General features: G+C 30.2%; 58 protein-coding genes and 1 tRNA gene (2 of these 59 cut by a window edge). 34 read left to right on the top strand and 25 right to left on the bottom strand.

The genetic code is table 11. The annotated features are described in order from the left end of the window. Positions 1–617 carry the 5' portion of an LTA synthase family protein gene (locus tag G4L40_RS01890; RefSeq protein ID WP_317163918.1) on the bottom strand. It extends 1195 nt beyond the left edge of the window, so 617 of the gene's 1812 nt are visible here — the first part of the coding sequence; the start codon lies at positions 615–617; its stop codon lies off the left edge, out of view. Positions 618–848: 231 nt separating this feature from the next. On the opposite strand from G4L40_RS01890, the gene G4L40_RS01885 reads away from it, so the two are divergent. After that, a tRNA-Cys gene (locus tag G4L40_RS01885) sits at positions 849–919 on the top strand. Between the two features lie 31 nt (positions 920–950). Here the strand turns inward: G4L40_RS01885 and G4L40_RS01880 are convergent. The 5 genes from G4L40_RS01880 to G4L40_RS01860 form a co-directional block, all read right to left on the bottom strand. Then, positions 951–1592: a GldM family protein gene (locus G4L40_RS01880; RefSeq protein WP_166235449.1), complete on the bottom strand. Its 642-nt coding sequence runs from the start codon at positions 1590–1592 to the stop codon at positions 951–953. Then, positions 1593–2270 carry a LysE family translocator gene (locus G4L40_RS01875; RefSeq protein ID WP_207785303.1) on the bottom strand — a complete coding sequence of 226 codons (678 nt, stop codon included), beginning with the start codon at positions 2268–2270 and terminating at the stop codon, positions 1593–1595. A 94-nt stretch (positions 2271–2364) separates the two neighbouring features. Then, positions 2365–3033 (bottom strand): head GIN domain-containing protein, encoded by a 669-nt coding sequence (locus G4L40_RS01870; protein ID WP_166235447.1) that lies wholly within the window; start codon positions 3031–3033, stop codon positions 2365–2367. A 32-nt stretch (positions 3034–3065) separates the two neighbouring features. Continuing rightward, the gene (rnr, locus tag G4L40_RS01865; protein ID WP_166235445.1) at positions 3066–5243 is read right to left on the bottom strand and encodes a ribonuclease R; all 2178 of its coding nucleotides are present in this window, start codon (positions 5241–5243) and stop codon (positions 3066–3068) included. Positions 5244–5867: 624 nt separating this feature from the next. Next, positions 5868–6392: a DUF1905 domain-containing protein gene (locus G4L40_RS01860; RefSeq protein ID WP_166235443.1), complete on the bottom strand. Its 525-nt coding sequence runs from the start codon at positions 6390–6392 to the stop codon at positions 5868–5870. 88 nt (positions 6393–6480) lie between these two features. Here G4L40_RS01860 and rpiB point away from each other — a divergent pair, with 88 nt between their 5' ends. Together rpiB and G4L40_RS01850 are read left to right on the top strand one after the other, a co-directional pair. Beyond that, positions 6481–6912 (top strand): ribose 5-phosphate isomerase B, encoded by a 432-nt coding sequence (gene rpiB, locus G4L40_RS01855; RefSeq protein ID WP_166235441.1) that lies wholly within the window; start codon positions 6481–6483, stop codon positions 6910–6912. Between the two features lie 6 nt (positions 6913–6918). Next, a complete protein-coding gene (locus G4L40_RS01850; RefSeq protein WP_166235439.1) occupies positions 6919–7827 on the top strand; it encodes a cation diffusion facilitator family transporter in 909 nt (302 codons plus the stop codon). Between the two features lie 9 nt (positions 7828–7836). Here the strand turns inward: G4L40_RS01850 and G4L40_RS01845 are convergent, their stop codons facing one another. After that, entirely contained in the window at positions 7837–8109 is a 273-nt protein-coding gene (locus tag G4L40_RS01845) for a DUF1294 domain-containing protein (RefSeq protein WP_166235437.1), read from the bottom strand. A 54-nt stretch (positions 8110–8163) separates the two neighbouring features. Between G4L40_RS01845 and G4L40_RS01840 the strand changes: the two genes are divergently transcribed. After that, the gene (locus tag G4L40_RS01840) at positions 8164–10290 is read left to right on the top strand and encodes a Tex family protein (RefSeq protein ID WP_166235435.1); all 2127 of its coding nucleotides are present in this window, start codon (positions 8164–8166) and stop codon (positions 10288–10290) included. A 54-nt stretch (positions 10291–10344) separates the two neighbouring features. Here the strand turns inward: G4L40_RS01840 and tatA are convergent, their stop codons facing one another. After that, a complete protein-coding gene (gene tatA / locus G4L40_RS01835) occupies positions 10345–10521 on the bottom strand; it encodes a twin-arginine translocase TatA/TatE family subunit (protein WP_166235433.1) in 177 nt (58 codons plus the stop codon). 150 nt (positions 10522–10671) lie between these two features. Here tatA and G4L40_RS01830 point away from each other — a divergent pair, with 150 nt between their 5' ends. From G4L40_RS01830 to G4L40_RS01760, 15 genes are read left to right on the top strand one after another with little or no spacing between them, the layout of a single operon-like run. Further along, positions 10672–11541 carry a murein hydrolase activator EnvC family protein gene (locus tag G4L40_RS01830; protein WP_166235431.1) on the top strand — a complete coding sequence of 290 codons (870 nt, stop codon included), beginning with the start codon at positions 10672–10674 and terminating at the stop codon, positions 11539–11541. Between the two features lies 1 nt (position 11542). Beyond that, positions 11543–13033, top strand: coding sequence for a GH3 family domain-containing protein (locus G4L40_RS01825; protein ID WP_166235429.1), 1491 nt, complete (start codon positions 11543–11545; stop codon positions 13031–13033). Between the two features lie 2 nt (positions 13034–13035). Then, positions 13036–13908 (top strand): carboxypeptidase-like regulatory domain-containing protein, encoded by an 873-nt coding sequence (locus tag G4L40_RS01820; RefSeq protein WP_166235427.1) that lies wholly within the window; start codon positions 13036–13038, stop codon positions 13906–13908. After that, a complete protein-coding gene (locus tag G4L40_RS01815; RefSeq protein WP_166235425.1) occupies positions 13908–14723 on the top strand; it encodes a carboxypeptidase-like regulatory domain-containing protein in 816 nt (271 codons plus the stop codon). Before G4L40_RS01820 ends, G4L40_RS01815 begins: the two co-directional genes overlap by 1 nt. Positions 14724–14765: 42 nt before the next feature. After that, the gene (locus G4L40_RS01810; RefSeq protein WP_166235423.1) at positions 14766–16457 is read left to right on the top strand and encodes a DUF6909 family protein; all 1692 of its coding nucleotides are present in this window, start codon (positions 14766–14768) and stop codon (positions 16455–16457) included. Between the two features lie 3 nt (positions 16458–16460). Beyond that, positions 16461–17417, top strand: coding sequence for a hypothetical protein (locus G4L40_RS01805; protein ID WP_166235421.1), 957 nt, complete (start codon positions 16461–16463; stop codon positions 17415–17417). Beyond that, positions 17417–18430, top strand: a complete 1014-nt coding sequence (gene rfbB / locus G4L40_RS01800; protein ID WP_166235419.1) for a dTDP-glucose 4,6-dehydratase — start codon at positions 17417–17419, stop codon at positions 18428–18430. Before G4L40_RS01805 ends, rfbB begins: the two co-directional genes overlap by 1 nt. A gap of 57 nt (positions 18431–18487) precedes the next feature. After that, positions 18488–19348, top strand: coding sequence for a glucose-1-phosphate thymidylyltransferase RfbA (gene rfbA, locus G4L40_RS01795; protein WP_166235417.1), 861 nt, complete (start codon positions 18488–18490; stop codon positions 19346–19348). Between the two features lies 1 nt (position 19349). Next, on the top strand, positions 19350–19901 hold the full coding sequence (gene rfbC, locus G4L40_RS01790) for a dTDP-4-dehydrorhamnose 3,5-epimerase (protein WP_166235415.1): 552 nt from the start codon (positions 19350–19352) through the stop codon (positions 19899–19901). Beyond that, positions 19895–20806, top strand: coding sequence for a dTDP-4-dehydrorhamnose reductase (rfbD, locus tag G4L40_RS01785; RefSeq protein ID WP_166235413.1), 912 nt, complete (start codon positions 19895–19897; stop codon positions 20804–20806). The genes rfbC and rfbD overlap by 7 nt, the downstream gene beginning before the upstream one ends. Before the next feature lie 4 nt (positions 20807–20810). Beyond that, positions 20811–21908 carry an acyloxyacyl hydrolase gene (locus G4L40_RS01780; protein WP_166235411.1) on the top strand — a complete coding sequence of 366 codons (1098 nt, stop codon included), beginning with the start codon at positions 20811–20813 and terminating at the stop codon, positions 21906–21908. Position 21909: 1 nt separating this feature from the next. Beyond that, positions 21910–22677: a GIN domain-containing protein gene (locus tag G4L40_RS01775; protein ID WP_166235409.1), complete on the top strand. Its 768-nt coding sequence runs from the start codon at positions 21910–21912 to the stop codon at positions 22675–22677. A gap of 3 nt (positions 22678–22680) precedes the next feature. Beyond that, positions 22681–23640 (top strand): glycosyltransferase, encoded by a 960-nt coding sequence (locus tag G4L40_RS01770; RefSeq protein ID WP_166235407.1) that lies wholly within the window; start codon positions 22681–22683, stop codon positions 23638–23640. Positions 23641–23644: 4 nt separating this feature from the next. Beyond that, entirely contained in the window at positions 23645–25489 is a 1845-nt protein-coding gene (locus G4L40_RS01765) for a glycosyltransferase family 39 protein (protein ID WP_166235405.1), read from the top strand. A 49-nt stretch (positions 25490–25538) separates the two neighbouring features. Then, positions 25539–26078 (top strand): hypothetical protein, encoded by a 540-nt coding sequence (locus G4L40_RS01760; protein ID WP_166235403.1) that lies wholly within the window; start codon positions 25539–25541, stop codon positions 26076–26078. 22 nt (positions 26079–26100) lie between these two features. On the opposite strand, the gene G4L40_RS01755 is transcribed toward G4L40_RS01760, so the two are convergent. The 5 genes from G4L40_RS01755 to gmd are packed head-to-tail and all read right to left on the bottom strand — an operon-like array spanning position 26101 to position 31361. Next, entirely contained in the window at positions 26101–26868 is a 768-nt protein-coding gene (locus G4L40_RS01755) for a glycosyltransferase family 2 protein (RefSeq protein WP_166235401.1), read from the bottom strand. Further along, positions 26861–28189, bottom strand: a complete 1329-nt coding sequence (locus tag G4L40_RS01750) for an MATE family efflux transporter (protein WP_166235399.1) — start codon at positions 28187–28189, stop codon at positions 26861–26863. The genes G4L40_RS01755 and G4L40_RS01750 overlap by 8 nt, the downstream gene beginning before the upstream one ends. Further along, the gene (locus G4L40_RS01745) at positions 28189–29349 is read right to left on the bottom strand and encodes a DegT/DnrJ/EryC1/StrS family aminotransferase (protein WP_166235397.1); all 1161 of its coding nucleotides are present in this window, start codon (positions 29347–29349) and stop codon (positions 28189–28191) included. The genes G4L40_RS01750 and G4L40_RS01745 overlap by 1 nt, the downstream gene beginning before the upstream one ends. Further along, entirely contained in the window at positions 29342–30268 is a 927-nt protein-coding gene (locus G4L40_RS01740) for a GDP-L-fucose synthase family protein (protein ID WP_166235396.1), read from the bottom strand. Before G4L40_RS01740 ends, G4L40_RS01745 begins: the two co-directional genes overlap by 8 nt. Before the next feature lie 7 nt (positions 30269–30275). After that, complete coding sequence (gene gmd, locus G4L40_RS01735) at positions 30276–31361, bottom strand: GDP-mannose 4,6-dehydratase (RefSeq protein ID WP_166235394.1); 1086 nt, start codon at positions 31359–31361, stop codon at positions 30276–30278. Between the two features lie 394 nt (positions 31362–31755). Between gmd and G4L40_RS01730 the strand changes: the two genes are divergently transcribed. Genes G4L40_RS01730 through G4L40_RS01700 form a run of 7 tightly spaced genes read left to right on the top strand, consistent with a single transcriptional unit; the run spans position 31756 to position 39421 of the window. Beyond that, positions 31756–32739, top strand: coding sequence for an O-antigen ligase family protein (locus tag G4L40_RS01730; protein ID WP_166235392.1), 984 nt, complete (start codon positions 31756–31758; stop codon positions 32737–32739). After that, positions 32739–33890: a glycosyltransferase family 4 protein gene (locus G4L40_RS01725; protein ID WP_166235390.1), complete on the top strand. Its 1152-nt coding sequence runs from the start codon at positions 32739–32741 to the stop codon at positions 33888–33890. The genes G4L40_RS01730 and G4L40_RS01725 overlap by 1 nt, the downstream gene beginning before the upstream one ends. A 58-nt stretch (positions 33891–33948) precedes the next feature. Further along, positions 33949–35055 carry a DUF1972 domain-containing protein gene (locus G4L40_RS01720; protein WP_166235388.1) on the top strand — a complete coding sequence of 369 codons (1107 nt, stop codon included), beginning with the start codon at positions 33949–33951 and terminating at the stop codon, positions 35053–35055. Further along, a complete protein-coding gene (locus tag G4L40_RS01715; RefSeq protein WP_166235386.1) occupies positions 34997–36331 on the top strand; it encodes an O-antigen ligase family protein in 1335 nt (444 codons plus the stop codon). The genes G4L40_RS01720 and G4L40_RS01715 overlap by 59 nt, the downstream gene beginning before the upstream one ends. 1 nt (position 36332) lies before the next feature. Beyond that, positions 36333–37316, top strand: a complete 984-nt coding sequence (locus G4L40_RS01710) for a UDP-glucuronic acid decarboxylase family protein (protein WP_166235384.1) — start codon at positions 36333–36335, stop codon at positions 37314–37316. Continuing rightward, a complete protein-coding gene (locus tag G4L40_RS01705) occupies positions 37317–38669 on the top strand; it encodes an undecaprenyl-phosphate glucose phosphotransferase (protein WP_166235382.1) in 1353 nt (450 codons plus the stop codon). Next, entirely contained in the window at positions 38669–39421 is a 753-nt protein-coding gene (locus tag G4L40_RS01700; protein ID WP_166235380.1) for a glycosyltransferase family 2 protein, read from the top strand. The genes G4L40_RS01705 and G4L40_RS01700 overlap by 1 nt, the downstream gene beginning before the upstream one ends. 111 nt (positions 39422–39532) lie before the next feature. Here G4L40_RS01700 and G4L40_RS01695 read toward each other — a convergent pair whose 3' ends face one another. After that, positions 39533–40843 carry a phenylacetate--CoA ligase family protein gene (locus G4L40_RS01695; RefSeq protein WP_166235613.1) on the bottom strand — a complete coding sequence of 437 codons (1311 nt, stop codon included), beginning with the start codon at positions 40841–40843 and terminating at the stop codon, positions 39533–39535. A gap of 112 nt (positions 40844–40955) precedes the next feature. On the opposite strand from G4L40_RS01695, the gene purD reads away from it, so the two are divergent. Continuing rightward, complete coding sequence (purD, locus tag G4L40_RS01690; protein WP_166235378.1) at positions 40956–42227, top strand: phosphoribosylamine--glycine ligase; 1272 nt, start codon at positions 40956–40958, stop codon at positions 42225–42227. A 22-nt stretch (positions 42228–42249) separates the two neighbouring features. Here the strand turns inward: purD and G4L40_RS01685 are convergent, their stop codons facing one another. After that, the gene (locus G4L40_RS01685; RefSeq protein WP_166235376.1) at positions 42250–42480 is read right to left on the bottom strand and encodes a DUF6341 family protein; all 231 of its coding nucleotides are present in this window, start codon (positions 42478–42480) and stop codon (positions 42250–42252) included. A gap of 46 nt (positions 42481–42526) precedes the next feature. Between G4L40_RS01685 and G4L40_RS01680 the strand changes: the two genes are divergently transcribed. Continuing rightward, entirely contained in the window at positions 42527–43456 is a 930-nt protein-coding gene (locus G4L40_RS01680) for a DUF6427 family protein (RefSeq protein ID WP_166235374.1), read from the top strand. Here the strand turns inward: G4L40_RS01680 and upp are convergent. Beyond that, positions 43451–44104: a uracil phosphoribosyltransferase gene (gene upp, locus G4L40_RS01675; protein ID WP_166235372.1), complete on the bottom strand. Its 654-nt coding sequence runs from the start codon at positions 44102–44104 to the stop codon at positions 43451–43453. The two genes, G4L40_RS01680 and upp, sit on opposite strands and share 6 nt — an antisense overlap. Before the next feature lie 73 nt (positions 44105–44177). Here upp and G4L40_RS01670 point away from each other — a divergent pair, with 73 nt between their 5' ends. After that, a complete protein-coding gene (locus tag G4L40_RS01670) occupies positions 44178–44783 on the top strand; it encodes a DUF4254 domain-containing protein (protein ID WP_166235370.1) in 606 nt (201 codons plus the stop codon). A 10-nt stretch (positions 44784–44793) separates the two neighbouring features. Then, positions 44794–45831, top strand: a complete 1038-nt coding sequence (locus G4L40_RS01665; RefSeq protein WP_166235368.1) for a glycosyltransferase family 9 protein — start codon at positions 44794–44796, stop codon at positions 45829–45831. Positions 45832–45842: 11 nt separating this feature from the next. On the opposite strand, the gene G4L40_RS01660 is transcribed toward G4L40_RS01665, so the two are convergent. The 4 genes from G4L40_RS01660 to G4L40_RS01645 all read right to left on the bottom strand — a co-directional run bounded on the left by G4L40_RS01660 (position 45843) and on the right by G4L40_RS01645 (position 48900). Further along, entirely contained in the window at positions 45843–46265 is a 423-nt protein-coding gene (locus tag G4L40_RS01660) for a hypothetical protein (RefSeq protein WP_166235366.1), read from the bottom strand. Next, positions 46255–47307 carry a ferredoxin--NADP reductase gene (locus tag G4L40_RS01655; protein WP_166235364.1) on the bottom strand — a complete coding sequence of 351 codons (1053 nt, stop codon included), beginning with the start codon at positions 47305–47307 and terminating at the stop codon, positions 46255–46257. Before G4L40_RS01655 ends, G4L40_RS01660 begins: the two co-directional genes overlap by 11 nt. Positions 47308–47356: 49 nt before the next feature. Then, positions 47357–47869, bottom strand: coding sequence for an acyl-CoA thioesterase (locus tag G4L40_RS01650; protein WP_111566472.1), 513 nt, complete (start codon positions 47867–47869; stop codon positions 47357–47359). A gap of 98 nt (positions 47870–47967) precedes the next feature. Beyond that, positions 47968–48900 carry an HU domain-containing protein gene (locus tag G4L40_RS01645; protein ID WP_166235362.1) on the bottom strand — a complete coding sequence of 311 codons (933 nt, stop codon included), beginning with the start codon at positions 48898–48900 and terminating at the stop codon, positions 47968–47970. A gap of 201 nt (positions 48901–49101) precedes the next feature. Between G4L40_RS01645 and dprA the strand changes: the two genes are divergently transcribed. Next, positions 49102–50205 (top strand): DNA-processing protein DprA, encoded by a 1104-nt coding sequence (gene dprA, locus G4L40_RS01640; RefSeq protein WP_166235361.1) that lies wholly within the window; start codon positions 49102–49104, stop codon positions 50203–50205. Between the two features lie 66 nt (positions 50206–50271). On the opposite strand, the gene trpS is transcribed toward dprA, so the two are convergent. Next, positions 50272–51240, bottom strand: a complete 969-nt coding sequence (gene trpS, locus G4L40_RS01635; protein ID WP_166235359.1) for a tryptophan--tRNA ligase — start codon at positions 51238–51240, stop codon at positions 50272–50274. A gap of 159 nt (positions 51241–51399) precedes the next feature. Here trpS and G4L40_RS01630 point away from each other — a divergent pair, with 159 nt between their 5' ends. Next, positions 51400–52140, top strand: coding sequence for a lysophospholipid acyltransferase family protein (locus tag G4L40_RS01630; protein WP_166235357.1), 741 nt, complete (start codon positions 51400–51402; stop codon positions 52138–52140). 89 nt (positions 52141–52229) lie between these two features. On the opposite strand, the gene G4L40_RS01625 is transcribed toward G4L40_RS01630, so the two are convergent. The 4 genes from G4L40_RS01625 to recA form a co-directional block, all read right to left on the bottom strand. Continuing rightward, entirely contained in the window at positions 52230–53837 is a 1608-nt protein-coding gene (locus G4L40_RS01625) for a porin family protein (RefSeq protein ID WP_166235355.1), read from the bottom strand. Beyond that, a complete protein-coding gene (locus tag G4L40_RS01620; RefSeq protein ID WP_166235354.1) occupies positions 53834–54376 on the bottom strand; it encodes an RNA polymerase sigma factor in 543 nt (180 codons plus the stop codon). Before G4L40_RS01620 ends, G4L40_RS01625 begins: the two co-directional genes overlap by 4 nt. A gap of 12 nt (positions 54377–54388) precedes the next feature. Continuing rightward, on the bottom strand, positions 54389–54793 hold the full coding sequence (locus G4L40_RS01615) for a hypothetical protein (protein ID WP_166235352.1): 405 nt from the start codon (positions 54791–54793) through the stop codon (positions 54389–54391). Positions 54794–54887: 94 nt separating this feature from the next. Then, positions 54888–55892 (bottom strand): recombinase RecA, encoded by a 1005-nt coding sequence (gene recA, locus G4L40_RS01610; protein WP_166235350.1) that lies wholly within the window; start codon positions 55890–55892, stop codon positions 54888–54890. A gap of 189 nt (positions 55893–56081) precedes the next feature. Here recA and trhO point away from each other — a divergent pair, with 189 nt between their 5' ends. Both trhO and G4L40_RS01600 read left to right on the top strand, forming a co-directional pair. Further along, positions 56082–57440: an oxygen-dependent tRNA uridine(34) hydroxylase TrhO gene (trhO, locus tag G4L40_RS01605; RefSeq protein WP_166235348.1), complete on the top strand. Its 1359-nt coding sequence runs from the start codon at positions 56082–56084 to the stop codon at positions 57438–57440. Beyond that, on the top strand, positions 57440–57671 hold the 5' portion of the coding sequence (locus G4L40_RS01600; protein WP_166235346.1) for a peptidase U32 family protein. The gene runs 1010 nt beyond the window's last position; the window shows 232 of its 1242 coding nt (coding positions 1–232); the start codon lies at positions 57440–57442; its stop codon lies beyond the right edge, outside the window. Before trhO ends, G4L40_RS01600 begins: the two co-directional genes overlap by 1 nt.

Here is a 57671-nt window from a genome sequence, read left to right as displayed (position 1 = left end):
TCTAATTCATCCATTTTACCATATTTTTTAACATCACCTTCATTCTTAATTGAATATGCAGCAAATGCAACTGTATAAAGCGAATTTAATCCTAATGAGTTCGTCATTTGATCTGAACAAAATATGGCATTACTAGCGTTTATTGGACGTTTAGAGGTTAAACTTCCTCTAGCCCCAAAAAATAAAAAGAAAGCAACTACAGGAAATAAAAGTAACCTTGTTTTATATACACTATCAAGCGGATAAAATATTTTTTTACCATGTTTAAAAGCAAAAAATAAAGCAACACAAAGTAAAATAGTAGTGATAATTAAAGAAGGTAAATAACTTTTAAATAATGTTCCAACAACTTCTTTAGGATAAATTAAATAATCTAAAAACAAGCGATTTGGACGTGTGTCGTATTGATTAATAAAATCTAATGTTGATAATTCCATCAAGAGAAATAAAAACAAGAAGAAAATAAAGTAAAAATTAAAAAACTTTTTAATGTACTTTAAAACCGAATCTGGAAGTAATGATAATAAAACAGTGGGTAAAAATGCGATGTAACTCATAAGAATTAAATCGAAACGAAGACCAATTAGAAACAATTGTCCATAGTTTGGATTCTCCACGACGCGTTCTTTAAAGACAAAAAACAAAAGAATTCTGCTAATAGTGGTTATACATAAACCGATTAAGAAAAAACTAAATATAGGTTTTAAGTAACGTAAATTCTTCATAATTAATCAACTATTTGTTTTGCACAAAATTAAACTTTAAAACTAAATATTTGTACTTAATAAATGCTTAATATTTTTGGAAAAGAGGAAATAAAATGTAAATTTGCAGTCCGTTCAAACAATGGCGTCGTGGCCGAGCGGCTAGGCAGCGGTCTGCAAAACCGTCTACCCCGGTTCGAATCCGGGCGATGCCTCTAAAACCTTCTAAGAAATTAGGAGGTTTTTTTATTGAATTATTTGAAAAATAATTGGTTTTATTGATTTATGTAAACCATCTCCAAACATATAGTTTGTTTTTATATCTCTAATCAAGATATAATCATCTTTCTTAACTTTTTTTAATAATTCTAAAATATCATCAGATATAATATTACCATCAATTATTATAGTATCAAGTCTTGATATTTTTATTGAAAATTGGGTTACTTCATATTTTACATCAAATAGTAAATCAATGTATTTAATACCAATTTTAGCCTCTTTCATTTCTTCTAAAGTAAAAATTAAATTTCCTTTAGTACTATATTCTCCGTTTAAAGTTCCGATTGGAGTAGGCAATCCTTTAATTCTAAAAACATGTTCTTCAACAACTTTTGAACCATCGAAGTTTTCTATTTCAACAAATACTTTTGTTTCGTTACCAGAGCCTGGACGAAGAACATAACTTCCATCTTCATTTTTTGAAACGCCATTACCAGAAATAACATATGATTTAGCGTTGTTAACAGCTATTGAAATAGGATTCGAAACACCACAATAAACCACGTTCATTTTATCTAAAGCAACTACGCTTTTTGTAGCTGGAATAGTATCTTGAGCAAAAGAACTAAAAGTTACAAAAAATAGAAATATCAAAAAATTTCTCATTTATCTCGTTTCTTCGATTTTATCAACTACTTTTTCTTTAAATCCTGGGAAAATTCCTTGTAGTAAAAAGAACACACCAAAGATGATTAATATAAAACTAATCACTCTTTTAATTTTATAAATATTTACAGGAGTAAGTCGGTGTTTTAATTGTTTTGCTAAAATAATTTTTACTACATCTATCGCTAAGTAAAAAAACAAAGTAGCTGTAAAAAAAGTAAAAACTCTAGATGGAATCATTTGCAATCTTGGTCCTTGAGTAATGATAACCATCATCCAAAAACCTAATATTCCGATGTTAATTACATTTAAGAAAAAACCTTTAAAAAATAATCCTAAATAGTTGTTTTTTGGAATATCGTCAATGTCTTTTTCTTCGTCAATTACAAATTTCTTCTTTAATTGAGTATATGAAATCAAACCATAAACCGACATAATTAATCCTCCAATAATATATAAATTAGGATTATCTTTAAACTGCGCTAAGATTTGATTAGAAGCAAAATAAGCAATTAAAATAAAAATAATATCACTAAAAATAATTCCACAATCTAAAGTAAAAGCGGCTTTAAATCCTTTGGTAATACTGGTTTCTAATAAAACGAAAAAACCAGGTCCAATAGAAATTGCGAGTAAAAAACCCCAAGGAATAGCAGCTAATATATCTTGTATTATCAAGTGTTCAGTGTTCAATTATTAGTATTCAGTGCATTTAATAAAATACGAATTTACAAAAAAATCTGCCAACTAAAACTAATGATTGAATACAAACTTACTTCGCTTGTTCAATTGTTCCTCCTGCGATTTTCTTTTCGTTGATTTGTTTTGGTTTCCCATAAATAGTGATTTCTCCACCAGCTCTTGTTTTAGCATCCACTAAATCAGTAGCATATACATCAGCCATTCCACCAGCGTTTACAGTAACTACAGTTTGTTCTGTTTTGCAATCTTGACCGTCATATTTTCCACCTGAATTCGATAAAATATCTTGGTTTTTAACAGTTCCTTTTGTAGTTACAATACTTCCTTGCGAAACACGAACTTGTAATCTATCTGCTTGTAAATTAGTAAGTTTAATTTCAGAACCTTCTTTACAAATGATATCAAAATTTATTGCTGAAATTTCATCTTTTGAAGCAATTCTACTTCCTTCATTTGCTTCTACAGCGTCTAATTTTTTGTAATAAACGGTAGCAGAAACATCATCACCACTTAACATTTTTGTCAAAGGCATTCTGATTTTTAATTCACCACTTTTATTAATTACTTCTACTTCTTGAGAATTAGCTCCAGTCAAAATAATTTTATTTTCAGATGAAGCAACTAAATTGACATCAATTTTATCAAAAGCGGTTACTTTGGTAAAATCACCAACGTTTTTTTCGGTTTGTGCAAAAGCTATTGAACTAATTATTAGTAAACTATAAACTATTTTTTTCATTTTAATATTTTTAAATTCTTATAAAAAAATAATTACTCTCTCTTTCTTAAATAATGAAAATCCAATTGTTTTTTCACTAAATCGGCATTTTTTACTTTAACGTAAATTTCATCTCCTAATTGTAAAATATTTTTAGAAACTTCACCTACTAAAGCATATTGTTTGTCATCAAAGGTGTAATAATCATCTCTAATTTCACGAATTCTAACCATTCCTTCGCATTTATTTTCAATAATTTCCACATAAATTCCCCATTCGGTAACTCCAGAAATTACACCTAAAAACTCTTGATCTTTATGATCTTGCATGTATTTTACTTGCATGTATTTGACAGAATCTCTTTCTGCTTGAGCGGCTAAAGCTTCCATTTGTGAAGAATGTTCACATTTTTCTTCGTATTCTTCTTCACTAACACTTTTTCCGCCGTCTATATAATACTGTAACAAACGGTGTGCCATAACATCAGGATAACGACGAATTGGTGAGGTAAAATGACTGTAATAATCAAATGCTAATCCATAATGACCAATATTTTCAGTTGAATAAGCAGCCTTACTCATGCTTCGAATCGTAAGCGTATCCACTAAATTTTGTTCTTTTTTACCAACAACTTCTGAAAGTAAATTATTCAAAGAACTCGAAATATCTTTTTTAGATCGGAAATTGATTGAATAACCAAACTTAGCAATCACGGTTTGAAGATTAATTAATTTATCTTCATTTGGTTCATCGTGAATTCTGTAAATAAAAGTTTTCTTCTGTTTTCCAATGAATTCCGCTACTTTTCTATTCGCTAATAACATAAATTCTTCAATCAAATGATTAGCATCTTTACTTTGTTTGAAGTAAACTCCAATTGGTTCCGCATCTTCATTCAAATTGAATTTCACTTCTACTTTATCAAAAGAAATCGCTCCAGCTGCCATTCTTTTTCTTCTAAGAATTTTAGCTAATTCATCCATTTTTAAAGTAGCATCAACAATTGGTTTTGGAACGATATATTCGCTTCCAGTTAATGAAATTTCGGCTGGAATTGCATCTGATTTAGTTTCGATGATACTCTGAGCTTCTTCATACGCAAAACGTTGATCAGAATACGTTACGGTTCGTCCAAACCAAGCATTTAACACTTCTGCTTTATTATTCAGTTGAAAAACTGCTGAAAAGGTATATTTTTCTTCATGTGGACGAAGTGAACAAGCAAAGTTGGATAACACTTCTGGTAACATTGGAACCACTCTATCAACTAAATACACCGAAGTTGCTCTTTTATAAGCTTCATCATCTAGAATTGTTCCTTCTTGTAAATAATGCGAAACATCTGCAATATGAACTCCGATTTCGTAATTTCCATTTTCTAAAACCTGAAACGATAACGCATCATCAAAATCTTTTGCATCTTTCGGGTCAATCGTAAACGTTAAAACATCACGCATATCGCGACGCTTTTTAATTTCTTCTTCAGTAATTGAAGTATCTATTTTATTTGCATAAGCTTCTACTTCAATTGGAAAATCATACGGTAAACCATATTCAGCTAAAATCGCATGAATTTCGGTGTTATGTTCACCTGGTTTTCCTAACACTTTAATCACGGAACCAAAAGGAGAATCGGCTTTTTTAGGCCAATCTTCTAATGTTACTAAAACAACATCTCCGTGTTCTGCATCACCAATTTTATTTTTTGGAATGAAGATATCAGTATACATTTTAGCATTCGCAGTCGTTACGAAAGCAAAGTTTTTTTGCACATCAATAACTCCAACAAACTCTGATTTTTTACGTTCTAAAATTTCTAAAACTTCAGCTTCTGGTTTACGTGAACTTCTTCTGTTGTAGATATACGCTTTTACTTTATCACCATCTAAAGCATGATTCAAGTTGATAAACGGAATAAAAACATCGTCTTCTAATTCGTCACAAACAAAATAACCTGTTTTACGAGACGTCATATCTACAATTCCTTCGTAATATTCGGCTTTGGAAATAATTTGATATTTTCCAATTTCTGTTTCGTGAATTTTATCTTGTGCTTTAAGTATTTTTAAATCTCTAATTATTTCGTTTCGGCTTTTGGTATCACTTAACTCTAAAACAGCAGCTATTTGCTTGTAATTAAAAGATTTAGAAGGTTCTCTTGAAAGTATTTTAAATATTTGTGCAGTAAAATCTTTTGGTTTTTTACCTAATTTTTTTGGTTTCTTACTCATTGTATCATTTCTAATTAAAGTTGAAAGTTACGAAGAAGAAATTAGAAATAAGAATTCGTAAATTAGAATTAACCAAATTATAACAAAATTGAAAAAAAGAAGTTTTCAACATTTATTAAAAACAATAAAAAATATTTTTAATTAAATTTAAATTTATGATGGTTATTATAGCGTGTTAATATGTGGAATAAGTTTTTTTATAATAGTGTTGTTTAAAAGTTATTGATACTTATACAACGAAATTAACAATTAAATAATATTGTAAAGAATTGAAAATTAGTTTATATAAAATTTTAATAATCAACTTATCAACAGATGTTCATAGTTGATTTTATTATTATTTTGTAAATAACTTTTATAAGAGATTTGTGTTAATAACTACCTAAAAACTATTAATAAATTTTCAACAAAAAAAGATAACTAACCTTGATTTTTTAAATTCAATTTTTGATTACATATTTTTTCAATACAACCTAAAAAAAGTTCTAATTTTCTATCTAAAGTTGTTAACAAATGTTGTTAATTTAAATTTATCTGATTATCAATGATTTACAAAAAAGAATTAACATATGATAAAAATCATAGTGGAAAGTTGAATACTTTGTTGATTTTTAATGAAATAGATTAAAATTTCATATTGTTTCGATAGTTTTTAAAATCTTCTTGCAAAAGTTTGAAATCTATTTTTCCTTTATTTTTTTTCAGGTGTTCCAAAATCACAAAACTGCGCTCTATTTTTAAGTTAGAACTTTTAAATTTATTAATAACATGAATAAGAGTTCGTTGCACACCAGGGGTTAGTTTGTGAAATAAATTACTTCCATCTGGATCACTAAATAAAACCTCTTCCATTTCTTCAGAAATTGGCATACCATATTTAGATTCATCTGGTTGAAGCTCTACTAAAACAGCATCACCAACATTTATTTTTATTTCTTTTAAAACCTCTTTGTTTAACAATATATAATGGAAGTTTCCTTTTGGAGCCATTGCTCTACTTACAGTAATTGTATTATTCAAAGTACATTTTACACGTTTATCAATGGTTGTTTTTAATAATTCTTTATAAACATCTTCTGGAATTTCAATATATGGTCCGTGTCCTAAATTGTTTTCAGCAAAAGAGTCTATTTTTCCTTGAAATTTCATTTTATTTATTTTTATATACAAAGCTAATTTAATATAAAACAACAAATGATTACTTTTGTAAAATATAATTAACAACACAACACACATCATGAAAATTTCAATCGGTAATGACCACGCTGGTCCAGACTACAAAAAAGCTATAGTTCAATTTTTAGAAGAAAAAGGACACACTGTTTTTAACCACGGAACAGATACTTTTGATAGTGTAGATTATCCTGATTTTGGTCATCCAGTAGCGTATGATGTGGAATCAAAAAAAGCTGATTTAGGAATTGTAATTTGTGGCTCAGGAAACGGAATCGCTATGACAGTGAATAAACATCAAGACATTCGTGCGGCTTTATGTTGGACAAAAGAAATTGCTGCTTTAGCACGTCAACATAATGATGCAAATATTTTAAGCATTCCAGCGCGTTATACTTCTATTCAGCAAGCTATTGAAATGGTAGATACTTTTTTAAACACACCTTTTGAAGGAGGAAGACATGCTAATCGTGTAAAAAAAATAGCTTGTAAATAGTTTTAAATGAGTCACAACCACGTTCATATTCACAAACACGAAGTAAAAGCAAAAAATTTAGTTTATTCTATTTTATTGAATTTACTAATTACGGTTGCTCAAATAGTGGGCGGAATTATTTCAGGAAGTTTGGCATTAATTTCTGATGCATTACACAATTTTTCTGATGTGCTTTCGCTAGTTTTTAGTTTAGTGGCTCATAAATTATCACGTAGAAAAGCTTCAATAGATCAAACTTTTGGGTTGAAAAGAGCCGAACTTATTGCGGCTTTTGTAAATGCTGCAACTTTAATCATTGTTGCTTTTATCCTTATATATGGTGCTGTTGAACGTTTTTTTCATCCTCATGAAATCAAATCAAATTTAGTAATTTGGTTAGCGGTATTAGGAATTGCTGTTAATGGTTTGTCAGTGATTTTATTAAAAAAAGATGCCGATCATAATTTGAATATGAAATCTGCTTATTTGCATTTATTAACCGATATGATGGCTTCAGTAGCGGTTTTAGTAGGTGGATTATTGATGAAATTTTATGGTTGGTTTTGGGTAGATAGTGTGATGACAATTTTAATTGCTGTTTACTTAATTGTGGTGGGTTATGATTTGATAAAAAAAGCAACAAAAATGTTAATGCTTTTTACACCAGAACATATTGATATTAAAGAAATTGTTAGAGAAGTTCATAAAGTTCCTGGAGCAGGAAAATTGCATCACATTCATGTTTGGCACTTAAACGAAGAAGAAATTCATTTAGAAGCCCATTTAGATTGTCCAGAAGATTTTACGTTAACTCAATTCGACGAAGTTTTACACCGTATAGAATTAGTTTTGTTTGAAAACTTTGGAATTAATCACATCACAATTCAGCCTGAATTTAAGAAAGAAGATCCAAAAGATTTTATCGTTCAAGATTAAAAAACAAGATTAATTCCATAGAATTCTTAAGATAAATCGCAAAACAATTAATTGAAGTATTCCAACTGTAAAAAACTTTAGTAAAAAACTTCGTTTTGAAATTTTATGTCTAAAAAGTAACATCCCAACAATACCCCCCAATAAGCCTCCTAAAAAAATTAACCATAGTAAACGAATTTCAGAAATACGATTACCATTTTTTTTAGCCATTTTTTTATCATAACCCCAAACAAAAAGAGTTATTAAATTTATCATCAATAAATAAAATAATATTGGTTCCATAGGTTTATAATTTTATTCAAAGATAGTATTTTAGCATTTCAATTTTTATTTACGATGACTCACATTCAATTCATTCAAAACCAAACTAACATTGCTCCAAAGAGCATTGAAGCTACTATAAAATTACTTTCAGAAGATTGTACAATTCCGTTTATTTCGCGTTACCGAAAAGACCAAACCGGAAATTTAGATGAGGTACAAATCGAAGCCATTTCAAAATTAAACAAGCAATTTGATGAAATCATCAAACGAAAAGAAAGCATTTTAAAATCGATTGAAGAGCAAAATGCACTTTCTCCAGAATTGAAAGCTAAAATTGAAAACAGTTTCGATTTACAAGAATTGGAAGATTTCTATTTGCCCTATAAAAAGAAGAAAAAAACCAAAGCTGATGTCGCTCGTGAAAACGGATTAGAACCTTTGGCAAAAATCATCATGAGTCAAAAAAATGATGATATTGAATTTTTAGCTTCCAAATATTTGAATGCGAATGTAAAAAACGAAGACGAAGCGTTACAAGGTGCTCGAGATATTATTGCCGAATGGATTAATGAAAATATATTTATTCGTAAAAATTTACGTCGCTTGTTTCAAAGAAAAGCAGAAATTACAACTAAGGTAGTTAAAACCAAAAAAGATGACGAGGCGGCTCAGAAATTCTCCCAATATTTCGATTGGGCGGAACCAATTGCTAAAGCACCATCACATCGTTTATTAGCTATGTTACGTGCTGAAGCGGAAGGTTTTGTGAAACTAAATGTCGCAATCGAAAAAGAAGAAGCGCTAGATTTCATCGAAGAAAATATCATCAAAAATAAAAATTCGGATGCGACTGAACATTTGGAATTAGCGATAAAAGACAGTTACAAACGCTTGTTAGAACCTGCTATTTCAAATGAAGCCTTACAAGAAGCAAAAGCCAAAGCCGACATAAAAGCGATTGATGTATTTTCCGAAAATTTACGTCAGTTATTGTTAGCACCACCATTAGGTGAAAAAAGAATTTTAGCCATCGATCCAGGTTATAGAACAGGTTGTAAAGTTGTGTGTTTGGATGAAAAAGGAGATTTGTTAAATAACGAAACTATTTATCCACATGCGCCACAAAACGATACCGCTATGGCAATGAAAAAAATCCGTTCGATGGTGAATGCTTATAATATTGAAGCGATTTCTATTGGTAACGGAACCGCTTCTCGTGAAACCGAATTTTTCATCAAAAAAATCGCTTTTGACAAACCTGTTCAGGTTTTTGTAGTTTCGGAAGCGGGAGCATCTGTCTATTCTGCGAGTAAAATTGCTAGAGAAGAATTTGCTAATTATGATGTAACCGTTCGAGGTTCGGTTTCGATTGGGAGACGCCTTTCAGACCCATTAGCAGAATTGGTAAAAATTGATCCAAAATCTATTGGTGTTGGACAATATCAACACGATGTAGACCAAACAAAATTGCAATCAGCATTAGATAGTACGGTAATGAGTTGTGTGAATTCTGTTGGGATTAACATTAATACTGCTAGTAAATCGTTGTTGAGTTACGTTTCAGGAATTGGTGAAAAAATGGCGGAAAATATTGTAGCCTATCGTTCGGAAAACGGCCCTTTTGAAGATAGAAAGCAATTGAAAAAAGTACCGCGTTTAGGAGAAAAAGCGTATCAACAAGCGGCAGCTTTCATCAGAATTCGTGATGGGAAAAATCCGTTGGATAATTCTGCAGTGCATCCAGAAGCGTATCCAATTGTGGAAAAAATGGCTAAAGATTTGGGCATAAAAACCACTGAATTAATTGCTAATAAAGAAAAAATCGCTCAAATAAAACCTGAAAATTACATCACGGCTGAAATAGGAATTTTAACTTTAAAAGATATTTTAAAAGAGCTAGAAAAACCAGGCTTAGACCCTAGAAAAGCTGCTAAAATTTTCGAATTCGACCCAAATGTTCGCTCCATTTCCGATTTAAGAACCGGAATGATTTTACCAGGAATTGTGAATAATATTACCGCTTTTGGATGTTTTGTAGATTTAGGAATCAAAGAAAGTGGTTTGGTTCACATTTCACAATTGAAAGAAGGTTATGTTTCTGATGTAAACGAAGTCGTAAAAATGCACCAACATGTGCAAGTAAAAGTAGTTGAGGTTGATGAAGCTAGAAAACGCATTCAGTTGACGATGATTTTATAAAAACAAAACCCAAATTACTTAATAATTTGGGTTTTGTTTTTTTATCTACAAAAACTATTTCGTTTCTTCCTCTTTTTTAGAATTTGCAGGTTGGTCGTCTTTAGCGGCATTTTTAAATTCTTTGATACCACTACCTAATCCTTTCATTAATTCAGGAATTTTTTTACCTCCAAAAAGTAATAAAACAATAGCTAAAATGACTAATATTTCTGTAAGACCTAATTTTCCCATGATATGTAAAATTTATAACTTTTATTCATTTAATACGTTACAAAGATAATAAGAAATTAACAAACCATTATTTTTTAACTAATTATTATGTGTATTAAAGTAACAACACGTTGTATTTAGTATATTTGTGATACTAATTTGTTTTTAAAAATGCCTAATAAACGACTTAAACGACAACTACTTCTCAAAAAGTTATACAATAAAAGAAGATTAGTTATTCTTAATGAAGATACTTTTGAGGAAACCTTTTCATTAAAATTAAACTTGATGAATGTTTTTGTAGTTGGTTCTATTGGTGCTATTTTAATCATTTTTGTCACAACTTATATTATTGCATTTACGCCACTTCGCGAATATATTCCTGGATATGCTTCTTCAAAATTAAAACAAGAAGCTTTGGAAATGGCAATTAAATCTGATTCTTTAGAAAAATCTGTTAAACTTAATAATGCCTATATTGCCTCAATAAAAAAAGTTTTAACAGGCGATTTAGAATATGCAAAATTGAATAAAGATTCAATAAAAGCATCCGATTTAGAAGGAATTAGCAATGAAAGTCTTTCTCCAACCGAACAAGAAATAGAGCTAAGAAATCAAGTAATTAAAGAAGATAAATTTAATGTATTTGAATCAGCTGAACCAAAAGTTAGTTTTGTATTATTTCCTCCAGCTCAAGGTGCAATTTTGGAAAAATATAATCCAAAAAACAAACATTTTGCTATTACAATAGCTTTAACAAATAACACGCCAATAAAATCAATTGGAGCAGGAACAATTATTTTTTCAGATTGGACACCGAGTGCTGGTTATGTAGTAATCATTCGTCATAAAGATGATATTTTATCTGTATATAAAAACGCAGCTTCGGTTACAAAATCTCAAGGAAATGTAGTAAAATCTGGAGAAGTAATCGCTTTAGCAGGAAGTTCAACACCACAAAAGCCAAATGCCACTTTACGATTCGAATTATGGAAAGATGGTTTCCCAATTGATCCAACTCAATTTATCAATTTCAATTAGCATGTCGTTAAAAGCTTTAGCAGCAAAAATTTTTGCCAAAAGAATTCATAAAATCACTCAAAAATGGGCTACAAATCCTATTGAAACGCAACAAAAAGTTTTTGAAAATTTAATCAAACAGGCTAATCAAACTCAGTTTGGAAAAGACCACGATTTCTGTATGATAAAATCTCATTCCGATTTTGTTCAAAAAGTTCCTGTTCGAGATTATGAAGGGTTAAAACATTATGTAGATAAAGTGGTGAAAGGCGAAGAAAATGTACTTTGGAAAGGAAAACCGTTATATTTTGCTAAAACTTCTGGAACCACTTCAGGTGCTAAATATATTCCGTTGACAAAAGAATCGATGCCGTTTCATATTCAAGCCGCTCGAAATGCTATTTTAAGTTATATACACGAAACAGGTAAAGCTGATTTCGTTTCAGGTAAAATGATTTTCTTGCAAGGAAGTCCAATTTTAGAAGAAAAAAACGGAATCAAATTAGGGCGATTATCAGGAATTGTAGCGCATTTTGTTCCTAAATATTTGCAAAAAAACCGTATGCCAAGTTGGGAAACCAATTGCATCGAAGATTGGGAAACCAAAGTAAATACAATAGTTGCCGAGACTATTAATGAAGACATGGCAGTAATTTCAGGCATTCCTTCTTGGGTACAAATGTATTTTGAGAAATTGGCAGCAAAAGCGAATAAACCGGTTGGCGAAATTTTCAAAAACTTTAATTTATTCATTTATGGTGGAGTGAATTATGAACCTTATCGTGCAAAATTTGAAAACCTAATTGGAAGAAAAGTTGATTCTATTGAATTATTTCCAGCTTCAGAAGGTTTTTTTGCATACCAAGATTCTCAGTCAGCAAAAGGAATGTTGCTATTATTGAATTCTGGAATTTTCTATGAATTCATAAAAGCAGACGAATTTTTCACCGAAAACCCAAAACGTTATACGATTGGTGAAGTAGCATTAGGCGTAAACTACGTTTTAATTATTTCCACAAATGCTGGACTTTGGGCTTACAATATTGGAGATACTATTCAGTTTACGAGTTTAAAACCGTATCGCGTAATCGTTTCGGGAAGAATTAAACATTACATTTCGGCTTTTGGTGAACACGTTATTGGAAAAGAAGTGGAATCGGCTTTAAAAGAAGCGATGGAAGGCACCAATGTTAGTGTAAACGAATTTACAGTTGCACCACAAATCAATCCTTCAGAAGGTTTACCTTATCACGAATGGTTCATCGAATTTGAAAATGAACCGAATAATTTAGACGATTTTGCTTTACGAATTGATAACGCTATGCGCAAACAAAATGTATATTATGACGATTTAATTGTGGGTAATGTTTTACGAACTTTAGTAATTTCAAAGGTTCCAAAAAAAGGTTTCCAAGACTACATGAAATCCATAGGAAAATTAGGAGGACAAAATAAACTACCAAGATTAAGTAACGATAGAAAAATTGCTCAGTTTTTTGAGATAAAAGAATAAAGATGAAAGATAAAAGACTGATTTGGATTTTTTTAGCTGTTTCACAATTTACATTTTCACAAATCCGTGGCGTGGTTAAAGATAGTCTTTCGGGAGAACCAATTCCGTTTGTGAATATTTGGGTGGAGAATGAACCAATAGGTACTACGTCAGAAGTTGACGGTAGTTTTTCATTAAAGATAGAACAAGAAAAAATATTGGTTTTTTCGACTTTGGGTTATGAAATAAAAAAAACCTCTACAAAAAGTGAAATCATTTTATTAAAACCAAAAAATTTTGAATTAAAAGAAGTGGTAATATCAATTCCGAAGAAAACAAAAGAGGTTGAAATAGGCGTTTTAAATAAAAGGTTTTATTTACCTGAAAGTCAAGTAGTACCATGGATTATTGCTAAAAAGTTTAATTTAGAAGAAAACAATCCAGATTTGAATTTTGTAAAAGATTTGAGTTTCTTCATAAAAAGCGAGATACAAAATGGTGTTTTTAGAGTTAGGCTTTTTGGAGTTAATTCAGATGGAATGCCTGGAGAAGATTTAGTTTCTGATGAAATAATTGTTGAAGTTAAAAAAGGAAAAAGTAAAATAACAGTAGATGTTTCAAAATACAATATTCAAATCCCAAAAGAGGGAATAGTTGTAGGTTTTGAAAGTTTATTCATAGATAGAAATAAATATAATCAAAAAGCTAGTGTAAATGGCACCAAAAAAACTGCATATATTGTGAACTATGGTCCTCATATAGAATATTGTATGGATAGTAATGAAACTAGTTATGTTTTTCGCTCATCAAGATGGATAAAACAAAAGAAAGCTAAATATAACGAAAAAGAAACACGTTCATTTGCGCCTGCAATAACTCTAACTTTAACTAACTAATGAAATATATCATTTTTCTATACTTAACATCCTTTTCTATTTCTGCACAAATCCGTGGCGTGGTTAAAGATAGTCTTTCGGGAGAACCAATTCCGTTTGTGAATATTTGGGTGGAGAATGAAAATATAGCTACCACTTCTGAAATTGATGGTAGTTTTTTCTTAGAGACAAAACCAGAAAAAAACATTATTTTTTCAATTTTAGGATTTGAAAAAAAAATCATTAAAGCTTCTCAAGTGTCAAATGTGTTTTTAAAACCAGCAACTTTTGATTTGAAAGAAGTTGTCATTCTAAACAAAAAAGAAACCAAACAAATCGAAATAGGAAATATCAAAAACACAACTTTTCAAGCATTTGATAATGGACCAAAAGTGGAGGCAAAATTTTTTCCTTATGACAAATTATATAGTAAAACAAGATTCATAAAACAAGTCACTATTTTTACTGATAGTAGGATTGACAGCGCAACAATTAAATTACACTTTTACAAGGTTGATAAAGATGGAGCGCCAGGAGAAGAACTTCTTACCAAAGATTACATTGTTACTTTAAAAAAAGGCGTTATTAAACACAAATTTAACTTAAGTCAATTTGATTTAGAATTTCCAAAAAATGGACTTTTTGTTGCCTATGAAAAGTTGTTAATTGAAAGTAATAAAACAGGCACAAAATATCAGCCTTATGTTTTATATAATTATGTGGAAAGAGATTTTTTTTATACTTTTTCAGGAGGAAAATGGAATAAACAAAAAGCTGAGGAAGCTACAAAGTTACAATTGAATGAACCGGCCATAAATCTAGTATTATCTAACTAAAATAAATATTGTACCTTTGCAGGTTAGAAAAACAAAATATTAATGAAAGACATTAAAAACATTTCGCGCTCAAGAGCGCAAGAGTCCTCAGCAGCTATTGAGCGACTGTACATTACCATGAGACATTTATTCAACAGAGGTTTTTATAAACCAATGGGTGTTTCAGGTGAAACTTTAAGAGAAGCTTTATTAGCACTTCGACCAGAAATTTACGGTTCAATTGCCGAAGAAAAAGTAGAATTAAACGGATTGTTGTATGTAATTGAACGTTTACCAGTAGGTATCGAGCAATGTAGATACATCAATTTAACATCAGATGAAGGCTATTCAAATTCGCATTTTAAAGCAATTGTTCCACCAAAAAGAAGAAGAAATTGCTACCGTATTGACGACGAGCAAATGAATATCGAAATCACACGTGGACGTTCTGACATTTATGATATTTTAACGCATTTGACCTTCATTTTCATAGAATCACATAAAATAAAAGACAGAGTTTTAATCGATGAAGAAGGAAGATTTACACGCGATTGGGAAAAACTTGAACAAGTAGTTTTACAAAATAAAAAGCTAACTCTTGTTGATCGAGAAAAGGCAATATCCCATGCTTCAAATATTTTGGGAAGAACATTTGCCGAAGTAAAAGAAATTTATGAAGATTTTGGTACCGCAGAAACACCAGAGCGTTTTTTACACATCGTTTATTGGTTAGGAAAGTTAGCTATTGAAGAAATAGTTGATAACAATAAAAGAACCATTACTTTCAGCCCTATTTTAAGAGAGCGTTTAGGACATCATATTTATGGCGAAATTTGGGCAAACGACATTAAAGAAGTTTTGGTAAAAAACAATTTAATTGAAAGACCAATTCATATTATTAGTGCCAATATGCACAGTGTAATGAATTCTATTTTTGCAGAACCTGTTTTAGGAAAAAAATACAAAGATGCGCCTGATTTTCAAATATTTGAAGATTTAAGTAGTTCAAATAACAAAGAGTTACGCAAGAAAGTTGAAGATTTTGCGTTACAACAAGGAATGATTTCTTTACCAGATACATCTGGAACTAATATTGATGTTCAAATTTTTGATACAGCAAAAATTGATATTAAAAAATCAGCTTTTGCAAAGGCAAATTTAGGCGACAGTAAACCAGTGTTAATTGTAATGGATTATGCTTTTGGAGAACAAGCTTATGAAACAATAGATGAGTTATTGAAACCATATAAAATAAATAAGAATAAAATCTTTTTAAATGTAGAATCGGTTTCTATAATGGGTAAAGCTGGAATTTTAGAAGGAGGAAAAGGAGATATTATGATTCCAACTTCTCATGTAAATGAAGGAACAGCTGATAATTATCCTTTTGAAAATGAATTAACCGCAGACATGTTGAGAGGAAATGATATACCGGTTTTTGAAGGACCAATGATTACTGTTTTAGGAACATCACTTCAAAATAGAGATTTATTGAAATTTTTCCACGAATCTACATGGCAAGCGATAGGATTAGAAATGGAAGGAGCTTATTATCAAAAAGCAATTCAATCGGCTTCAAAAATTAGAAAAAGCATCAATCCTAATGTAAAAGTTAGATATGCTTATTATGCTTCTGATAATCCATTAGAAACTGGAAGTACATTGGCTTCAGGGGGTCTAGGAACCACAGGAGTAAAACCAACGTATTTAATTACGATTAAAATATTGGAACAAATTTTTAATGTAAAACAATAATAAATGAGTACAAATTCTCAAGACCAAGAAATTGATTTAGGACAAATTAGAATAGGAATCAAAAAATTTTTCAACGGAATAATTAATTCAATTTTTGACGTTATTTTCTTCGTAAAAAAGAAGATTATTGTTATTGGAACACTTTTTTTAATTGGAATTGTATTAGGTTTTTTTATCGATAAAAACCCAGTCTATACACAAGACATTACAGTGATTCCAAATTTTGGTAGTAATGAATATTTGTACAAAAAAGTAGATTTCTTAAACTCAAGAATTATTGAAAAGGATGAACAATTTTTCAAAAGTATTGGGATTAATAATTCAGATGAAATAGGAAAAATACAAATTAAAGCGATTAATGGAATTTTTGGTTTTGTAAATATGCGAGACAATGAGCAAAATTTTGAATTAATTAAATTAATGGCTGAAGACGGAAATATTGATGAAATTATAAAAAGTGATATAACAAGTAAAAATTATTATTTGCACAACATCACTTTTCAAACAGCTGAAAAAATTAATCAAAATGAAGTTATTGACCCTCTTTTAAAATATTTACAAGACAATTCGTTTTACAAAACACAGCAAAAAATTTATCAGGAAAACACAAATGATAAAATCAAATTTAATGATTCGTTAATAAAACAGATTGATGGATTAATTGTAAAATTGTCTGATAATAATTCGGGTAGTAATGTATCTATTTCTGAAAATAAAGGAATTAGTGAGTTGATTAACAAAAAGAATGAATTAGTTATAGAATCTCAATATCTAAAAATACATAAACATGAGTATGAGGATATTATTAAAACACAAAATGTTTCCTTAAATAATGTTAGCACAAAAGGTTTAAATAACAAGATGAAGTTAATTTTACCTGTTTTATTTGTGTTTCTATACTTAGGATTTTATAAATTTAGTTCGCTATACAAAAAACAATTAGCAAGAATTAATAGTTAATGAAAAACATATTAGTAACAGGCGGTGCCGGATTTATTGGAGCTAATTTTGTTCCCTACTTCATAGAAAATAATTCAGATTATCATGTGGTAAATTTGGATTTACTTACTTATGCTGGAAATTTAGAAAACGTTTCAGAAGTTGAAAATCATCCGAGATATACGTTTGTGCAAGGCGATATTTGCGATAGAAATTTTGTAGAAGAACTATTTCAAAAATATCAGTTTCATGATGTGATTCATTTCGCAGCAGAAAGCCATGTTGATAATTCTATTTCTGGACCAGAAGCGTTTATTAAAACTAATGTTTTAGGAACGTTTAATTTATTGGATACCGCAAGAAAACTTTGGATGTTGGCCCCAAATCAATACAATGCTGAATTTCAAAATTCGCGTTTTCATCATGTTTCTACAGATGAGGTTTATGGAACTTTAGGTGAAACAGGCTTGTTTGAAGAAACTACTCCGTATGCGCCAAATAGTCCATATTCTGCATCAAAGGCAGGTTCAGATATGATTGTGAGAAGTTATTTTCATACGTATGGAATGAACGTTGTAACAACAAATTGCTCTAACAATTACGGACCAAAACAACACGATGAAAAGTTAATTCCAACGATTATTCGTAAAGCGATTTCTGGCGAAAATATTCCAATTTATGGCGATGGAAAAAATGTCCGCGATTGGTTATATGTTTTAGATCATTGCAAAGGAATTGAATTAGCGTTTAAAATCGGAAAAGCTGGAGAAACCTACAATATAGGAGGAAGAAACGAGCGTAATAATTTATATATAGTTGATACTGTTTGTTCAATTTTGAATGAATTGCAACCAAAATCAGAAGGAAAATATCAAGATCAAATTACATTTGTGAAAGATAGACCAGGTCATGATTTACGTTATGCTATTGATGCCACCAAAATTGAAACAGAATTAGGCTGGAAAGCTGATGAAAATTTCGAATCTGGAATCAAGAAAACAGTTCAATGGTATTTAACCAAGTTTAAAAGATAAAAATTAAAGGTTTTTTAAACTTTTTTACTTTTTACTTTTTACTTTTATCTTTAAAGAATGAAAGGAATTATATTAGCAGGAGGTTCAGGCACACGTTTACATCCGTTAACATTGGCGGTTAGTAAACAACTAATGCCTATTTATGATAAACCGATGATTTACTATCCATTATCAACCTTGATGTGGGCAGGAATTAGCGAAATTTTAATTATTTCAACACCACATGATTTACCTTTATTTCGTCAATTATTAGGTGATGGAAAAACGTTAGGTTGTAAATTCGAATATGCAGTTCAAGAACACCCAAATGGACTAGCTGAAGCATTTATCATTGGAAAAGAATTTATTGGAAACGATAAAGTTGCTTTAATTCTTGGAGATAATATTTTCTACGGAACAGGTTTAGCTGAACTATTGCAAGAAAACAGCAATCCGAATGGAGGAATTGTTTATGCTTATCATGTTCACGACCCAGAACGCTACGGTGTAGTAGAGTTTGATGGTGCTGGGAAAGTTTTATCTATTGAAGAAAAACCAACACATCCAAAATCAAATTTTGCCGTTCCAGGAATTTATTTTTATGATAATCAAGTAGTTGAAATAGCTGCAAACATTAAACCAAGTTCACGAGGAGAATTAGAAATCACCGATATTAACAAAGCTTATTTAGAACAAGGAAATTTAAAAGTTTCCATTTTAGATAGAGGAACCGCTTGGTTAGACACAGGAACATTTCAATCATTAATGCAAGCAGGACAGTTTGTACAAGTAATTGAAGAACGTCAAGGATTAAAAATTGGCGCCATCGAAGAAGCAGCATACAAAATGGGTTTTATCAATGCTGATCAATTAAAAAAATTAGCAGAACCATTATTAAAAAGTGGTTATGGAAAACATTTAATGAGTTTAGTGAGTTAAAATGAAATTCATAGAAACCAAACTTAAAGGATGTTTTATCCTTGAACCAAAAATAATAAAAGATGAACGCGGTTATTTCATGGAAAGCTTTAATGAAAAGACTTTTCAAGAAGGAATTGGTCAAAAAGTAACTTTTGTGCAAGACAATCAATCGTTTTCTACTAAAGGGGTTTTGAGAGGATTGCATTACCAATGTGGCGAACATGCGCAAGCCAAATTAGTTCGTGTTTTACAAGGCGAAGTTTTAGACGTTGCTGTTGATTTACGACCAAATTCTGAAACGTATGGTCAATATGAAGCCGTTTTGCTTTCAGCAGAAAATCAAAAACAGTTTTTTATTCCTAGAGGTTTTGCGCACGGATTTTTGGTGTTAAGCGAATCAGCAACTTTCTTTTATAAATGTGATAATTTTTATAACAAAGAAAGTGAAGGTGGTTTACTATTTAATGATGAAACCATTAACATTAATTGGAATTTTCCTATCCAAGATTTGATAATTTCCGATAAAGACAAAGTATTACCCAATTTACAAAACGCTAAAAAAGTATGGTAGTACTTGTAGCAGGAGCAAACGGACAATTAGGTCAAGCTATTCAATCTATTTCTGGTAAATATCCTGAAATAGATTTTGTGTTTTGTTCTTCTTCTGAATTAGATATTACAAATTTAGAAAACTGTCAGGCAGTTTTTTCAACTCATCAACCACATTTTTGTATCAATGCAGCCGCTTACACAGCAGTTGACAAAGCCGAAAGTGAGCCATCAAAAGCTTTTGATAGCAACGCAAACGGACCTGAAAACCTAGCAATTACTTGTAAAAAACACAATACCATTCTAATTCATATTTCTACTGATTTTGTATTTGATGCTTATTTTTCAGAAGGAATTGCTTATTATGATAGAGAATATAGGTTGCCATTAAGAAGTAATTTAGGACTTACAGAGACAGATGTGTCTTTTCCAAGTTGTGTGTATGGTTTAACAAAATTGCAAGGAGAACAAGCGATTCAGGCGAATTGGGAAAAATATTTTATCATTAGGACTTCTTGGGTATATTCACAATTTGGAAACAATTTTATGAAAACTATGTTGCGATTGGCCTCAGAACGTGACAGCCTTTCTGTTGTTGTGGACCAAATAGGAACACCAACAAACGCTGTTGATTTAGCTGAAGTTTTGATAAAAATCATTCAATCACCGAACACCCATCAATCATCAAATTTTGGTATTTACAACTTCAGTAATGAAGGAAAATGTTCTTGGTATGATTTCGCGGCAGCAATATTTCATCAAAAAGGAATTAAAATCGATTTAAAACCAATTTCAACAGCGGCTTATCCAACAGCGGCAAAAAGACCTGCGTATAGTGTTTTGGATAAAACAAAAATTAAAAACACATTCGATATTGAAATCAGCGAATGGCAAACGAGTTTAGCAAAGTGTATTAATCAATTGTAAGTTCATGAAAAAAATAATTTTACTCTTTTGTTTTACTTTCTTTTTTTCCTTTTCGCAAGAAAAAACATCAACCTATTTTGATGTGCAGCTTTTTAGAGGAAATGTCTATAAGCACACCAATGATATTGGTCATTTAATTACAGGTCATCCGGACGGATTTTTATTAAGCTATAATTGGAAAACCTTTGGGAAAAAAGAATGGCAACAAGTTTATAATTATCCTGATTATGGCGTTTCATATCATTATTTGGATTTTAAAAACCAATATTTAGGGGTTAATCATGCAATAGGAGTGCATTATAATTTTTATTTTTTCAAACGTCAATTGATGTTTCGAATTTCGCAAGGAATTGGGATGACATCTTCGCCTTATGATAAAGAAACTAACAATAAAAATAATGCTTTTGGGACTAAAATAATGGATAATAATTACTTTTTATTGCAATATAAAAAGGAAAATATCATTGATAAAATAGGTTTACAAGCCGGTTTTATGCTGACCCATTTTTCTAACGGAAGATTCAAAGCTCCTAACAGCGGAATTAACACCATTGCTTTTAACGTAGGATTAAATTATAATTTAGATGAAAAACAAGAAATCGTAGTTGATTCGTTACCTCCATCAGAGACGTATAAAGAAAAAATAAAATATAATTTTGCTTTTAGAACTGGAATTTCTGAAGGACCAGTACCACATTTAGGACAGCGTCAATTTTATCATATTGGATTGTATGCCGATAAACGAATAGGTAGAAAAAGCGCGTTACAATTAGGAACAGATGTTTTTTTCTCACGCTATTTACAAGATTATATCAAATTTGTTTCGGTAGCTTTTCCAGAAGGTCATGAATCATATACTGACCCAGATACCGATTATAAACGAATTGGATTATTTGTAGGTCACGAATTATTTATCAATAAATTATCAATTGAAACACAAGTAGGCTATTATGTTTATAAACCTTTTGATTATGAAATTGACATTTATCAAAGAGTTGGAATAAAATATTATCTTTATAAAAAAATATTCACAGGAGTTGGACTAAAAACGCATGGCGGAAGAGCAGAAGCCATTGAAGCGACAGTTGGTGTGCGATTATAATATGAAAAAAAGTATTTTACATATAGTTACTTTTTGTTGCCTGTTTTTGGTTACAAGTTGTGGTATTTCTGAAGATTGTTTCAAAGGAAATGGCACTCAAATTACACAAACATTTTCGTTAGAAAATTTTACAAAAATAAAAGTGTATGATGGTGTGGGTTTGGTTGTAAAAGAAGGGCCAGGTTATGAAGTTAAAGTAAAAACATCTGACAACATTATTGACAACCTAGATGTGAAGTTGGAAGGAAATACATTAGTGGTTAAAGATAATTCTTCTTGTAATATTGCTCGCGATTATGGACAAACTACGGTTTATGTAACTATTCCAGATGGAACAATTTTACCTTTAATTCAAGAACTTGAATTGCACTGTAAAACGGAACAAAAAATACAATCAGAAGGTGTTTTACATTCACCAATTATTCGTTTGTTTTCAATTGATGTTTCTGATGGAGCTGGTACTGGGGATTTTCACATAGCGGTTGATAATGGACAACTAGTAGTAGAAAACAATAATGTTTCAAATTTTTATATTACAGGACATTGTAATGAAATGTTATTGAATTTTTATTTTGGAAACGGTCGTTTTTATGGAGAACAACTGCATACAGAAATAATAAAGATATATCAAAGAGGTTCAAATGACATGTTTGTATATCCGATTCAAAAAATAGAAGGAACTATTTTTGCCACAGGAAATGTTGTTTTAAAAAACGTGCCTCCTATTGTTGATGTAGATGAGGTTTATACGGGACGAGTAATATATTAGAAAATGATTCAAAAGAAAAATATCTATTGTTTAACTCCTATTTATAATGATTGGGAAAGCTTTGCTGTTTTGATTCAAGAGATTGGTCTTTTAAAACAAAATTTAAGTGTTTACGATTTTTTTATAGTAGCAGTAAATGATGGTTCTACTGAAGATATTCCAGAAGATTTTGATTACAAAAATATACCTGTAACGGTTTTAAATTTAAAAATAAACATTGGACATCAAAGAGCCATTGCTGTTGGCTTACAATATATTTGCAATGAAGTTTCTGATTATGATTTTGTCGTGGTGATGGATAGTGATGGGGAAGATAAACCCCAAGACATAAAAGAATTAATCAAAAAAGCAGAACAAGAAAAAGTAAAGAAAATCATTTTTGCCCAACGAAAAAAACGTCAAGAATCTACTTTTTTTAAAGTGGGCTATTTTTTCTACAAATACTTGTTTTATTTTTTAACTGGACAAAAAATTAGTTTTGGAAACTTTAGTATAATACCTAAAAAACTACTTTCTAAAGTCGTTCATCAAAACAATATTTGGAATCATTATTCCGGTGGAATTATTCAGTCTAAAATTCCTTATGAAAAAGTATTGCTTGATAGAGGAAAACGCTATAAAGGTATTTCTAAAATGAATTTCAACAGCCTAATAATTCACGGGTTAAGCTCAATTGCAGTTTATTTTGATTTTTTGTCGTTAAGAATTTTAAGATATTCGTTATATGGAATTGGAATCTGCTTCTTTTCAGTTGTGTATATTCTTTATCAAAAACTGTTTACAGATAATGCCATTCCTGGTTGGGCTTCAAGTTTAATTTTAATTATTTCAGGGATAATTTTACAGTTGTTTTCTGTTACACTTATAGTGCTATTGTTACAGTTAAGTTCAAGAAAAAATATTAGCGCACCAAAGCCAAAAATTTATAAAGATTTTATTGAAGATGTACATATTAAAAATTAAAAAAATGAATTTGTTTAGCATGTTAAAAAACAATTATTGGTTATTTTCTATATTGCTTTTGAGTTCAATATTAAGATTTTATCATATTGATTTTCAAAGTATATGGTTAGATGAAATTCACACAATGAATGAATCAAATCCAAACACAAAAATCTCAGATTTATATGGCGCAATAATGGCTGGTGAGCAAATGCCTCCATTGTATTTTTATTCATTGTATTTTATTTTTAAAATTTTTGGATATACGACTTTAGTTGCAAGATTGTTTTCTGCAATTTTAGGAGTTATTTCCATATTTGCTCTTTATAAGTTTTCGAAAGAACTTTTTAATAAAAAAGTAGCTTTAATAGCTTCTTTTTTATTATCGATAAATTCTTTTCATTTATATTATTCTCAAGAAGCAAGACCTTATATTTTACTTTTTCTTTTTTCTATACTATCATTTTATGGGTTAGTAAGATATATTAAAATAAGTAACTTTAAAAATGCAATTATTTATGGTTCTTGCACAGGATTAATGCTTTTATCTCACTTTTTTGGATTATTTGTCTTTTTTTCTCAATTATTTGTTTTACTTTTTTTCTTTTTAATTAGTAAAAAAAATAACATGTTAGACTTTTTTAAGAAGTCACTGTTTTCTTGTATTATTGTTTTAATTTTATTTATACCTGCTTTAAAAATATTTATAAAGGTAACCGAAATAAAAGAATTTTGGATTCCAGCACCAACCGTTGATGTTTATACATTGATTTTTAGAGAGTTTTTTGGAAATTCTGAAATAGTATTATCATTATTAGGAATTTTTATATTATTATATTTTATAAAACTATCTAAAACAAATCATCTTGAAATAAAATATAATAATATAGTTGAAAATAAAATGTTATTTTCTTTTATAATACTATTGCCTTGGATTTCACTAGTATTATTAATTCCATTAATTAGATCTTATGTTTCTGTACCAATGATTATTAGTAGATATTTTATAGTTGTATTACCAGCTATATTATTAATAATATCAGTTGGAATAACACAGTTTAAAAATAAGATTATCCAATATGCTTTTATCTTGATGTTATTTATTTTTACTATAAGCGATATTGTCTTTGTAAAAAATTATTATTTTAATACTACAAAATCTCAATTTAGAGAAGGAAGTAATTTTATTATAGAGAACAACAGTAATAAAACTAAAGTTGTTACTAGTTTAGGTTGGTATTTTAAGTACTTTTTACAAAATAAAAAAGTAAACTATGAGTTAATAGATAAATCATTAGATAATTATGTTGATGAAATAAAGTTAGATACAACTAAAATACAAGCATTTTGGTACATAGATGCACACGGAAGAATATATAATCCAACTCAAACAACAATTGATTTTTTAGATAAATATTTTTATGTTGAAAAAAATCTTAATGCTCATGATGTTTGGGTAAAAAAATATGAGTTAAAAACTAATAAGCCTAAAATTGATATATCTAAGTTAAACTTCAAAATAAAACAGAGTATTATTGAATCAAATATCGAAGTTTTTGAGAATAAAGATAATAAATTTATTATTAGCGGATGGGCTTACGTGAAAGGCATTGAATCAAAAGATAATATATTAGAGCTTTTTTTAGTTAATGATAGTAGTCAAATAAATATTGAATCGGAACAAATAATTAGAAAAGATATTACCTCTTTTTTTAAAGACCACAACACTAATTATGACATGTCTGGTTTCCAATCACAAATAAATTTAGATAATATTCCTAAAGGGAATTATAAATTAGCTATTTATGTTGCTAATTCTAATAAAAAAATTGAAGAAATTAAGTTAACAGATTTAGTTATTAAGAATTAGTTTATAAAAAAAATATATATTTGCAAAAAAATAATAATACGTAATCATAATGAAAAATTTTAGAATTATTAGTCTGTTGTTTTCGGTTTTGTTTGTGATGTCATGTAAAAACGAAAATGATGTTAAAGACGCAGAAAAAGTTGAAGATAAAAAAGTATTAAATGATTTTTTTGAAATTAAACTAGATGTTAAGGGAAAAAAAGATAATACATTTCATGTTTATTATACTGAAGACAAAAGTTTAAATTTTGATGAAAAACACACAGTATGGGCTGAATTTGAAAATGGATCAGCGGAGAATCTAAAAGTTGTTTATAAATTACCTAATGATGTCTTACCAAATCAATTAAGACTTGATTTTGGAATTAATAATATAGACGGTGTTTCGATTGAAAATATTGAGATTACATATTTGGACAAGACACTTAATATAAAAGGAGCAGAGATTAGTAGTTATTTTAGACCAAATGAATTATGTACAGTTTATGATTCAACAGCTAACGTTTTTAAACCTTTAAAAAAAGGAGATAATATATCTTTATACCCAATAGAAAAATTACCTATTGAGTTGGAAAAATTATTTAAATAAAAAAAATAAGGAGCTTAGCTCCTTATTTTTTTAGTATTAAGTTAGCATAGCATTTTACTAAAATTATATAATGATTCAAATAAATACTTAATTTTGAATCATAACCATATTTCAATCTTACTTTAAGAGCTTCATTTAAAGCTTTGTGAATTTGATTACTCACACCATTATTTTCCATTCTAGCGGTAACAGTGTTAAAAAAAGAAGGTATTATAACTTCTCTACAACGAATATAAAAATCTAAATCTCCTACGATTTTATAATCTGTAGAAAACACTCCGATATGATCAAACAATTCTTTTTTATGAAAAGAACCCACTTGAGCAATATTCATATTATTAATAATGCTAGCCCAGTTAAATTTTTTACCGATTGTTCGAATATTATTTCCTTTGCTGTCTATTACCATTACTTTCGAAGAAATATAATTAATGTTTTTTGATGATTTCTTTATTTCTTCAAAGTAGTTATATAAAGCGTTATCTAGATAATAATCATCGGAGCCTATAAAACTTATCCACTCACCATTTGCTAATTTAACACCTTTATTCCAAGCATCATAAATACCTTTATCTGGTTCTGATATGAATTTATAAGTAATGTTTTTCTCTTTAAATTTCGACTCAAATGATTTAATAATATCTAATGTAGTATCCTTAGAATTTCCATCAATAATGATATATTCATAATTAGTATAGGTTTGATTTAATAGAGATTCTATAGTTTTATAAATAGTTCTTTCGCTATTAAAACTTGCGGTTATTACAGAAAAAAAAGGAGTATTATTCATTTATCATTTTATTGATTACAATAGAAGATTCAATCTTAAAATATATAGCCCAAAGTAACATAAAAAATAATAACTGTAAAAATATTCCATTTAAACCAAATCCGTTTTTTAGTAAAAATATAGTTAATGGAATTTTAATGACAGCAGTTAAACCCATAACTACAATTTGACTTTTTAATCGATTTATACCATTAAAAAAATTCGCATAAAAAGTGAAGTATATTCTAAACAATACAATGAACATCATTAAAATTAAGTAGTTTTTATCGATATAAGAACTCATTTCGTTACCAACCCAAAATTGCAATAAATAGTTAGATAGGATTGTAAAAAAGATTAGGCAAATAAAAATCATGAAATATATTTTTTGAAATCTTTGAAAAGTAGACTTAAACCAAAGAAATTGTTTCTCGTGAAATTTTTTAGAAAAAAAAGGCCAAAAAGAGGCTAACCCAGAGACGATTATTAATAGTGGCAATTGGTATAAACGATTTAAAACATCAAACACAGAAACATCTTTTGTACTGCAATAGGAGGCTATAAAATAAGGATCAGAAAAAAAAATTACTACCATAAAAATTTGTATGATCATAAATTTCATTCCATTATTAAAAATTTCTTTAGAAATAATAGAATTGAATTTTTGAAAAAGTAAAGGCTTATAGTTGTTTTTTCTAAAAAATAAATATAAAAATACACCATTAATAAATGTAGTATTAACGCCATTTAATAAAGTAATTGTTAAGAGTTTTTCTTCAATAGATATTGAATTAAAGAAGATAAAAACAATTCCAATTGATATAAAAAAGAAGAACTGCGTAATGGTTGATGATAATTCTGAAATTTTAGGATTTAAAACACCAATATAAAGTGATTTATTAATCGACAATACAAAGTTAATACAGAAAAAAACTGCATTTAAAAAGAATAATTTTTTAGTAAAATAAAGGTCTATATCAATATTAAAAGTGGCGTTTAGATTAAAAACATAAATAAAAAACACACAAATAAATAATAATACAAAAGCAATCAGAGTTGTAATTTTTATGGATTCGGCTATAAAAATATTAATTTGATTTTCTTGTTTTTTTGAGATTAATTCAGGAATTTTTGATTTTAAAACATTCGAAATTCCAAAATCAAAATATAAACCCCATTGAAAAAAACTAAAAACTAAAACCCATATACCATAACCTGTTTCACCAAGAAATCTAACTAAAAAAGAAATAGAAATAAACATAAAAAAACCAGTTAAGCCTTTAAAAACAGCACTTTGAGCCGCTTGGCTTGATAAATTTTTTAATATTTTTTCTAAAAGCATTATGATAAAACTTTATATAAATGCTTAATTTCTTCCGTTAAGTCGATTTGATGATTGCCTACAAAGAAACCTTTTTTGTCTAAGTATTGTGCGTTTTTCATTTCACCAAAAATTTCACAATCAAAGTACTTCAACACTTCGTTTTTAGTAAAATCACCCGTTACTATCGGACGACAATCGATATGATTTTCTTCTAATTTTTTTACAATATCTAATCGGTTTAAATTAGATTCAGGTTTGATAATAAAACTAAACCCAAACCAACTACTGTTGTCGATGTCTTTTTGAATGTAGAAATCTTTATGATCCTTAAATAAAGAAACAAACAACTCGGCATTTTTTCTTCTTTGGTTTAAGAACGAAGGTAGTTTTTTCAATTGTTCCACTCCGATTACACCACTCATTTCTACTGGTCTCACATTGTAACCAGGTAATAAAAAGCGAAATGATTCTTCAAACCAATTATCACTTTTGTTAGAGATTTTATTTTCTTTTGGTAAATGACGTGTCCAACCATGCGCTCTCAAGCAAACCATTACGTGATACATTTCTTCGTCATCAGTTACAATTAAACCACCTTCCATGGTTGCCATGTGATGTGAGAAAAAGGTAGAATAAGTTCCAACCAATCCAAAAGTTCCAGTTTGTTTCCCTTTGAATTCCGCTCCCATTGATTCACAGTTATCTTCCATTAAGATGATATCTCTAGAACCGATGATTTCTTTTATGGCATCAAAATTATTTGGGTTACCCAAAAGATTTACCGCTAAAATCATTTTAGTGTTATCGGAAACGGCTAATTTCAATTGCTCTAAATCGAAATTTAACGTGTGTAAATCAACATCTACAAACTTCAATTTTAAACCATATTGGTATAGTGGATAATAAGTTGTTGACCAAGAAACTGCTGGTACAATTACTTCATCTCCTCTTTTTAATTTTGGATTTTTAGTATAAAACATAGCGGCAACTGCAATTAAATTTGCAGATGAGCCCGAATTTACCATAACCGCGTATTTTGAATTGACAAATTTTGCAAAATCGTCTTCAAATTGTTTTACGCCTTCGCCCATGGTGTACATGTCTTTTGCGATAACACCATTGATGGCTTCTATTTCTTTTTCATCCCAAGTTGAGGATGCTAATGGATATTTAATCATGTAAAACCGATGTTTTATAATATTCAACTGTTTTTTTAATTCCTTCTTCTAAGGAGATTTGATGTTGCCAACCAAATTGCTTTAGTTTGGTATCATCAATTAATTTTTGTTTCATTCCGATTGGTTTAGACAAATCGTGAACAAATTTTCCTTCAAAACCAATTACGTTGGCAATGGTTTGATAGTATTCGTTAATCGTATAATCAAATCCTAATCCCACATTGATGTTTTGTGGCATTTGATCAAATTTTTCTAAAGCATAGAATACAAAGTCGGCCAAATCTCCCGTATACATGAATTCTCTTCTAGCTAAACCATCTCCCCATATATCAATTTCAGAAGCGTTGTTTTGTTTGGCTTCATAAATTTTTTTTATTACAGCCGGAACCATGTGTGAATGTTCAGGCGAAAACTTGTCGTATTTTCCATATAAATTACATGGAATAACGGTTTTGTATTGCAATGTTGGATTTTCTTTTACAATATATTCGCACAAACGAGTAGCGACAACTTTTGCAATAGCATATCCTTCATTTGTGGGTTCTAATTCACCTTTTAAAATTAACTCTTCTTGCAATGGATTTTGCGCTTCACGCGGATACATACAAGAACTAGCCATATTCATAAACCCTTCGATTCCGTTTTCTTTAGCTGCCATAATGATGTTTCTTCCCATGTCTAAATTGAAAACCAGGAAATCCACGGGTCTTGCTATATTAGCTTGAATTCCGCCTACTAAACCTGCGGAATGGATGATAAAATCAGGTTGGTGTTTTTTTAGATAAGCATCAACTGCGTTATAATCTCGTAAATTCAGTTCAGCACTTGATGGTGATAATAAGATGTGCTGATTTGCTTTTGGATGTTCCAAAATATTTCTGCCCACCATGCCATTACCGCCTGTAACTAATATTTTCATAGAGAAATTATTCGTATTTTTTTAATGAATCTCTATCTTTAAAACGAACAACATAGTTTAAATCGTGTTGCATCATGATTTTTACTAGTTCTTCGATAGAAGTGCGACTTGGATTCCAGCCTAATTGAGTTTTTGCTTTTGTAGGATCTCCTAATAAACTTTCTACTTCAGCTGGTCTATAATAGTTAGGATCAACTTCAATAATTACTTTTCCAGTAGCCTTACAAATTCCTTTTTCATTTTCATTTTCACCTTGCCATTCAATTTCAATACCCGCTTCTTTAAACGCTAATTCACAGAAATAACGAACTGAATATTGAATTCCCGTTGCAATTACATAATCTTCAGGTTGTTCTTGTTGTAGCATTAACCACATACATTCTACATAGTCTTTTGCATAACCCCAATCGCGCATAGCGTTAAGGTTTCCTAGGTATAATTTTTCTTGAATACCATGTTTAATTCTTGAAGCTGAAAGAGTGATTTTTCTAGTTACAAAAGTTTCACCTCTTCTTTCTGATTCATGGTTGAATAAAATTCCGTTTACAGCATAGATTCCATACGATTCTCTATAATTTTTGGTAATCCAAAAAGCGTAAATTTTTGCTACTCCATAAGGAGAACGCGGATAAAAAGGCGTTGTTTCTTTTTGAGGCACTTCTTGTACTTTTCCGTATAATTCAGAAGTAGAAGCCTGATATATTTTAGTTTTTTTAGTTAATCCACAAATTCTAATTGCTTCTAATAAACGTAATGTCCCAACCGCATCCGTTTCAGCTGTATATTCGGGCATATCAAACGAAACTTTAACGTGTGATTGCGCAGCTAAATTATATACTTCGTCAGGCTGAATTTCTTGTACTAAACGAATTAAGCTCGTAGAATCGGTCATGTCACCATAATGCAGGTGAATTTTTTTATCTTTATGTAAGTCTTGAATTAATGATTCAATATATAGGTGTTCAATTCTTTCAGTATTAAACGTAGAGCTTCTTCTGATGATTCCGTGAACTTCATACCCTTTTTCTAACAGTAACTCAGCCAGATAAGAGCCATCTTGTCCATTAATTCCAGTGATTAAGGCTTTTTTCATTGTAGGTAAAAAAATTAATAATTACAAATATATGCCTTAAATAGTAAATGTGTAATTTTTAGCAATATATTTTGTTTAATTGAGTTATATTTGGAATGTAAAAAATGATGTTTTGATTCCAAAAAAATATATCTCAATAACTTTATTTGTAATTGTTTTATTGTGTGAAATTTATCTTCCCTCTTATAAAGTAAATTTTGCATTACAATTTTTATTATTAAGTGGTTTATTATTAACGAGTAATATTACCATTTCTAAAAGAATAATAAATAATCTTTTCCCTTTAATTTTAATATTTGGAATTGGATTCCTTGGTTTTTTTAATAGTAAGCATAATCTTGGTTTTATAATTAAAGACATAACTTATTTTTTAAAACCCATCAATGCAATTTTTTTGAGTTATTTGCTTTTTAAGAATATAAAAGATGTTTCTTTATTTTTAAGAGTAATTTTATTTATTGGCTGTTTGACTGCTTTTATTCATTTGTTTGGAATTTTTATTCTAGGTGATTTTGCAAATGATTCAATTAATAACATAAGAGGTGATTTTGGATTAGATAATTTTATTGAAGTTTTTGCTTTTTATTTTTTATTATTTTCAAAGAAGTATTTTGGTAAATCTTTGGTTGAAAATAAAATTCTTCAAATTCTTGTTTTAGGAGTTTTACTCATCTCAATTTATTTGTATTTCTCAAGAACAATGTTGGTTATTCTTTTTTTAATTGGTTTTTCGATGTTAGGATATGCCAAAATCACAAAAAGAACTTTGGTTTTTATAGGCTTTTCAGTTGCTTTTATTTTACTATTATATGTTTATTTATTTTCTGTAAAACTTGATCGTAATTCAAAAGGAGTTGAAGCATTTTTATATAAAATTAAAATTGCTCCTGAAGAAATTTTTAAAACAAAAATTGATAGAGAAAACCATAAAGAACTTTGGGATCATTGGAGAGGATATGAAGCCAATAGGGCATTTGAATTAATGAAAGAAAACCCATCAAGCTATATGATAGGGACAGGGTATGGTTCTTTAGTAAATTTAAAATTTAAAGCACCATTGGGAAATGAAGACATGAAATATATCTCGAGATTACATAACGGGTATGTTTTTGTTTTTTATAAAACAGGAATTTTTGGTTTAGTATTAATTTTGATTTTTTTAATTAGGCTATATTTAAAAATTTACAGATTCAACACAAACAATCTTAATCAATTATTTGTAAATAGGTTAATCTCTTCAATTGGATTATTTTATCTTTTCACAACATTGATTATTAGTGGAATTTACATTCCAAGAGATGCAATAATTTTTATTCTTGGAGGATTGTTAAGTTTTGACACCCATAGAAAAAGTACGGATAAAATAATTGAGCAATAATGAAAAATATCCTTTTTGTTCATCAATCGGCAGAATTGTATGGCTCAGATAAAACGTTATTATTGTTATTAAAACATATTAATAAACAAAAGTTTTATCCCGTTGTGGTTTTACCCAATGATGGTCCGCTAAAAATAGAATTAGAAAAAGAAAACATTGAGGTATTTATAGCGCCTGTTATAAAATTGCACCGAAAAATGTTTACACCTACAAATCTTTTGTTGCTATTAAATCATTTAAGACAAGGTTTTTCAACGTTAAATAGATTGCATAAAAAATATCGATTTGAAATTGTTTATTCAAATACTTTGGCTGTTTTAATAGGGTTTATATTTGCAAGGATAAAAGGAATAAAGCATGTTTGGCACGTGCATGAAATAATAGAATCACCTAAAGTAGTTTCAAAACTTTTCAGTTTTTTAATAAATAGAAAGAGCAACTTTTTCACAATATACAATTCAAAAGCAACCGCAACTTTTTGGGAATCATTTTTTACAGAAAGAAAGAATTACAGTGTAATTAGTAATGGTTTAGAAATCCAATCAAACGATATTACTACAGATGAAATAGAATTGGTCAGAAAAAATTTGTTTGAAGTTGAAGAAGAAATTGTAGTAGGTTTAGTTGGTAGAATAAACAGATGGAAAGGTCAATTTGTATTGTTAGAGGCATTTCATTATTTGGCTCAAAAACATTCTAATTTAAAATTAATTTTTGTTGGTTCCACAACGGATAATCAACAAAACATATTAAAAGAGCTAAACACAAAAATTCAAAAATATCAAATAGAGAAAAAGGTAAAAATAATTCCATTTCAATCAAATATTAATACCATTTGGAAAGCAATAGATATTGCGATAGTTCCATCTACCGAGCCTGAACCATTTGGATTAGTGGCAGTAGAGGCAATGTTAGCTTCAAAACCAGTTGTTGCTTCAAATCATGGAGGATTGACTGAAATAGTTGAGCAATTACAGACAGGCTTTTTAATTGAACCAAATAATATCCAAGAGTTAACAAATGCAATAGAAAAGTTGATTAACGATGAAAAGTTGAGATTAGAAATGGGACAAAAAGGCTATACAAGAGCTGTAGAGGAATTTTCTATTCAAAAACATGTTTCAAAAATTGAAAAAGTTCTTGCGGATTGAGTTTTAAGCCTTAAAATATCTTAAAAAGTTTATATTTGTTCTTGTTAAAGTAAACCAAATGAGAATTGGAATTTTAGGAACGCGAGGAATACCAAATTATTATGGTGGTTTTGAGCAATTTGCAGAATTTTTTGCCACGTATGCCGCTTCAAAAGGACACGAGGTTTACGTATATAATTCGCACAATCATCCATATCAGCAGCAAATTTTTAATGACGTTACAATTGTTCATTGTTATGATCCAGAATTTAAAATTGGAACAGCCGGACAGTTTATTTATGACTTAAATTGCATTAGAGATTCAAGAAAAAGAGATTTTGATATTATTCTTCAGCTAGGTTATACAAGTAGTTCGATTTGGTTTTCTTTACATCCAAAAGACGCGATTGTGATTACCAATATGGATGGTTTGGAATGGAAAAGAACAAAATATTCTAAAAAAGTTCAAAAAGCACTCCAAATAGCAGAACGATTAGCTGTAAAGAAAAGCGATTATTTGATTTCTGATTCGATAGGGATTCAAAAGTATATTCAAGAAAAATACCAAAAAGAAAGCACTTATATTGCATATGGAGCTCATAATTTTGATAAAGCAAATGCTGATATTTTAAAAGAATATCAAGTTGAAAAAGAAAATTTCAATATGCTTATGGCTCGCTTTGAGCCTGAAAACAATTTAGATATGGTACTAGAAGGAGTTGCTTTGGCAGATGAAAAAACACCTATTCTAGTTATTGGAAATCATCTCACAAAATATGGAACGTATTTAAAAAACAAGTTTTCTAGTTTTGAACACATTCGATTTATTGGAGCCGTTTATGATTTAGAATATTTGAATAACCTTCGTTATTTTTCAAATATATATTTTCATGGACATACTGTAGGAGGAACTAATCCTTCGTTATTAGAAGCAATGGCTTCAAAGGCTTTAATAGTTGCACATAATAATGATTTCAATAAAGGAGTTTTACAAGAAAATGCCTTTTATTTTTCATCTGCAGAAGAAGTTAAAAAAATCTTAAATACAATTAAAAAAAGTAATAACTTGCAATTCGTACAAAATAATTTTGAAGCAATTGCAAAATCGTTTAATTGGGAAAAGATAAATGAGCAATATTTACAACTTTTTGAACAGTGTTTGGCTGGAAATTCTAACAGAAAATAAACAAAACAAAGCGTTTATTCCTTTTGTAGTATTGTTGATTACCTTACCGATTTCAATGGGTTTAAACAATATTTTACTAGGAATATTTGTAGCAACGTCATTTTTTTATGGTAGAAAAATAAGCAATAAAATTTCTTTAACTTTATTGTTTCCAATACTTTTGTTTTTATGGATGTCATTGTCCTATTTCTGGTCAATTGATGTACAAAGAACGCTTCAGGCAATACCAAAAGAAATTACTTTTTTATTAATTCCAATCGCATTTTTGTTCATTCCAACATTTTCAAATGAACAAAAGTCCAAAATAATAAAGTATTATAGTTACGCAATGACTCTATACGTAGTTTATTATTTAGTTAGAGCTGTTGTTCGATTTTTATTAACCCAAGAGAGTAGTGTTTTCTTTTATCACGGGCCAGACAATGATACTGACACAGGATTGGTTCCAAGGTTATTAAATGCAATTCATTTTTCTGTTTATGTTGCAATTGCTTTTTTTTATTTTTTTATTAAGGAACACAAATCAAAACTTGAACAACTAATAGCTGCACTTCTTTTTGTATTTGTAATCTTATTGTCATCAAAAAATATTATTGTGATTTTTGTTTTGTTAGTCTTGATTCAGGTATTTTTTTATTCAAAGATTGCAAATAGGCTTCGTTTAAGAAACCTGACAATTCTTTTACTTTTATTAGGTTTTGTCATTTCTTTTGGAAAAATTAAAGAGCGATTTTTAGTAGAATTTAGAACGAATTCCGACAAAGGGATTTCACACAATGTTGCTTTAAATAAAGAGAAAGGAATAAACAATATAAGTATTGCCGATGCATGGACAAAAGAAAAATTTCATCCAGCAGATTATTTTCCAGGCACAGCATTTAGAGTATATCAATTTAGAATGTTTACGGAGTTTTTAGAAGAAGAGCCTATTTTATGGAAAGGATTTGGGTTAAATGCTTCTTTAAATAAATTGTTAGAAAAAGAAAAAAAGTATAACTTATACTCAGGTTATGGGACGTTTAATTTTCATAATCAATATGTGCAAAACTTTGCCGAATTAGGGCTTGTTGGGTTTTTATTGTTAATGGTAATTTTATTTATAAATACTAAAATTGCTTTTAAAAGTAAAGATTTTATACATATTGCTTTTGCGATTCTAATGATAAGCTTATTTTTGACAGAATCTTTTTTGTGGAGGCAAAGAGGTGTTTTGTTTTTTGTCCTTTTTTATTGTCTTTTCAATATAAAAGTTAACCCCCAATTAGAAAAAAAATAAAATGAAAAGAATATTAATTACAGGTGCAGCAGGATTTTTAGGTTCTCACCTTTGCGATAGATTTATTAAAGAAGGATATTATGTTATAGGAATGGACAACCTAATAACTGGTGATTTAAAAAACATTGAACATCTTTTTAAAGATAAAAATTTTGAATTTTATCATCATGATATTACAAAGTTTGTTCATGTACCTGGTAAATTAGATTACATTTTACATTTTGCATCCCCAGCAAGTCCAATTGATTATTTAAAAATCCCTATTCAAACACTAAAAGTTGGGTCTTTAGGAACACATAACTTATTAGGCTTAGCTAGAGTAAAAAAAGCAAGAATTCTTATTGCTTCAACTTCTGAAGTTTATGGAGATCCATTAATACATCCGCAAACAGAAGAATATTATGGAAATGTAAATACCATTGGACCAAGAGGTGTTTATGATGAAGCAAAACGTTTCCAAGAATCTATAACCATGGCGTATCACACTTTTCACGGTGTAGAAACTAGAATTGTGCGAATTTTTAACACCTATGGACCTAGAATGCGATTAAATGACGGCCGTGTAATTCCAGCATTTATTGGGCAAGCACTTCGTGGCGAAGATTTAACTATTTTTGGAGATGGAAGCCAAACACGTTCATTCTGTTATGTAGATGATCAAGTAGAAGGTATTTATAGATTATTACATTCAGATTATCATTTGCCAGTAAATATTGGTAATCCAGATGAAATTACCATCAAAGATTTTGCAGAAGAAATAATCAAATTAACAGGAACCAATCAAAAGGTAGTATATCATCCACTACCCGTTAATGATCCTATGCAAAGACAACCAGACACCACTAAAGCAAAAGAAATTTTGGGTTGGGAAGCAAAAGTGTCTAGATCTGAAGGCATGAAAATTACGTATGATTATTTTAAAACACTTTCTTCGGAAGAGTTATTAAAAGAAGAACACAAGGATTTCACTAAATACATTCATTAATTGAAAAATAAAACCGGAAGATACTCAGGTTATATTAGACCAATAATAATATTCTTAGATTTATTAATTGTAAATCTAATGGTATTGTTGTGTATGCGTTCTGCTATGAGTAATTTTGGTTACCATACTATTTTATCTATTTTTTGGTTAATTATTTCATATTATTCTGGGTACTATGAAGTTTATAGATTTAGTAAAGGAATTGAAATATTCGGAAAGTTATTAAAACAATTTTTCTTTATTGGTTTGATAACGTTTGCTTATGTGGGTTACAAATACAAATATGTAACTACTGATGAAGTTGGGCTTTATATATTCTGGTCTTTTCTTTTAGTTGGATTATTAAAATTTTCAATTTTTTTCTTACTTAAAAAATACCGCCTTTTATATGGCGGAAATTATAGAAATGTTATCATTGTAGGTCATGGAAAAAGTGTTGATGAATTAAAGGATTTCTTTACCAAGAATCCAGATTATGGTTACAACTTAGTACATATTTTTGATTTAAAATCAAATAAAAAAACTGAATTATTAGAATGTAAAGATTTTGTTGTCAAAAACAAAATAGATGAAATTTATGCATCAATAAATACTTTAACTAATAATGAAATTGATAATTTAATCCACTTTGCAGATAACGGCTTAAAAACCATTAAATTTTTACCAGATAGTAAGAATACCTTTTTAAGAAATTTGGCGGTTGAATATTATGATTATATTCCGATTATATCACTTAGAACAATTCCTTTAGATAAAGAAGTAAACAAGAGGTTAAAAAGAATTTTTGATATTATTTTTTCTTTATTAATTGTTGTTTTTATATTGTCATGGTTAACCCCAATAATTGCCCTTTTAATTTTAATAGAATCAAAAGGACCAATCTTTTTTAAGCAAAAGAGAAATGGATTAAACTATGAAGAGTTCTATTGTTATAAATTTCGTTCCATGCACTTGAATCCTATTGCAGATTTAGAGCAAGTTCAAAAAAATGATCCAAGAATTACTAAAATAGGAAAATTTATCCGCAAAACAAGCATCGATGAATTGCCACAATTTTTCAATGTATTATTAGGAGACATGTCTGTTGTAGGCCCGAGACCTCATATGGTAAGTCATACAGAAATGTATGCTAAAAGTGTTGACAAATTCATGGTGAGACATTTTATAAAACCCGGAATTACTGGATTAGCTCAAACCAACGGATTTAGAGGAGAGGTTGAGACAGAAAAAGATATTATTAATAGGGTAAAATATGATATTTTTTATCTAGAAAATTGGTCAATTTTACTCGACATTAAAATTATTTTTGCAACCGTGGTAAACGCTATAAAAGGCGAGAAAAAAGCCTATTAATGAATGCTTTAGTTTCCATAATTACGCCATCGTATAATTCTGCAAAATTTATTGCAGAAACTATTCAATCTGTGCAAAATCAAACCTATCAAAATTGGGAAATGATTATTGTAGATGACGGTTCGTCTGATGAAACAGAAAGCGTAGTTTTATCCATAATTCAAAATGATAACCGTATCCAATTTCATAAATTAAGTCAAAATTCTGGTCCAGCAGTAGCTCGAAATACCGGAATTGAAAAAGCGTCTGGAGATTATATGACGTTCATTGACGCCGATGATATTTGGTTCCCAACCTTCATCGAAAACAATATCAAAACCATTCAAAAAACTGGAATTCCATTCGTGTTTTCATCTTACAAAAGAGCTAATGGACAATTGGAATTTGTGTATTCTGATTTTATTGTTCCGCATAAAGTTTCGTATACTGATATTCTAAAATCTAATTCTATAAGTTGTTTGACAGCTTTTGTTGATATTAAAAAATTGGGCAAAAAGTATATGCCACTCATCCGAAAACGTCAAGATATGGGATTGTGGTTAAACTATTTAAAAGTAATTCCATTCGCTCACGGAATACAAGAAACGCAAGCGATTTACAGAATCAGAGAAAATTCACTTTCTAGAAAAAAATCAGATTTAATTAAATACCAATGGCAATTTTATAGAGAAGTTGAAAAGCTTAATGTTTTTCAATCACTTTATTATATTTTGCATTGGATGTATCGCGGTTTTATGAAGTATAGAAATTAATTTTTAACGCAAAGTTTTCGAAGTCTGATTTAGTTAATCAAAGAAGTTTCGCTCTGAAAGATATGACTAAAAGAAGAATTTGTGCTAATTTGTGAAATCTGTGTTTATAAATCAAAGCATTGATTGAAATTGCTTCAATTTTCCCCTTTTTGTACGTTCCAAAACTTCTTTTCGATTGTAAGTGAAATGCAATTCTGGTTCTAAATATTTAGCAATCGCTTTTTCAATTTCCTGAATTTGTTCCGAAGTCAATTCCGCCGAACTCACATAATCAATTTCAAAACAATCCAATTTCGTTTGACGTACAATGAATTCTTTTACGTTTCCATCGTCTTCAATAATGCTTTTGGTTACGTAATAAAACGTTAATCCTGGCGATTTTTTTCCACTAGGCAAAAGCGCCACATCGCTAGTTCTTCCAATTAATTTTTTTAGAATGGGTTTTTTCAACGTGCTGCTTTCATCCAAAATTCCAACATCACCAATTTCATAGCGTATAAAAGGATGCGCTTTATTATACAAGGAAGTAATCACCACTTTTCCTTCTTTTCCATACGGAACAGATTGATTATTTTCATCTAAAATCTCTACAAATAAAGTTTCTGAATTTACTTGCCATTCATCTTTTGGATTTTGAAAAGCAATCAAATCTAATTCCGATGCGCCATATTCATTCACAACTGGAATTCCTAAATATTTTTCAAGCAAGATTTTGTCTTCTTCAAACAACATTTCCGATGTCACCATACAAACTTTTAATGTCTGACAAACATCGGTTAGAATGATATTTCGAGCTTGTAAGTATTTACCAAAAAGCACAATCGAACTTGTGTAACCATTGATGTAATCAAACTTTTTGGTTTTAAAATGTTCCAAAACACCATCTAAAATTTTGTCCGATAAATCAAAAATAGGGAAACGATATCTTTTGCTTAAAAAGTCTTTCAAACGTTCTTTTTTGTATCCAATAAAATCCAAAGGAATTCCATAAAAGCGCGCTTGATACGACGAATTAAAATCAACACCATACCAACCAAAACGATGAATAATTGAAGCCCAAGTAATTGCATGTGCCTCTTTATCCTTAGCAAAAACAAACGGATCGCCACTCGAACCTGAAGTTTTATTCACAAAGACAGTTTTCTCGGAATAGCCTTTTGAAAGTCGGTCTTTTAAAGGTTTTTGTAAATCTTTTTTGGTGAGAACGGGTAATTCGTTCCAATTATCAAAACTATCTTTTCCAAATAAACCCTGATAAAAACTATTGTTTTTCAAATGAAATTCTACAATTTCTCGCTTTTTAGTTTCGAGATAATCGGGATAATCTGTTTCTGAAATTTGTAGAATTTTCTCAAAATCAGCCTGAGCTTTCGCAATAGGAAAACCACTTAATTTTAAAGAAAGATGAAACAAGTTGAACATTCGTTGGAATTTATCCAAAAGTAATAAATCTGAAAATAATCTTTCTTCTTTTTTCTTTTTTCTTTCTTCTTAAGAAATAGTACTTTTGCCAAACAACATAACAACACACAAAATGACTATTTTACTACTTGGTTCTGGCGGTCGCGAACACGCACTAGCTTGGAAAATGCTTCAATCTTCAAAATGTACTTCTCTTTTTGTTGCACCTGGAAATGCAGGAACAGCAAACATTGCAAAAAATGTGGATTTGAATCCTAATAATTTTGATGCCGTTAAAACTTTTGTTTTACAAGAAAAAGTCGAAATGGTTGTCGTAGGTCCAGAAGATCCATTGGTTTTAGGAATTTATGATTTTTTCAAAAACGATGTAGAAATCAATCATATTCCAGTTATTGGTCCATCAAAATTAGGAGCACAATTAGAAGGAAGTAAAGAATTTGCCAAAGAATTTTTAGTAAAACACAACATTCCAACGGCTCGTTACGAAAGTTTCACCAAAGAAACAGTAGAGCAAGGTTGTCAATTTTTAGAAACTTTAGAAGCACCTTACGTTTTAAAAGCAGACGGATTAGCTGCGGGAAAAGGAGTTTTAATTTTATCCAATTTAGAAGAAGCGAAAACGGAATTAAGAAATATGTTAGTTGGGGCTAAATTTGGACAAGCAAGTTCAAAAGTAGTTATCGAAGAATTTTTAGACGGAATTGAATTAAGCTGTTTCGTTTTAACCGACGGAAAATCATATAAAGTATTACCAACAGCAAAAGATTACAAACGAATCGGAGAAGGTGATACAGGATTAAATACAGGCGGAATGGGCGCGGTATCTCCAGTTCCATTTGCTGATGCTGTTTTATTAGAAAAAATAGAAACCCGAATTGTAAAACCTACTATCTCAGGTTTACAAAAAGACGGAATCGAATATAAAGGATTTGTTTTCATCGGATTAATTAATGTGAAAGGCGAACCCATGGTTATCGAATACAACGTTCGTATGGGCGATCCAGAAACAGAAGTGGTAATGCCAAGATTGAAAAGTGATTTAGTTGAAATTTTTGAAGCTATCGGAAATCAAAAATTAGAGAAAATCACATTGGAAATTGATGAAAGAGCCGCTACAACTATCATGGTAGTTTCTGGAGGGTATCCTGAAGATTATGAAAAAGGAAAAGAGATTTTCGGATTGGAAAACATTACCGATTCTATCCCATTTCATGCAGGAACAAAATTAGAAAACGGAAAAGTGGTGACTAACGGAGGTCGTGTAATTGCGGTAACTTCCTATGGGAATGACTTTCAAGAAGCCATAAAAAAATCTTATCAAAGTATAGCAAAACTACAATTTGATAAGATGTATTATAGAACAGATATTGGTAAGGATTTGTAATTCTTGCCAATAGCTATTAAAATTATTTTAAAAACGAATGTGCAGTTGTGTCTTGCTCGTCTTCGTTGTTTGCTTTAAAAATGTTTAATTGCTTAATCCAATGGGTCATGGCAACACAACAAATGATGATAAACAACCAATTTATTACATTTGCAGTCCACCAGTTAGTTAATTCTAATTCTCTGAACATATCCATTGGAACAAATAAAAAGTCAACAAAAAGACTTGCAATTCCTTCAAAAAATGATTTCATTTTGATAAAGTATTATATTTACACCACAAAAATATAAAATATTCGCATGATAGCAAGTGTTTTTAGTAAAACTAGACCATTTAATTATTTAGTAATAGGAATTTTGTCATTAGTCTTCTTTATTATGAAGACTATTTCGACTGCTTCTGCTGATGCTACATGGTTTTATTATGCTGAAGAACTCGGATTGTTTCTTTTAGTTTTTGCGTCTATTTTTTTAACCAATTTTATTGCGCTAAAAAATGGATTAACAAAAAGTAATAATTATGCGCTGTTGTTATTCTTTGTTTTTTTACTTTTTTTCTCATCCATATTCCAAAATAAGAACATTATAATTTCAAATTTCTTATTGCTTTTGGCTTTGAGAAGATTAATTTCATTAAAATCACTTTTATCTACCAAAGAAAAAATTTTTGACGCATCATTTTGGATTCTTTTAGCAGCTTTGTTTCATTTTTGGAGTATTTTTTATATCGTTTTAGTGTTCATTGCAATTATTCTCCACGTTTCTAAAGATTACCGAAATTGGGTCATTCCTTTCATTGCATTATTCGCTGTAACCATTTTATTTTTCCTTGCCAATAGTTTATTAGATAATAGCTTGATGAGTACATTATTAAGTAAAACATATGTAAGTTTTGACTTTTATTATTTTGATAACATTTATCAACGATTAGCATTAGCTCTTTTTGCTTCATTGAGTTTGTTTGCTTTTGTTTTGCATGTTTTTGAAATTCCTAACAAAGCATTAAATATGCAATCTTCACACAAAACAATTTTATTTTCTTTTATTTTGGGTGTAGGAATTTACGTGCTTTCAGCAAACAAAAACAATGGAAGTTTAGCATTTTGTTTTGCCCCATTAGCAATTATTGGTGCTAATTTCATAGAAAAAATTGAAAATGATTTAGTGAAAGAAATCGTTGTGTATTCTTTATTTGCTTTTGGAATTTTCTTTTTTATTATGCAGTTATAGTTTACTTCCGTAAGCTAAGTCTCCAGCGTCGCCTAAACCCGGAACAATATAGTTGTGTTCGTTTAGTTTCTCATCTAAAGCGGCAACCCACAAATGGCAGTTTTTGGGGATGTTTTTTTCTAAATAATCTATTCCTTCAGGTGTTGCAATCACTACAGCAATATGAATTTCTTTTGGTTGGTGTTCCAAATGTAACTTGTGTAAAACCGCTACTAAAGATTGGCCAGTAGCCAACATTGGATCAATTAAGATTAAATTTTTTCCTTCGAAAGATGGAGCTGCTTGATATTCTACTAAAATTTCAAATTTGTCGTCATTGTCGTAATGATGACGGTAAGCCGAAACAAATCCGTTTTCTGCATTATCAAAAAAGTTCATGAAACCTTGATGTAAAGCCAAACCAGCACGTAAAATCGAACATAAAACTACAGGTTCTGCAATGGTTGTGGTGTGTTTGATACCAAGAGGTGTTTGCACATCAATGTTTTTGTAATCAAGTGTTTTACTTAATTCGTACGCCATTATTTCTCCAATACGCGCAATATTTTTTCTAAAACGCATGCTGTCTTTTTGGATGTTTACATCACGAATTTGCGCTAAAAAATGATTAAGAATACTATTTTGCTCAGAGATATAATGAATGTGCATCGGATTTATTTTTTATTTTCAGGATAAAAGTACAAAAAATCGCTATTTTTGTATCAATTTTAAAGCTATAATTATGTTTGCTGAATTTGCATTTCCCATTTTTGAACAAAGTATCAAAACATATCACATTGTTGATGATGTGTATCAACCAGTTGTAAATCCTTTCGAAAAAGGAACTATTGAATATTTGTTGTTTGCAAAAAATTGGGTAGACACGGTGCAATGGCATTATGAAGATATCGTTCGTGATCCAAATATTGATCCGGTTGCAGCGTTAGATTTAAAACGTAAAATTGATGCTTCGAACCAAGTTCGTACGGACATGGTAGAATATATCGATAGTTATTTCTTAGATAAATACAAAGACGTTCAAGTAAAACCAAATGCAAAAATCAATACAGAAAGTCCAGCATGGGCAATTGACCGTTTATCGATTTTAGCTTTGAAAATTTACCACATGAACGAAGAGGCAACTCGTGCAGAGGCTACGACTGAACACAGAGCAAAATGTCAAGAAAAATTGAATGTTTTGTTAGACCAAAAGAACGATATGTTTACTTCAATCAGTCAATTAATTGAAGATATTGAAGCAGGTGACAAATACATGAAAGTGTACAAACAAATGAAGATGTACAACGACGAGGAGTTAAATCCGGTGTTGTATCAGAATAAAAAATAGTCATCATTTGATGTCTAAATCCAAACACATATTGGTAATAAGGCTCTCAGCCATGGGTGATGTCGCAATGACAGTTCCTGTGTTGAGAGCCTTAGTTTTACAATATCCCGAAGTAAAAATTACCGTAGTTTCCCGACCTTTTTTCCAACCTTTTTTTGACGGAATTCCAAATGTGAATTTCTTCGGTGTGGATTTGAAAGAACGACACAAAGGTTTCATCGGATTACTTCGATTATTTTCTGATTTGCGAAAATTAAATATTGATTTGGTTGCCGATTTTCACAATGTACTTCGTTCCAAAGTTGTCCGAACATTATTTGCGTTAAGCGGACAAAAAGTAGCGGCAACTGATAAAGGAAGAGCCGAAAAGAAAGCGTTAACGAGTCTAACCAATAAAGTTTTTGCTCCTGTTAAATCTATGGTTGAAAGGCATGTAGATACGTTCAAGCAACTTGGATTTTCTATTGATTTAACAAATCCTCAATTCCCAGAAAAAGCAATTTTATCAGAAGAAATCATCTCAATTACTGGAATTAAAAATCAAAATTGGATTGGAATAGCACCTTTTGCTCAATACGAAAGTAAAGTGTATCCGCTGGATTTAATGCAACAAGTGATTGACGGTTTAGCGGAAAACAAAAACCAAAAAATCTTCTTATTTGGTGGAGGAGAGAAAGAAATTCAATTGCTAAATCAATTACAAAACCAACATGAAAATGTAATCGTTTTAGCAGGAAAAATAAAATTCAAACAAGAATTAGACGTGATTTCTAATTTAGACGTTATGCTTTCCATGGATTCTGGAAATGCACATATTGCTGCGATGTTGGGCGTAAAAGTGATTACACTTTGGGGCGCAACGCATCCTTACGCAGGCTTCAAACCGTTCAATCAACCAGATGATTTTTGTTTGACTTCAGACAGAATACAATATCCATTATTACCAACTTCCATTTATGGAAACAAAAAGGTAGAAGGTTATGAAAATGTGATGCAAACTATTTTACCCAATACAATTATAGAAAAAACACAAAAGGAGCTTAAGTAGCTCCTTTATTATTAACCAGCAACAAGATTAAATTCAGTATTTATAATTTTATCCTCTTTAATTTCAAAAGTCCCAATATATGAATGTTCAGGACACCAATCTAAGTCTTTTACAAATGAAGCTTCATTGATCTTTAAAATAAAAGTCTTTGAAGTTTTATCGTATGAAATTTTCATAACATCCTTGCATTCACAATCAAAATTTTCAAATAGAACTTCTTTTTCAAATTCTTTACCTTTTTTTAAATCTTCAATTTTTATATCCTTTAAAAAATCTTTAAAAATTTTATAACTAAAAGGAGTTTGAGATTGTTTGTTAAATTCTTCAAATAAAATTTTAATTTGAGATGTATTAAAATTTTGACTTAAACTAAAATTACAACTTAGTAAAGTAAAAGAAAAAAATAATGATACGAATAGACGACTAAACATCATCAAAATCAATCTTAATTGTAGCTGTTGTTGGATGTGCTTGACATGCTAACGTTAATCCTTCTGCAATTTCGGCATCAGTTAAAATTTGGTTCTTTTTCAAGACCGCTTCACCTTCTGTAATTCTACAAATACAACTGCTGCAAATTCCACCTTGACAAGAATACGGAACATCTAGACCTTGTTTCAAAGCTGCTTCTAATAAATTTTGTTTTTGACTCATTTCGAAAGTCGTTTCTTCATCATCAACTAAAATCGAAATTTTAGTATGACCATCAGCGTTTGCAACGGTTTCTCCTTCGCTTGATGAAGTCGAAAATAATTCAAATTTAATATCTGAACTCGCAATATTATTTTCTTTCAATGTGTCCGAAACTAAATTAATCATCTCTTCAGGTCCGCATAAATAGAATTTTGAGAATTCCATTTCGGCATGTTTGTTTTTCAAGATGAAATTCACCGTTGATTTATCAATTCGACCAGATAAAGCATTATCAGCCGTTGATTGACTGTACACATATTGCACAAACAAACGTCCTACATATTGTAACTGTAAATCATGTAATTGGTTGTGGAAAATGGTATCTTTTTCTGATTTATTTCCATAAACCAAAACAAAAGTACTATTTGGTTCTTCCTCTAAAACCGATTTTAAAATAGAATAAACAGGCGTAATTCCGCTACCAGCCACGAAAGCCGCATAGTTTTTCTGACGTTCTGCTTTAGGTTCGAAAGTGAATTTTCCTTCTGGAGTTCCTACTTCGATTACGTTTCCAACCGCTAATTTTTCATTCGCAAATTTTGAGAAGAATCCGCTTTTTATAGCTTTAACAGCAATTCGTAATTCGCCACTTTTTGGAGAAGAACAAATCGAATACGCTCTTCTGATTTCTTGTCCGTCAAGCGTAATTTTTAAGTTTACATATTGTCCAGCAACGAATTGATAATACGATTTTAATTCGTCGGGAACATTAAAAAGAATCGAAACCGCATCAGCCGTTTCTTTGATGATTTCTTTAATGCTTAATTTATAAAATGATGACATGTGATTTATTTTTTACAAAAATAAAAAAAAGAACCCGAAGGTTCTTCATTTATTCCATAAACAACGCTTTTAATTCCGTTGCTTCGCTTGGTTTCATTTTTCCAGCTAAGACTAAGCTTAGTTGTTTTCTTCTTAAGGCGGCTTCGTAACGTTGCTTTTCTAATTCGGTTTCTGGTTCAATTGGTGGAACAGGAATTGGTCTTCCGGTTTCGTCAACGGCAACAAAAGTATAAATCGCTTCGTTCGCTTTATTTTTAATTCCCGATTCGCGGTCTTCAATCCAAACATCAATAAAAATCTCCATAGAAGTGTTGAATGTTCTCGATACTTTCGATTCAACAGTTACCACACTTCCTAACGGAATAGCTCTGTTAAACGCTACGTGGTTAACCGATGCCGTTACACAAATTCTACGTGAGTGTCTTCTAGCGGTAATACTTGCGGCTCTGTCCATACGCGCTAGCAATTCACCACCAAATAAGTTGTTCAATGGATTGGTTTCACCTGGTAAAACTAAGTCGGTTAAAGTAGTTACCGATTCTGAAGGAAATTTTGGTTGCATTGTTTTTTTTGCAAAGATAATGAGGAATCTGTAAATAAAACACATAAAAAAATCCCAAAAAAGGGATTTTGATAATTATTACGCAAAGTGTTAAAAATTTATTCGATTAACAACCAAGCTTCTGCATTGTGTGTTTTTTGGATGTTTTTTCTTTCTGTTTGAGCGTCATTTAAGTTTTTGAAACTTCCATAAACCACAGGATATAGATTGTGATTATTTAAAGGAAGCATTTTTGCTTTTTCAAATCCAGCAGCATTTAATTCGACTATGGCTTTTTTTGCATTTTCCTCGCTTCTGTATGCGCCCGCTACTAAATGATAAGGCATTTTTTCTTCTGCAACCGCAAGTTCAACGGTATTTATCGGATTAGAAATTACAAAAGTTGCCTCTTGAATTTGTTGTTGTACTTTTTCTTGGACGTTTTTTTGAACGGCTAATGTTTTCGTTTCAATTTGTTGATTGTTGTATGTCATATAACCAAGTCCACCAGCGCCCAACATTACCACAAAAACTGCAGCATATTTTAAGTAAGAGTAATCTCTTTTTCTTTCAGGAGTAAAAATAATTGGGGCTTTTTCTTCTAAAGCTTCAACTTCTTGTTTTAAAACTTCCCTTGTGATTTCTGGAGAAACAAAGCTGCTCAAACCAAACGAATCGGTTAAATAATTTATGGTGTTAACTGGTTCAAAAACCCAATTCATTTCATTGTTAACTGAAATTTCACCAATGTTTTTCAACACTACGCGATTGCGATTTTGTAATAAATATGTCCATTCGTTCACCACATCACCAATTTTGATTACCGCTAATTCGTATGACATTTTTTCTTGTAATGCCACATGATTTGCTAATAAACCATCATTGTTTTTTACATTCGCATTAAACGAAACCACTTTTTTAGGTGGAAAAAACGAACTTGCGCTTCCAGTAACGTGAGCTGATATAGTTTCGGTTAAAAAAGCACCAAAACCAGGAACAGTAACGCACTGATAACGATATAATAAGTCGGATATGTGTTTTTCTATCTGCATAACAACAAAGTTAGATAATCAATAGTAATATCAAAATTTTATCAACAAAAATTATTAACAATCACGATTTTTACTTTAAACAATTAAAAATGAATTCCTAATTCAGCAGGATAATAGGGATTCTGTTTTCTTTTTTGGATTATTGATAAAAAGAACTATTTTTGTTCTTCAATTATACGCCAAATAAATTTTATACACGCCATGACCCAGTCAGAATTATACCACACGCTTGCGTTGATGCAAGTAGAAGGAGTAGGAGATGTAATTGCTAAAAAACTCCTCCAACATTGCGGAAACGCAGAAGAAGTATTCGCTTCAAAAAAATCCCAACTTCAAAAAATTGACGGCATTGGTTCGGTTGTAATTAAAAATTTACAAGACAAATCGGTATTCAAAAAAGCGGAAGCCGAACTACAATTCCTTGCACAAGAAAATATTTCCACTACTTATTTTCAAGAAGAAAATTATCCTGAAAGATTAAAAAATTGCTACGATAGTCCTGTACTTTTATTCCAAGCCGGAAATATTGATTTACAAAACCAAAGAATCATCAGCATTGTTGGAACCCGTCAAATCACGACGTATGGCATGGAATTTACTAAGAAATTGATAGAAGAAATTTCACCATTAAATCCCATAATTGTTAGTGGTTTTGCTTATGGCGTTGATATTTATGCCCATCAAATAGCAATGGATTGTGGTTTACAAACCATAGGTGTTTTAGCACACGGATTGAATCAAATTTATCCGAAAACTCATAAAAAGTACATGGCAAAAATGGAACAAAACGGCGGCTTTTTAACAGAATTTTGGAGCACCAGCAATCCCGATAAAGAAAATTTCATCAAAAGAAACCGCATTGTGGCTGGCATTAGCGAAGCTACTATCGTAATTGAAAGTGCGGAAAGAGGTGGTTCATTAGTCACGGCTAATTTAGCTAATGATTATAACCGAGACGTTTTCGCCGTTCCAGGAAGAACAACAGATAAATACAGTCAAGGCTGTAATAATTTAATTAAAACACAACGCGCCAATTTGCTCACATCAGCAGCAGATTTAGTGTATATTTTAAATTGGGAATTGCAGCGCGAATCTCAAAAAGTAGTTCAAAAACAATTGTTCATCACCTTAACCGATGAAGAACAAATCATCTACGATTACCTTCAAAAAACAGGTAAAGAAATGATGGACATCATCGCATTAGAATGTGATTTTCCAGTTTATCGGATTTCGTCGATTTTGTTAAACATGGAATTGAAAGGAGTTATTCGTCCTTTGCCTGGAAAAATGTTTGAGGCAATTTGATAAAATAAACCCTCAAAATTTAGACTTTTAAACTTTGAGGGTTTTATAATTATAAGTTGATTTTTCTTAGTAACCCAACTTTTCTCTTACTCTTTTCAAAACACCATTTGCTACAGCACTTGCTTTAGCAGCACCTTCAAGTAATAATTTATCTACTTCTTCTAAGTTGTTGATGTAATAATTATATTTTTCTCTTTCGTTTTTGAATTTCTCAACGATTAATTCAAACAATTCTTGTTTGGCGTGACCGTAACCGTAATTTCCTCCTAAATAATTAGTTTTCATTACTTCAGTTTCCTCAGGTGTTGCTAACAATTTGTATAAAGCAAAACAATTACAAGTGTCTGGGTTTTTTGGATCTTCTAATGGTGTACTATCGGTTTGAATTCCCATAATTTGTTTGCGAAGCGCCTTGTCATCCACAAAAATATTAATGAAATTATTTCTCGATTTACTCATTTTTTGTCCGTCGGTACCAGGAACTAACATACTATCTTCAGAAGTTCTCCCTTCAGGTAATACAAAGGTTTCTCCCATTTGATGATTAAAACGCGAAGCTACATCTCTCGTAATTTCGATATGTTGTAATTGGTCTTTTCCAACCGGAACAAAGTTTGCATCGTACAATAAAATATCCGCTGCCATTAGCATTGGATACGTAAACAATCCGGCATTTACATCTTCTAATCTATCCGCTTTATCTTTGAATGAATGCGCTAAAGTTAAACGTTGGAAGGGAAAAAAACAGCTCAAATACCAAGACAACTCTGCTGTTTGAGGCACATCCGATTGACGATAAAAAATTACTTTATCGGTATTTAATCCGCAAGCAAGCCAAGTTGCCGCCGTACTGTAGGTGTTTTGTCTTAATTCTGTTCCATTTTTGATTTGCGTAATCGAATGCAAATCGGCAATAAAAAGAAATGATTGGTTATCAGGATTTTCAGCCATTTTAATTGCTGGTAAAATAGCTCCTAATAAATTACCTAAGTGAGGTGTTCCTGTACTTTGAACTCCGGTTAAGATTTTTGCCATTTTTGTTTTTTAAACGCAAAGACGCGAAAGTTATTCGCAAAGCTTCGCAAAGTTTTTTAATTAGTATTCTGAATTGCAAATGTAAAGTAAAAACAGAAAAGTAAAAAGAGATAGGTTTTATTAAAATGATTACTTTTGGGAATCAAATCATCTTGCTTAATGAAATTTTTAAAATATCCGCTTACTCTTTTATATCGTATTTGGTTTTATATTTTGGTTTTAGTTCCAATTATTGTTTTGTTTCCTTTTATTTTTGCTACTATTATTAGTGAAAAAACCTATCCATTGTTTTTTAAAATAGCTCGTTTATGGGCGAAATTTATTTTGATAGGAATGGGATTCAATTATTCGATTGAAGGAGATGAAGTTTTTGAAGACGGCAAAAGTTATATGTTAGTTGCCAATCACACTTCCATGACAGATATTATGTTGATGTTGATTGCAGTTAAAAATCACCCTTTTGTTTTTGTAGGAAAGAAAGAATTGGCGAAGATTCCGATTTTCGGATTTATTTATAAACGTGTTTGTATTTTGGTTGATAGAAGCAACAGTAAAAGTCGTTATCAAGTTTTTGAACGCGCTCAAAAAAGAATCCATCAAGGTTTGAGCATTTGTATTTTTCCTGAAGGTGGTGTTCCAGAAGAACATATTGTGTTAGACGAATTCAAAGATGGCGCTTTCAGAATTGCTTTAGAACATGGTTTGCCAATTGTTCCGATGGTATTTTTCGATAACAAAAAACGTTTTTCGTATACTTTTTTTAGTGGTAGTCCAGGTAAAATGCGTGCTAAAATATATCCAATAATTGAAACCAAAGGAAAAACTTTAGAAGATAAAAACGCTTTGAAACAACAAGTAAGAGAAATTATTTTACAGCCGTTATTGGAGAATTTAAAATAAAAAAGTCCAGACGCATCTGGACTTTTTCAGTTTCATTTTAACTAGAAACGAAACAACTTAACTAAAAATTTAAGCTTAACCAACAAAGCTTAAAAACTAAAACTTATTCCGGAATACAAACCGATAAAATAAGGTTTGAAGTTGCCAGAATTCTCACTAAAAGTATTGATTTGGTATTTAAACATGGGTTGGAAATTGGCATTAAAATTTTTCCAAAAACTATACTTAAAACCCAAACCGACATTACTACTAAAATGTATATTGTTTAAATTATTTGCTTTTCCTACATTCATTTCCATTCCATCTGTTACTAATGAAACAGTATTGTTATTTAAAAGCAAAGTACTCATTCCGCCTATAACTTCTATTCCAAATTTTTTATCAAGAATTTTATAACTTAATTCTAATGGGACTTCTATGTAACTCAAATCTTGTTTTAGAGTGCCTGTTTTTTCAGAGAGAAGAATTACAACATCTCCAATATCATTTTTTGAATTAGGAGCAGAAAAGACCATAGTTTCGCTATTTTCATTTCTACTAAGGGCTTTAATATTATTATTGGTAGGACTTAAACTGTTGCGAAACAACACATCATTTGTATTATAACTAAGATTAATGTTGTTAATTCCTGTTTTAATGCTAATTTTATCTGTAATTAGATAGCTTCCACCTATGCCGTAACTTAGTGTAGTTGCATAATTTTTTTCATTGGAATCAAATTGTTGATCCAGAGAAGAACCTTCTGCTAATGAATTGAAATAAACAGGCGAAGCGTTACTGCTAATCGCCCATCTATTTCTTTTCTCTTTTTCTTTTTCATCTTCATTTTTCCCATCCTCTTTTGCTGCAAGCAATTCTTCTAGTGGATTAGTTTTTTCAGCAATTTTTTCCACTAGCGTACTGTCTTTAATAATGATTTCATTTGAAGCAACAATAGTATTTATTGTGTCGTTTACTTTGGAATCATTTTTATTATTTGTATAATTTATTTGCGAATTTTCTTTTTCAAAAAAAGCTTCAATTTGGGTTGAATTTATATTTTTTGTTTTAGCAATTAAATCTTCTTTTTGATTCTGAATTTGAACTAAATTATTTCCATTTGAATTGTTTAATTCTTTTTGAATTAAGTTTTCGGTTGCTAATAAATTATTGTTTTTTGTTTTGCTTCTTTTATTTTTTATAGTGTTATTCGTTGTTGTATTATTAACTAAGTATGTGTTAGGTTTTTTATGCTTAGCAATAATAATGTTATTTGATTTTTTCTTTTCTTTTGAATTTGAAACAATAGCATTTTTAGAATCATTTAAGCCATTTGAATAATTCTGAATTCTATTTTTTTCTTTCTGATTTATGTCAGAAGTTTTTACATTTAATTTATTTGATTCAGAACTTGTAATAGTTTTATTTTCAAAAGAATCATTATTTGTTTTTTCATTAGAATCTTCGGAAACAATATTATTGCTGTTTTCTATTATTGAGTTATTGTTTTCCGATTGATAATTCCATATTAAAGAACCGATAATAACTAAAGAAGCAGCAATTCCTGAAAATTGAAACCAAAAGGGAATTATTCTTTTTTTCTTCTTCTTTTCTGTTAATCGAGACGCAATATTATCCCAAGAATCTTGTGGCGGAATAGCCTCAAAGTCTTTAAATTTTTCTTGAAATAATCGTTCTATATTTTTTTGTTCTTTCATTTTGTCTTTTTGATTGAATAGTTGTTATTCAACTCTATTTTTTCTTTCAAAATAGCTTTTGCTCTTGCTAAATTTGATTTTGATGTTCCAATATTAATTCCTAACATTTCGGCTATTTCTTTGTGCGAATAGTCATCAATAACATATAAATTAAAAACTAAACGATATCTATCGGGTAGTTCTTGAATAATTTTAGTTAAAAAATCTAAAGAAATATTTTCATCATCGATTTCAACATTTTCTATGTCTGGTATATTTTCTGAAACAATTTCAAAAACATTTTGATTTCTATATTGTTGCAGTGTATAATTAATAACTACTCTTTTAGCCCAACCTTCAAATGAACCTTTGTTTTTAAATTGACTAATTTTATCAAAAATCAACAGAAAACCTTCTTGTAAATTATCTTGAGCTTCTTCATAATTACGCGAATACTTCAAACACACTGAAAACAACTTTGGTGCTAATAATCTGTAAAGTTGTTCTTGTGCTTTGGTATTATAGTTTGTGCATTCATATATGAGTTGCTCTATTATCAAATGAAATTGATTTTAATTTACAGGGATTTCATATTCTAAAAAAACATCTTCTCCAGCATCATTTGTTCCTTGCCAAAACTTAAAGGTATAGGGTCCGCTACTCGTTACATAAAAATGTATAATTTCTTCTACTAAATTATTCGTTAATTCAGTACAATTATCTTGTTCAAAAACAATAGTTCTTATAGCAATAGTTCTTGTGTTTAAATAAGAATCATAATAAAAACCATTAAAGCTATGACAAGACGTTGGTCTATTATATCTTATTTTAATTGAATAAGTTTCACCTAATTGAAACTCATTTGGTATTTCTACTGATTCAACAGGTAATAATTCATAATGAAAATGTTGTTCTTCATCTATTGTACATGAACAAAGCATGAATAAAATTGATAGAAACAAAAATATTTTTTTCATTTTTAATTTCATTTTATATTATACAGATTCATATTTTAGTAAAAGGTTGCGTCAATTTACAAAAAAAATCACGCTCAAGGCGTGATTTAATTTTTTAAGCATTATTTTCTTTGATAGTTTCCTTGATTTTTGATTCCAATTCATCCATCAATTCTGGATTGTCTTTGATTAAAACTTTTACAGCATCTCTTCCTTGCCCTAGTTTTGTTTCTCCATAACTAAACCAAGAACCACTTTTTTTGATGATTTCAAATTCTACAGCTAAGTCTAAAACTTCACCTACTTTTGAAATTCCCTCACCATACATAATGTCAAATTCTGCTGTTCTAAATGGCGGCGCTACTTTGTTTTTAACGATTTTAACTTTGGTTCTATTTCCTAAAACATTATCACCATCTTTAATTTGAGTAGATTTACGAATATCGATACGAACTGAAGCGTAAAACTTCAAAGCATTTCCTCCCGTTGTAGTTTCTGGACTTCCAAACATCACTCCAATTTTATCACGTAACTGGTTAATGAAGAAAACAGTACAATTGGTTTTATGAATTGTTCCGGTTAATTTTCTTAATGCTTGCGACATTAAACGCGCGTGTAATCCCATTTTAGAATCACCCATATCGCCTTCAATTTCGCTTTTTGGTGTTAAAGCAGCAACTGAGTCAATAACAACTATGTCTACAGCACCTGAACGAATTAAGCTTTCTGCAATTTCTAATGCTTGTTCTCCATTGTCTGGTTGAGAAATAATTAAGTTATCAATATCGATACCTAATTTTTCTGCATAAAATCTATCAAATGCGTGTTCCGCATCAATGAATGCAGCAATTCCTCCTGCTTTTTGAGCTTCAGCAATGGCGTGTAATGTTAACGTAGTTTTACCTGACGATTCTGGTCCGTAGATTTCAATAACTCTTCCTCTTGGGTAACCATTTACACCAAGCGCTAAGTCAATCCCTAATGAACCTGATGGAATAGCTTCTACTTCTTCAACAGCGCTATCACCTAGTTTCATTACGGTTCCTTTTCCGTACGTTTTGTCGAGTTTGTCTAATGTTAGTTGTAAGGCTTTTAATTTGGCTTCTTTGTCTGAACTCATAATATTTGGCTTTAAATTGATTACAATTCTTTTTTTTGTAAAAATACAGTTTTTTTCAATTGCTCCAAAAATTGTTAATATGTTTTCAGATCTATTCAATGATTTGATTTTTAATCAATTTTATTACCTTTGCTCCCGAATTCTTCCATTTAGAATTCTAAATATAATTCTCACTTAAACGTTTATAGCATGCAACTGTACAACACTTTAAGCGCAGAAGAAAGAGCTCAATTAATTGATGAAGCCGGAAAACAACGTCTTACATTATCTTTCTATGCGTATGCCAAAATTCAAGATCCCAAAAAATTTCGCGACGATTTATTTATCGAATGGAACAAACTCGATGCTCTTGGTCGAACTTATGTAGCCAAAGAAGGAATCAATGCTCAAATGTCGGTTCCAGCCGAAAACTTTGAAGCTTTTCGCGAAACTTTAGAAGCATATGATTTTATGCGTGGCATTCGTTTGAATGTTGCCGTAGAACACAACGATCATTCATTTTTAAAACTAACAGTAAAAGTTCGTGATAAAATCGTAGCTGATGGTTTGAACGATGAAACGTTTGATGTTACGAACATCGGAGTTCATTTAAAAGCAAAGGAATTCAATCAAATATTAGAAGATCCAAACACGATTGTAGTCGATTTTAGAAATCATTACGAAAGTGAAATCGGTCATTTCAAAGGAGCAATTACTCCAGATGTGGAAACTTTTCGTGAATCGTTACCAATTATCAACGAACAATTAAAAGACTTTAAAGAAGATAAAAATTTGGTGATGTATTGCACTGGAGGAATTCGTTGCGAGAAAGCTTCTGCATATTTTAAACATCAAGGTTTTAAAAATGTATTCCAATTAGAAGGCGGAATTATCAATTATGCGAAACAAATCAAGGAAGAAAATTTAGAAAGTAAATTCATTGGAAAAAACTTCGTTTTCGACCACAGATTAGGCGAAAGAATTACTGACGATATTGTTTCGCAATGCCATCAATGTGGAAAACCTTGCGATAATCACACGAATTGTTTGAACGATGGTTGTCATTTATTATTCATTCAATGTGACGAATGTAAAGCAGCTATGGAAAATTGTTGCTCTACGGAATGTTTAGAAATCACACATTTGCCATTAGCCGAACAAGTAAAATTACGTCGAGGAAAACAAGTAGGAAATAAAGTCTTCCGAAAAGGAAAATCGGAGAATTTGAAATTCAAACATTCAGGAGAATTGTCAGACAGACCTTTGGCTGTAGCCGAAAAAACAAAAGACATTCGTCAAAAAATAAAAGTAAAAAAGGTATTGCTTGGTAAAGCCGAACATTATTATGTGAAAGCGCAAGTAGGACTTTTCGTTATAGAAAACCAAGAACTAAATATTGGTGACAGCATTCTAGTTTCGGGACCAACAACTGGAAATCAAGAATTGGTTCTAGAAAAAATGTTCGTAAACGGAACAGAAAATTCATCAGCAAAAGTTGGCGATAAAGTAACTTTTGAAGTGCCTTTCAGAGTGAGATTATCAGATAAATTATTTAAAATCATTAACTAATGACAACTTCAGGAAGAATAGAGCTTATGGCTCCAGCAGGAAATTTCGAATCTATGCAAGCGGCTTTAGATAATGGTTGCGATTCGATTTATTTTGGTGTCGAACAATTAAATATGCGTGCCCGTGCAACAGTAAATTTCGTTTTAGACGATTTACCTGAAATTGCGCGTCGTTGCAACGAAAAAAATGTTAGAACTTATTTAACATTGAATACCATTATTTACGATCACG

This window comes from Flavobacterium celericrescens (assembly GCF_011392075.1).
GTDB lineage: Bacteria > Bacteroidota > Bacteroidia > Flavobacteriales > Flavobacteriaceae > Flavobacterium > Flavobacterium celericrescens.
The sequence above is the reverse complement of the archived record's forward strand: the minus strand, read 5'-3'. Positions and strand labels throughout refer to the sequence as shown.

Excerpts from the sequence above, each read along its gene's own strand:
- G4L40_RS01880 (WP_166235449.1), bottom strand. The coding sequence starts at position 1,592 with ATGAGAAATTTTTTGATATTTCTATTTTTTGTAACTTTTAGTTCTTTT.
- G4L40_RS01870 (WP_166235447.1), bottom strand. The coding sequence starts at position 3,033 with ATGAAAAAAATAGTTTATAGTTTACTAATAATTAGTTCAATAGCTTTT.
- rnr (WP_166235445.1), bottom strand. The coding sequence starts at position 5,243 with ATGAGTAAGAAACCAAAAAAATTAGGTAAAAAACCAAAAGATTTTACT.
- G4L40_RS01860 (WP_166235443.1), bottom strand. The coding sequence starts at position 6,392 with ATGAAATTTCAAGGAAAAATAGACTCTTTTGCTGAAAACAATTTAGGA.
- rpiB (WP_166235441.1), top strand. The coding sequence starts at position 6,481 with ATGAAAATTTCAATCGGTAATGACCACGCTGGTCCAGACTACAAAAAA.
- G4L40_RS01850 (WP_166235439.1), top strand. The coding sequence starts at position 6,919 with ATGAGTCACAACCACGTTCATATTCACAAACACGAAGTAAAAGCAAAA.
- G4L40_RS01845 (WP_166235437.1), bottom strand. The coding sequence starts at position 8,109 with ATGGAACCAATATTATTTTATTTATTGATGATAAATTTAATAACTCTT.
- G4L40_RS01840 (WP_166235435.1), top strand. The coding sequence starts at position 8,164 with ATGACTCACATTCAATTCATTCAAAACCAAACTAACATTGCTCCAAAG.
- tatA (WP_166235433.1), bottom strand. The coding sequence starts at position 10,521 with ATGGGAAAATTAGGTCTTACAGAAATATTAGTCATTTTAGCTATTGTT.
- G4L40_RS01830 (WP_166235431.1), top strand. The coding sequence starts at position 10,672 with ATGCCTAATAAACGACTTAAACGACAACTACTTCTCAAAAAGTTATAC.
- G4L40_RS01825 (WP_166235429.1), top strand. The coding sequence starts at position 11,543 with ATGTCGTTAAAAGCTTTAGCAGCAAAAATTTTTGCCAAAAGAATTCAT.
- G4L40_RS01820 (WP_166235427.1), top strand. The coding sequence starts at position 13,036 with ATGAAAGATAAAAGACTGATTTGGATTTTTTTAGCTGTTTCACAATTT.
- G4L40_RS01815 (WP_166235425.1), top strand. The coding sequence starts at position 13,908 with ATGAAATATATCATTTTTCTATACTTAACATCCTTTTCTATTTCTGCA.
- G4L40_RS01810 (WP_166235423.1), top strand. The coding sequence starts at position 14,766 with ATGAAAGACATTAAAAACATTTCGCGCTCAAGAGCGCAAGAGTCCTCA.
- G4L40_RS01805 (WP_166235421.1), top strand. The coding sequence starts at position 16,461 with ATGAGTACAAATTCTCAAGACCAAGAAATTGATTTAGGACAAATTAGA.
- rfbB (WP_166235419.1), top strand. The coding sequence starts at position 17,417 with ATGAAAAACATATTAGTAACAGGCGGTGCCGGATTTATTGGAGCTAAT.
- rfbA (WP_166235417.1), top strand. The coding sequence starts at position 18,488 with ATGAAAGGAATTATATTAGCAGGAGGTTCAGGCACACGTTTACATCCG.
- rfbC (WP_166235415.1), top strand. The coding sequence starts at position 19,350 with ATGAAATTCATAGAAACCAAACTTAAAGGATGTTTTATCCTTGAACCA.
- rfbD (WP_166235413.1), top strand. The coding sequence starts at position 19,895 with ATGGTAGTACTTGTAGCAGGAGCAAACGGACAATTAGGTCAAGCTATT.
- G4L40_RS01780 (WP_166235411.1), top strand. The coding sequence starts at position 20,811 with ATGAAAAAAATAATTTTACTCTTTTGTTTTACTTTCTTTTTTTCCTTT.
- G4L40_RS01775 (WP_166235409.1), top strand. The coding sequence starts at position 21,910 with ATGAAAAAAAGTATTTTACATATAGTTACTTTTTGTTGCCTGTTTTTG.
- G4L40_RS01770 (WP_166235407.1), top strand. The coding sequence starts at position 22,681 with ATGATTCAAAAGAAAAATATCTATTGTTTAACTCCTATTTATAATGAT.
- G4L40_RS01765 (WP_166235405.1), top strand. The coding sequence starts at position 23,645 with ATGAATTTGTTTAGCATGTTAAAAAACAATTATTGGTTATTTTCTATA.
- G4L40_RS01760 (WP_166235403.1), top strand. The coding sequence starts at position 25,539 with ATGAAAAATTTTAGAATTATTAGTCTGTTGTTTTCGGTTTTGTTTGTG.
- G4L40_RS01755 (WP_166235401.1), bottom strand. The coding sequence starts at position 26,868 with ATGAATAATACTCCTTTTTTTTCTGTAATAACCGCAAGTTTTAATAGC.
- G4L40_RS01750 (WP_166235399.1), bottom strand. The coding sequence starts at position 28,189 with ATGCTTTTAGAAAAAATATTAAAAAATTTATCAAGCCAAGCGGCTCAA.
- G4L40_RS01745 (WP_166235397.1), bottom strand. The coding sequence starts at position 29,349 with ATGATTAAATATCCATTAGCATCCTCAACTTGGGATGAAAAAGAAATA.
- G4L40_RS01740 (WP_166235396.1), bottom strand. The coding sequence starts at position 30,268 with ATGAAAATATTAGTTACAGGCGGTAATGGCATGGTGGGCAGAAATATT.
- gmd (WP_166235394.1), bottom strand. The coding sequence starts at position 31,361 with ATGAAAAAAGCCTTAATCACTGGAATTAATGGACAAGATGGCTCTTAT.
- G4L40_RS01725 (WP_166235390.1), top strand. The coding sequence starts at position 32,739 with ATGAAAAATATCCTTTTTGTTCATCAATCGGCAGAATTGTATGGCTCA.
- G4L40_RS01720 (WP_166235388.1), top strand. The coding sequence starts at position 33,949 with ATGAGAATTGGAATTTTAGGAACGCGAGGAATACCAAATTATTATGGT.
- G4L40_RS01715 (WP_166235386.1), top strand. The coding sequence starts at position 34,997 with ATGAGCAATATTTACAACTTTTTGAACAGTGTTTGGCTGGAAATTCTA.
- G4L40_RS01710 (WP_166235384.1), top strand. The coding sequence starts at position 36,333 with ATGAAAAGAATATTAATTACAGGTGCAGCAGGATTTTTAGGTTCTCAC.
- G4L40_RS01700 (WP_166235380.1), top strand. The coding sequence starts at position 38,669 with ATGAATGCTTTAGTTTCCATAATTACGCCATCGTATAATTCTGCAAAA.
- G4L40_RS01695 (WP_166235613.1), bottom strand. The coding sequence starts at position 40,843 with ATGTTCAACTTGTTTCATCTTTCTTTAAAATTAAGTGGTTTTCCTATT.
- purD (WP_166235378.1), top strand. The coding sequence starts at position 40,956 with ATGACTATTTTACTACTTGGTTCTGGCGGTCGCGAACACGCACTAGCT.
- G4L40_RS01685 (WP_166235376.1), bottom strand. The coding sequence starts at position 42,480 with ATGAAATCATTTTTTGAAGGAATTGCAAGTCTTTTTGTTGACTTTTTA.
- G4L40_RS01680 (WP_166235374.1), top strand. The coding sequence starts at position 42,527 with ATGATAGCAAGTGTTTTTAGTAAAACTAGACCATTTAATTATTTAGTA.
- upp (WP_166235372.1), bottom strand. The coding sequence starts at position 44,104 with ATGCACATTCATTATATCTCTGAGCAAAATAGTATTCTTAATCATTTT.
- G4L40_RS01670 (WP_166235370.1), top strand. The coding sequence starts at position 44,178 with ATGTTTGCTGAATTTGCATTTCCCATTTTTGAACAAAGTATCAAAACA.
- G4L40_RS01665 (WP_166235368.1), top strand. The coding sequence starts at position 44,794 with ATGTCTAAATCCAAACACATATTGGTAATAAGGCTCTCAGCCATGGGT.
- G4L40_RS01660 (WP_166235366.1), bottom strand. The coding sequence starts at position 46,265 with ATGATGTTTAGTCGTCTATTCGTATCATTATTTTTTTCTTTTACTTTA.
- G4L40_RS01655 (WP_166235364.1), bottom strand. The coding sequence starts at position 47,307 with ATGTCATCATTTTATAAATTAAGCATTAAAGAAATCATCAAAGAAACG.
- G4L40_RS01650 (WP_111566472.1), bottom strand. The coding sequence starts at position 47,869 with ATGCAACCAAAATTTCCTTCAGAATCGGTAACTACTTTAACCGACTTA.
- G4L40_RS01645 (WP_166235362.1), bottom strand. The coding sequence starts at position 48,900 with ATGCAGATAGAAAAACACATATCCGACTTATTATATCGTTATCAGTGC.
- dprA (WP_166235361.1), top strand. The coding sequence starts at position 49,102 with ATGACCCAGTCAGAATTATACCACACGCTTGCGTTGATGCAAGTAGAA.
- trpS (WP_166235359.1), bottom strand. The coding sequence starts at position 51,240 with ATGGCAAAAATCTTAACCGGAGTTCAAAGTACAGGAACACCTCACTTA.
- G4L40_RS01630 (WP_166235357.1), top strand. The coding sequence starts at position 51,400 with ATGAAATTTTTAAAATATCCGCTTACTCTTTTATATCGTATTTGGTTT.
- G4L40_RS01625 (WP_166235355.1), bottom strand. The coding sequence starts at position 53,837 with ATGAAAGAACAAAAAAATATAGAACGATTATTTCAAGAAAAATTTAAA.
- G4L40_RS01615 (WP_166235352.1), bottom strand. The coding sequence starts at position 54,793 with ATGAAAAAAATATTTTTGTTTCTATCAATTTTATTCATGCTTTGTTCA.
- recA (WP_166235350.1), bottom strand. The coding sequence starts at position 55,892 with ATGAGTTCAGACAAAGAAGCCAAATTAAAAGCCTTACAACTAACATTA.
- trhO (WP_166235348.1), top strand. The coding sequence starts at position 56,082 with ATGCAACTGTACAACACTTTAAGCGCAGAAGAAAGAGCTCAATTAATT.